This window comes from Avrilella dinanensis (assembly GCF_002807015.1).
Lineage (GTDB): Bacteria > Bacteroidota > Bacteroidia > Flavobacteriales > Flavobacteriaceae > Flavobacterium > Flavobacterium dinanensis.
In genome coordinates this window covers 1,151,364-1,208,436 of sequence record NZ_NIPO01000001.1, presented here as the reverse complement: position 1 = coordinate 1,208,436, position 57,073 = coordinate 1,151,364, and the positions used below count along the sequence as shown (strand labels likewise).

Genomic DNA, 57,073 nt, shown 5'->3' with positions numbered 1-57,073 from the left:
CGAAAGGGAACAGCTTGAATATGCCAGAAACAAGGGAACTATCGAACTACAGCAAAAAAATAAGGAAGCAAGCCAACATTTTCAGGAATGGGATGCGTATGTCACAGAATTAGAAGCCAGTGATACAATTTCCTTTGCTGGAATGTCTTTGTACGAGCTTAATTGGAAAGAGAAATTCGGAATCAATATTGTGTATATACGCAGAAATGACAGAACCGTTCATCTACCCAATGGAAAGCAAAGAATATTACCCAATGATAAAGTAGGTGTTTTGGGAACGGAAGAACAAATTTCTCAGTTAAAACTTGTTTTTGATCAAAAAGAGATTACACGAGAGAACGAAGAAGATATTGACATCAACGATATTCAACTTACTAAGATTCAACTTTCCGAAGCCAATCCGTATTGTAATAAAACAATAAAAAAATCGGGTATCCAAAAAGATTTGCATAGCCATGTGGTAGGTATTGAAAGAAACGGAAGTCGTATACTAAACCCAGGCTCGTCAGAAATGATATTAGCAAATGATATTATATGGCTTGTAGGTGATACACATAAAATAAAAGCGTGTTTAAAAAATCATCAGGAGAATTTTATGGAAGTGTAAAAAACAACTTTTTAAAAGCCGAAAAGCTTATGTATTCAAATATTCTAAAGAATGTATCTAAATATATTACTCTAACGGAAGAAGAACAATCGTTGTTTACAAGTATGCTGGATTTCAGGATTGTACCCAAAAAAACAATGATGCTTCGCGAGGGTGAAATCTGTCAGTTTGAAGGTTATATCCAAAAAGGTTGTGCCCGTATTTATTACATCAACGAAAATGGACGCGAAGCTACCTTGTCTTTTGCCGTAGAAGATTGGTGGGTGAGTGATGTAGGTTCATTTTACGAAAAAAGACCGTCTAATTTTTTTATTGAGACATTAGAGGATACGGAAATGTATCTGTTTTCTTTGGACAATAAAGAGAGGTTGTTAGCAGAAATTCCAAAGTTTGAAAGAATATTTCGTTTACTGGTACAAAGAAACTTATCTGCCATACAAAACAGATTGGTTAAAACAATTTCAAAACCTGCCACTGAACGGTATCTTGAATTTATTAAAACATATCCTTCGCTTCCAATACGCGTACCACAATATTACATAGCGTCCTATCTTGGTGTATCGCCAGAATTCGTAAGTACAATAAGAAAGAGACTCTCATCTAAATAAATTTAAATCCAAATAATTATGAAAAGATTAGAAGATAAAATAGCAATTATCACCGGAGGCGCTGGCGGTTTAGGTGCTGCAGAAGCTTTACTTTTTGCAAAAGAAGGAGCAAAATTATTGATTACAGACATCCAGGAAGAAGGTCTGAAAAATGTTAAGAATGAAATCACCGCTAACGGTGGAATCGTAGATTACATTGTACACGATGTAACTTCGGAACAGGATTGGGATAAAGTCGTTAATAAAGCAATTGAATTATATGGAGCCATTCATATTTTGGTAAATAATGCCGGAATTACTGGAAACCTTATGAGTAGTATAGAAGAAACATCTGTTGAAGAATTTAAAAAGGTTTTAGATATTAATATCCTAAGTCAATTTATAGGAATCAAAGCTGTGGTTCCACATATGAAAAAAAACGAAGACGGGGCATCTATTATTAATATTTCTTCTATTGCAGGGATAGTTGGATCGGCAAAAGCTACAGCTTATACAGCTTCTAAAGGTGCTGTAAGAAGTTTTACAAAAGGAGCTGCAGCCGAGTTAGTAAATCACAAAATTCGTGTTAATTCTGTACATCCGGGATATGTTGCTACTCCAATGACAAAAAACTTACCGAATGCAGAAGAATTCAAAAAAATGGCTATTGGTATAACCCCCATGAGACGTGAAGCCGTGCCTGAAGAAATTGCCTTTGGAGTACTTTATCTAGCCTCAGATGAATCAAGTTATACCACAGGTTCTGAAATGGTAATAGACGGAGGGAATACCGCAGTTTAATGAGTATTTTTGAGCAAAATTATTAATTATAAAAAGATATTATTATGCTAGATATTGTTATAGAAGCCAGACAAGCTGAACTTTCTGCAGGTTTCACAGTTAAACGTATTCTTCCTTACAGACTTAGAAGAATGATTGGTCCTTTTATTTTTATGGATCACGGAGGTCCTGTAAATGTACCGGTAACTTCTACCAGTAGCCTTGATGTATTACCACATCCGCATATAGGCCTGTCTACAGTCAGTTATTTGTTTAGCGGGAATGTGACACACAGAGACAGTCTTGGTGTAGAACAGATTATAAAACCAGGAGAAGTCAACTGGATGACCGCTGGTAAAGGTATTACGCATAGCGAACGTTTCGAAGATCCCGCTATGCTGGCCGGAGGTGAATTGGAAATGATACAGACATGGGTAGCACTTCCTGAAAAGGATGAAGAAAACGATCCGTCTTTTGAAAACTACAAACCGGAACAACTACCAATTTTTACGGATACAGGAGTTTGGATGCGTTTAATTGCGGGAGAAGCTTATGGCTTAAAAAGCAATGTTAAAACACATTCTCCTTTATTTTATGTACATGTTGTGTTACAGCCAGGAATTCGTTTTGGTTTACCGAAAGGACATAGTGAACGGGGTGCATACATTGTTCGAGGTATTGTAGAAGTCAATGGAATTACTTACAAACCAGGACAACTATTGGTGTTTACAAAAGGTGTAGACCCGTTGATTATAGCCAAAGAACCAACAACTTTGATGATGCTTGGTGGCGAACATCTGGGAGATAGGTACATCTGGTGGAATTTTGTTTCCAGCAGAAAAGACAGGATTGAACAGGCAAAGGAAGATTGGAAACAGGGACGTATTGATTTGCCCCCAATGGATAACGAAGAATATGTACCCTTGCCCGAAGATAAAAGCAAACCAGCAGGAGGACCTCCGCCTAATGCACTTTCTTGAGTAATATGAAAGTCTTAACAATAACGTGTTAAATTAAAATTCAGAAAAAATGGAAATAGGAATTGATAGTTTTGCATCTGCTATGTACGGCAGTAAAACACTGGGTAGTGTTGATGCAATGGAACAGTTGCTGGATAGGATTGTTCAGGCCGATAGGTCAGGTCTTGCAATTTATGGAATAGGGGAACATCATAAGAAAGAGTTTCTCGATTCTGCTCCTGCGGTAATACTTGCCGCAGCGGCAGCGAGGACGAAAAACATACGTTTGACCAGTGCAGTTACCGTTTTAAGTACCTCGGATCCGGTAAGGGTGTATCAAAACTTTGCTACCTTGGATCTGATATCCAAGGGGCGGGCAGAACTCGTGGTGGGCAGAGGATCTGCAATAGAATCTTACCCGCTGTTTGGTTTTGATCTGAACGATTATGACGCACTGTTTAAAGAAAAATTGGAACTTTTGCTGCAAATCCGTGAACAGGAATTTGTGACCTGGTCAGGGAAATTCAGACCGGCATTACAGAATCAACCCGTTTATCCTAGATCAACTCAGGAAAAGCTACCTGTTTGGCTTGGTGTTGGGGGAACTCCCGAATCATTTGTCAGAGCGGGAACTTTGGGGTTGCCACTAATGGTTGCGGTAATTGGTGGAGCAACCGCAAATTTCCGTCCATTAGTTGATTTGTATAGAGAAGCAGGAAAAAGAGCCGGTTTTGCACCAGAGCAATTGAAAGTAGGTTTGCACTCACCAGGTTATGTAGCAACAACTGATGATGAAGCGATTGCTGATTATTATCCAGGTTATGCCGAGCTTTGGACCAAGGCAGGCAAAGAGAGGGGATGGCCTCCGGTAACGAGAACCGGATTTGATGCATTGATTGCTCCTAAAGGTGTACTGGTCGTGGGAGGTCCGGAAGCTGTGGCTGCAAAACTATTAAGACATAGCGAGGCATTAGGTGGTATTGACCGATTTACTTTTCAGATGGATAATGCAGGACTTACCCATGAACAGCTGTTACGTTCCATAGAATTAATTGGTAAAGAAGTTATTCCAAGGATTAATAAAGAGCGGGATTCCTTTTTTTAGTTTTCATTACTCGTTTTATAGCCATTCTTCTTATTTGGAATGGCTTTTTTTCATTTTCGTTCATTTCTTAAACTAGTTAAATGAAAAGGAGATTTTATTGATGCAATTTTACAGTATAGAAATTAAAAACAAAAGCAATGGACAGAAAAGAATTTTTAAAAAAGGGATTGCTTGGAACGGGAATGTTTGTAGCAACAGCAGGATTGGGAAACATCCTGAAAAATAATATAGATGAAATTAAGGAGTTGGATTTACTAGGTTTTAATCATATACCCAACACAAACTCAAAAATTATGGAAAATAGTATTTTACACAAAGCAGAGTCAAGAGGCATCGCAAATCACGGGTGGCTAGAAAGTTACCACACATTTAGTTTTGCCAATTATCATAATCCTGAACGAATGCATTTTGGTGTCTTACGTGTTTTAAATGATGATAAAGTGGAAGCAGGAAGAGGTTTTGGAACACATCCGCATGATAATATGGAAATAATCAGTATCCCGTTGGAAGGTGATCTGGAACATAAAGACAGTATGGGAAACGTAACGGTGATAAAAAATGGAGATATTCAGGTAATGAGTGCCGGAACCGGTATCAAGCACAGTGAGTTTAATAAAAATAAGGATCAACTTGTGAAATTTTTACAGATATGGATATATCCCAATAAACGGAATGTTACACCAAGATACGACCAGATAAGTTTGGATGCTAAACAACGACATAACAGGTTTCAACAGATTTTATCTCCAGACCCTGATGATGAAGGTGTTTGGATTCATCAAAATGCTTGGTTTCATCTAGGAAATTTCGATAATGATTTTGAAACCGACTATACTGTAAAAAGCAACAAAAACGGTGTTTATGCTTTTATACTGAAAGGTAGTGCTGAAATAGAAGGACAAACACTTGAAACTCGCGACGGTTTTGGTATCTGGGATGTAGAGAAATTAACAATCAAATCAAAAACTAACGATACGGAAATCCTTTTAATGGATGTCCCTATGACTTTATAAAGGATATACAATTAAAAAATAATTAAAATTAAAAAAATGGCAAAATCAAATTGGACAATAGATCCTGCACATTCTGAAATAGGATTTAAAGTAAAACACATGATGTTTACTAATGTATCAGGAAAGTTTAACGACTTTCAGGCAACAATTGAAAATGAAGACGACAGGTTTGAAACCTCACAAATCTCATTTTCAGCACAGGTAAATTCCATTGATACAAACAATATAGATCGTGATAACCATCTTAGAAGTGCTGACTTTTTTGATGCGGAGAGCTTTCCTTTGATTTCTTTTCAATCAACCGGTATTAATAAGATTAATGAAAATGTATTTGAAATATCAGGAGATCTTACTATTAAAAATGTAACCAAGAACATAACCTTAGAAGTAGAATATAGCGGGTTGATGAAAGATCCTTGGGGAAACATAAAAGCTGGAATTTCCTTATCGGGAAAAATCAACCGAAAAGCGTTCGGATTAACGTGGAACGCTTCTCTTGAATCGGGAGGCGTATTAGTAGGAGAAGATACTAAATTAACAGCAGAAGTACAATTCATCAAAGAATAATTAGTAACAATTTAAATATAAATAAAAATGAAAAAAGTTATCTTATCATTCGTATTAGGTTTGGCATCAATCGCTACATTCGCTCAAGAACCAAGCCCTGAATTATTAAACCCTACCAATCATTCATTACTATTGATTGATCACGAAGGACAAATGGCATTTGCAACGCACAGCATTTCTACAACTGAGTTAAGAAATAATACTGCTCTTGTGGCAGGAGCTTCTAAAATATTCAAAGTCCCTACCGTTGTTACTACTGTTGCAGAGAAATCGTTTAGTGGCCCGGTATTTCCTGAAATTCAGGAATTTTATCCTGAAGCTACATCTGGTTATGTTGACAGAACTACAATGAATACATGGGAAGATGTTAATGCACATAAGGCCATCACAGGCAAAGGCAAAAAGAAAATCGTAATGGCTGGTTTATGGACAAGTGTTTGTATTGTAGGTCCTGTGCTTTCCGCTATCAGTGAAGGATATGATGTTTATGTAATTACCGATGCTTCGGGAGATGTAACAAAAGAGGCGCACGATCAGGCAGTAACACGTATGGTTCAGGCAGGAGCAAAACCAATCACTTCTTTACAATATTTGTTGGAATTGCAAAGAGACTGGGCTCGTCAGGAAACTTATAAAGCTGTTAATGACTTGGTGGTTAAATACGGTGGGGCATACGGAATTGGTGTTCAATATGCCAGAGAGATGCTAAAACACTAAAATATTGTAGTAACCTAAAGACAGGATCTTTTAATCCTGTCTTGCTAATTTATTGTAAAGTATGAAAATTATTAACAATATAATATTAAGTGCTGTTCTGTTGGGGGGATCGTTGGTACATGCACAAAAAGCAGATATTATCATTACAAATGGAAAGATTTCTACTTTGGATGCTAAAAATAACGAAGTTCAGGCTGTGGCCATTTCCGGCAATAAAATTCTGCAAACAGGCACAAACGCACAAATTCTGAAGCTAAAGGGAAGAGAAACAAAGATTGTAGATGCCAAAGGAAACCGTGTGATACCCGGATTATTCGATAGCCATATGCACGTAATCCGTGGAGGACGTTTTTATAATTTAGAATTGAGGTGGGACGGTGTAACTTCTGTAAAACGAGCACTGCAAATGCTAAAAGAACAGGCAGCAAGAACTCCCCAAGGACAATGGATACGCGTCGTGGGTGGATGGAACGAGTACCAGTTTGAAGAGAAAAGGCTTCCTACCCTTGAAGAAATCAATGAAGCTACCGGAGATGTGCCAACATTCATCCTTTATTTGTATGGAAAAGCATGGCTGAACAAAGCAGGACTCGAAAAATTACAAATCACAGGCGATACACCTAACCCTGCTGAAGGTCTTATACAAAAAGATGAAAATGGAGACCCTACAGGATTGTTGGTTGCCGAACCCAATGCCTTTATTTTATATTCCACATTGGCAAAGCTTCCCAACATGAACCGTGAAGAAGAAATCAATTCCACCTTGCAGTACATGACGGAATTAAATCGTTTGGGAGTTACAGCCGTTATGGATGCAGGAGGAGGTTTTCAGAATTTTCCCGATGATTATTCCATTACAGATGAACTGAATAAACAAGGCAAAATCACCGTTCGTTTACCTTACTTTTTATTTGCACAGAAAAAAGGTTCGGAGCTGGCTGATTATACTAAATGGATAGGCATGGTAAACCTGGATGAATACGCACATAACGGGCATAATGAGGTAGATTATCACGTAGAAGGTGGTGGTGAAAATATCGTAGGTGATGCAGCAGATTTTGAAAATTTCCTCTTTCCGCGCCCCGTACTTCCTGCTACTATGGAGGATAACCTTAAATCGGTTATTTCACTTCTGGTGAAACACAGATGGCCTTTTCGCCTACATGCAACCTATAATGAAAGTATAGAACGTTTTCTGAATGTCATTGAAGAGGTAAACCGTGAGACTCCGTTGAATGGTCTGGTGTGGTTTTTTGACCATGCTGAAACAGTAAGCGAAGAAAATATGCAACGGATCAAAGCATTAGGGGGAGGTATTGCTTTCCAGCACCGTATGGCTTATCAGGGTGAAAGTTTCATAAAACGTTACGGTAAAAAACCGGCATTGGCTTCTCCACCAGTTAAAAGAATGTTGGAATTAGGAATTCCTGTAGGATTAGGAACAGACGGAACACGTGTATCTTCTTACAACCTATGGGTAGCTCTTTATTGGATTACTACAGGTAAAACCATAGGAGGTAATCAGGTAATGGCACAGGAAAATACATTAGACAGAACTACTGCATTACGATTAGCCACCCACAAGGGATATGAGCTAATCAAAGAAGAGAAGAAAGGTAAGATAGAAAAAGGATATTATGCCGATTTGGTGATTTTAGACAAGGATTATTTTACAGTTTCGGAAGAAGATATTAAAAATATTACAAGTAAACTAACCATTGTAGATGGCAAGGTAGTATATGGTGACAAAGACTTTCAAACTGTTTCACCAGCTCCGCTTGAAGTAATTCCCTCATGGTCGCCTGTGAAATATTTTGGAGGTTATCAGAAAAAATAGATGTTATATTAAATCTGTAAAGTAATGAAAAAAATTATTCAAATTATTACCAATCCTCGTCCATCAAATTCCCTTTATCATATAGTTTTACTAGGGTTTCGGGTATTACTGTCAGTAGAAATGATTTATGCACATGGTCTTAAAAAATTAGGTATTGGTGTAGCAGAAGCTGAGCAAGTCCCCAATCCATTACATTTCCCAGAGGCAATAAACAATGCCCTTGCAGTTTCTGCCAATATTTTGTTTCCAATTTTGGTTATTCTTGGTATTTTTACAAGATTGGCAGTATTGCCCATACTTGCCTTGACGCTTACAGGATATTTTGTGTTGCATTTTCACGATGCACCATTAGTGAAAGATACACCCTTTATGTATAGTTTATCATATCTGGTAATTTTATTTTTAGGTGCAGGAAGATATTCATTAGATCATTATTTATTTAAAAAGTTCAGCAGATGAAGTTAAATCTCATCGTACTGTTGGGGATGTTGTTGATAACGCAATTTGCTAAAGGGCAAAAAAATAAGTTGATGCGTTATGACGAGGATTACTCGGGATTGAAAGATAGTACGAGAATTTTTTATAATAAGATAAAATACACCCAACTTTCAGGAAACAAACAAATTTATCTTTCGCTTGGAGGGGAAGCTCGGGGAGAATTGAATTATGCGATGAATGAAGATTGGGGAGAAATAAATATAAGACGAGATATTTTTTTTCTTCAGCGTTATAATTTGCATGCTGATTTGCATATAGGTGACCACATTCGTATTTTCGGGCAGTTACGCAGTGGTTTGGAAGACGGTCGTAAGACAGGTCCTCGTCGTATTGATGAGGATAAACTCAATGTACAGAACCTTTTTGTAGATTTTGTGCCTTATAAAGAAACAGATAAATCACTGACACTTCGGTTGGGTAGACAAGAACTCCGTTACGGCAGTGGTCGTTTGATAGATGCAAGAGAAGGACCCAACCTTCGTTTATACTTTGACGGTGCAAAAGCTGCTTATAGCTCGCCTAACCTAAAGATTGATGCGTTTGTTATGGCAGATGCTGTTGTGAATACAGGTGTTTTTGATAACACCTCTACCCGAAAACCCAATTTATGGGGAATTTACAATACTTATATTACTCCGAAAGGCTTAAATTTTGATTTATATTACCTAGGAATAAATCGTAAAAATGCCCGATTTGATGCAGGTGTTGCAGATGAATTACGGCATACTCTTGGTGTACGATTCTGGAGGAATGGCATTGGATTTGTTTATAATTTTGAAGCAGGATATCAGTTTGGGTCATTTGGTTCAGACAATATCAATGGTTTGGCTCTTTCTTCTGAAATTGGTTATGTGTTCAAACACATTACAGGATTGCCAGCCCTAAAGCTAAAGAGTGATTATATTTCTGGAGATAAGAATTCAAATGATGGTAAACTAGGTACCTTAAATGCTTTGTATCCAAATGGAGGGTATTTCGGAATGAATCCTCAGGCAGGTCCAGCAAATTTAATGTCTATTCACCCTAATCTAAACTGGAATCCTGCTAAAAACGTAACACTCACATTGGATGTGGTGTTTAACTGGCGTAATTCTCTGAATGATGGCGTATATGGTCCCAGTGGTTCGTTAAGATTATCATCATCCAGTTCAAAAGAAAGATACATAGGTACAGCATATATGACCACCTTTTCATGGGATATAAATGATTTTCTGAGTTATAATATAGGTGTACAATATTTTAAAACAGGTAGTTTTATCAATGATGTAATACCAACGCATAAAGATGGTTTTTTCGTGGGATCGGTTATAGGGTTTAAGTTTTAATTTTTTTTTGAGTGCGTTGGTATGTACAAAGAAAGTTAAACGATTAGTTTGCGAGTAAGTAGAATAACAATTCAAAATATCTGTTGATATATGGGTAATTTAAATTCTTTTAACAAGAAATATGTAGACAATATAATACAACAATTAGATAATGGAATTGATGAAGTAGTATTAGATTCGGAAAATATAATACCTCCTTTAGAATATATTATTAAATTAATTCTAAGAACTTTATTTAACTTACAACAATACATATTAAAAGTTGGTTTTGATAACATTCAACAGGAGATATACTTTTTTAAACATCAGAAACCTTTAATAGTTTCTAAACTTATATACTATAACTCAATTTATAAAATAGAAATCGAAAGACCTTATGGAGGTGATAAAGTGATAAAAAAATATTTAAATTCGGAACTGTACAAAGTCAAAAAATATTTTGATCATAATTTAGATTTCTACAAGTACTACAAAACTCAAAGTACATATCTTGATTATAAATATTTTGTACGTGGTAATTATGATATTAGATTAATTCTGAACTCATCTTATTTTGGAACTGATCATACTTTTTCGACTTCCCATGATTATGAGATAGCAAAAATTATTGCTAATAATTTGATTTATAAATATATTGAATATCAGATATGTGATGTTGATCAAGAGCATAAACTTTCTACCTTACCAAAACTTAATTGGACAAGTAGTAAAACGTCATTAGCGGAATTGATCTATGCACTTCATTCACAAGGCGTTTTTGATAATGGAAATGCTGATATTAAACAAATTGCCCAATCGTTAGAAATCTTTTTTAATATTGAATTGGGAGATTTCTATCATACCTACTCGGAACTTAAGAACCGGAAAATAAACCGAACGAAATTTCTTGACAACTTGCGTGACACATTGATTAGAAAAATGGATGAAGAGGAAGAGAGATGAAGTTTATCTGTATATATGTAAAAGTTGCATTCTGAACATTATAATCTTACTCTGCTTTACATAAAAAAATATGTATATTTGCTTTGAGCTAACGGAAACACGTTGAAAAGCAAAGCAATAAGCACCGTTACCAAATCGTTACCTGACTTCTTTGATAATCTCTATAAAAGCTTAGTATTCAACCGATACAGCTTTTTCCTGAAAACTTTAAAATAAATTTAGTACACAACAATACAAACAAATCATAATCAGAGGTTTGTGTTTTATTATGAACCTGAGTTCGATTAATAAAGTACTGATTGTCAATTGCTACAAGGTTTTTAAAACCTTGTAGTTGTGTAATTTCTTAGATAATAATCGAATTCAGGTTAAAAAGGTAAATCATCATCATCACTACCAAAAACATCTTTACCCGAGGGTAGATTTTGCGTAAAGTTCTGCTCATCTACATTCATTCGTGAAGGAAGTTCGTCGTATGAAAAATTGCTTTCTTCCAGATTATCAAACTTACCGTATTTACCAATAAATTTCAGCCTGATGTTATCCAAACCACCGTTTCGGTGCTTGGCAATGATAAATTCTGCTTGCCCTGCCGTTGGACTCTGTTCTTCGTCGTCCCATTCTTCAATTTTGTAGTATTCCGGTCGATAGATGAACGACACGATATCGGCGTCCTGCTCAATCGCACCCGATTCCCTCAAATCCGACAGCAAAGGTCTTTTGGAAGGACCACGCGTTTCAACCGCCCGCGACAACTGCGATAAAGCAATTACCGGGATATCCAACTCTTTAGCCAAAGCCTTTAAGTTTCTGGAAATAGTTGAAATTTCCTGCTCTCGGTTTCCGCCGCCTTTGCTGTTAGAATTACCGGCAGTCATCAACTGCAAATAATCCACGATAATTAGTTTAATGTCGTGCTGAGATTTCAGTCTTCTCGCTTTTGCCCGCAAATCGAAAATAGACAGCGAGGCGGTGTCGTCTATATATAAAGGTGCTTTTTCTAAGTCTTTTACTTTTACGTTGAGTTGTTCCCACTCGTGTTGTTCCAATCTTCCGGTTCTCAGTTTTTCAGAACCTAAGCCGGTTTCTGCAGAAATTAATCTTGTAATGAGTTGTACAGCAGACATTTCCAGTGAGAACACCGCGACACCCTGACCGCCGTCAATAGCAATATTACGTGCCATGGACAATACAAAAGCGGTTTTACCCATACCCGGACGTGCCGCAATAATGATAAGGTCGGAAGGCTGCCAGCCCGATGTGAGTACGTCCAGCTTGTGAAAGCCGGTTGCCAGTCCGGACAAACCTTCTCTTTTTCCGATTTCTTCGATTCGTTTTTTAGCCTGAGCTACTAAATCCTGAGCCGTTTCGGAATTTCTTTTTAAGTTTCCTTGTGTAACATCATATAATCTGGATTCTGCTTTGTCCAGCAATTCAAACACATCGGTGGTTTCGTCATAGGAATCTTCGATAATTTCGGCTGAAATTCGAATCAAACTGCGTTGAATGTGTTTCTGAAGAATAATCCGTGCGTGGAATTCTACGTGGGCAGAGGAAGAAACTTTTTGTGTGAGCTCAACAAGATAATAATCTCCGCCAACCAAATCAAGCTTTCCGTCCTTTCTCAATTGGGTGGAAACAGCAAGCAAATCCACGGGTGCATTAGCATCAAACAATTTTTTGATGGCTTCAAATATGTGTTGGTGTGCCTCTTTGTAAAAAGCTTCAGGCGTGAGAATATCAATCGTATCATCGACACCTTTTTTGTCAATCATCATAGCACCCAGCACAGCCTCCTCCAAATCAATAGCTTGGGGGGGGAGTTTGCCTCTTTGCAAGGCAATGGTGTCGGGGTTTTGATTGTTTCTCGAAACAAAAAGCGGCTTACTTTCCATACCCACAAATGTAGGGTATTTAAAAGACAGAACGAAAGTTTTTTTTTACAAGTTATTAGTTAGCTGTTGATAAAAAATGATAAGTTTTTAAATCTAAAATAGGGCAATCTAAGTATTAGTAAGTTAGCATTTTTGCAATTTATGAAACCGAAAGTTTCGATTTTAACCCCGCTATTTTGAAAAACTGCTTGTTAGTAGCCGTTTTTGTTCTGTCGTTAAAACTGTTTTGGTTTCCTGTTTTGTCCTGCAAAGGTAGCTATTTCGTTAATGCGTTTTTGTCGTGTTTCGGGTCGCTTGGCAAGAACGAGCGATGTCAACATCATTTTTCTAACTGTCTTGCTCAAACTTAGAAAATAGTCCTTTGAGCCTTTGTGTTTTCTGAACGCTTTTTCTAAGTCACTCGGGATGATCAACTCTTCCACTTCGTCTAAAATTGTCCACGAACCATTCTTTTTGGCAATTTCAGTACTATCCAAACCTGCTTGTGTCATCAGACCGTTGTCAATGAGTTGTCGCACTTTTTCTTTGTTGATTTTTGACCAAGTGCTGTTTGGTTTTCGTTTACTGAAAAACTGATGACTTGTTTCTTCGTCAATTTTTATTTTTTTGCTGTCTATCCAACCGAAGCAAAGGGCAATATCAACAGCTTCGCTCCAAGTGATAGATGGTTTATCTGATGATTTAACATAAAAAACAAGCCAAACAGATTGCTTTGACAAATGGTTTTTTTCTAACCATTGTCGCCACGCTGTTTGGTTTGTCGGATAAAATATTTCTGTTTCGTTCATTGTTACTTTACTACCGTTGCTTCTAATTCTACAGTCAAAGTTGCAAAAAGTCCTTTGACTTCAAGCAACGTTGTAGCTTGTTTAAGTCCGTGTTTTTGAATAAACGGCACATAAACGTCCATACAAGTTGTAAAAAACTCTTGCACTGATGTTGTGTAAACATTCAGTCTTACAATGTTTTTTGTTTCATAACCTGCTTCGTTGATAAGCGTTTCAAGGTTCTGAATTGTTTGCTGTAATTGCGACCGCATATCCGCATTGCTTGGCACACCATTAGCGTCAAGAGCTACTTGTCCCGAACAGTAAAGTGTTCCTGTTACGTTTGTTACTTCTACTGCTTGTGCAGAGTTTGTGTTTTCGCCCCAAACCCAGGGGTCAATTGTTCTTTTTTCCATTTTATTTACTTTTGAATTTGTTAAATGAAACAGCACTTTGCTATTTCTGGCAACAAAAGTAATATGGGGTTATGACAGCCTTATGTCAGGGGTCTAAAAAAATTAGTAATATTTGTCAAAATACTCTTGCAAAGTCATTCGGTGTGGTTCAAATTTATCGGGAAGCACTTCCAATTTTTTAATTCTGTCCAAACGGAAAAAACGAAATTCTTTTCTTAAACGACAATATGCAACCAACAACCAATTTTCCGTGCTTAATAATGCAAATGGTTCAATATGTCGGGTTGTCGTTTTGTTTTGTTCGTTGGTATATTCAATTTTTGTAAGGCGAAAATTGGTCAAAGCAAACTGCAAATCCGACAAATTATTACTGTTTCTTTCTCGGTTGAGATTTTGGTTGAATCTTGTCCTTTCAGATAGTAAATTGACCTTTTCTTTTTGACTGTATCTCAAAACCGCTTTGACTTTTTCAATAGCTTCTGAATAATCTTTTATAAATGAAGCATCTTTGTTTTTAAGAACTAATTGTTCGGCTGTAATTAAAGCGTTGGCTTGTGCTTCGGTAAACATTACGGGTGGCACTCTATAACCTTCCATAAGTGTGTAACCTTTGCCGTCTTCCGTGATAATTGGAACGCCTGCCTGTTCCAATGCTCTGATGTCCCTGTAAATTGTCCTGATACTAACCGAAAATTTGTCAGCAAGTTGCCTAGCGGTCAAAAGCCGTTTCGTTTGCAACTGTATCAAGATTGCGGTCAGCCGTGAAAGTCGTTTTACATCGTTGTCGTTCATTTGTTTTGAGGTTTTGTGAAAGAGCAGATTAAAAAGACTAATCTTTCAATTTAGAACTAACTTGAACAAAACCATTTTTTCTATTTGCTAAATTACAAAAAAGAGCAAATAAAAAAAATGGTTTTTGCGGATTAAATGCACAAATGTTCAACTTAGCAGTTTGCCCGCTCTTTTGCAAAACCCCTGTTATGTGCAAGTGCTTTTTGACTTTTAATTTATTACCTGTTAACTTCTTGCAAACTAATTTGTGAAGAATAAGTGATTTTTTGTTCGTCTGGCAAATCGTTCAAATGTGGAAATTTATTCTGCCGAAAATCTTTGTACATCTGTGCAACGTCTTCCATTGTGTCTGCTACAAAAGGTCCGTGATGCACCACAGGAACATTATGCGGTTGTCCTGCATACAACACAAAATGCGTATCATTCTCCAATGCTTCAAATTGAATTTCGTTGTTGCCGTTTTCAACTGTCTTGTCAAGCCGACCTGCTTGTTCAGCTTTGATAATTTTATCGCCTGCTTTCACACTGCCTTTCAGTACATACACCAAACCGTTGTAGTGTGATGGAATTTCTTGTGTTACCACAGCACGGTTGTCTAACCTAAAGTCCACCAAGGTAAATGGCGTATGGTTTTTTAATGGCGAAGTCAATCCGTTACTGCTTCCGCTATACACACGAATTTCGTGTTCATCGGTTTTGATTTTTGGCACTTCTTCCAATAGTATTCTTTGTAAGAAAGGCTGTGCATAACGCTTTTCGGGCGGTAGTACCAACCACACTTGCAGGATACGAAGTTTCTGTTCTGATGTGATTTCTTCGGTATGAATAATACCTTTTCCTGCGGTCATCAGTTCAAAACTTCCCGTTTTCCAATCTTTTTCATTGCCTTCCAAAACTAAGGTCAACGTTTCAAATCCTGCGTGTGGATGCGGCCCGCCTACGGGTTCGCCACCCGGAAGATTCAGACTATCGTCCATAAATAAAATGAATGGGTCGCTGTCTTGGTAAGGCACACCGTCCAATACTGCCATTGCCCGGTGCCCTGTTCCCAAAAAGCCATTATGCCAATGGTTTTGGGTTATGTGTGAAATATTTCTGCGTTCCATATCGATTATGATTTTGTGGTTTGAAAAAGTCTTTGTTTCAATTCCGGGAAACGGATAAATGCCGTAACCCAAAGCAGGATTTGAATGGCAACCGCCATTGCTATCGGTTCTTGGTGTTGCAGATGTGTTACGATAGCTCCGCCTAAATAGGCTACTAACAACAATGTTCCTAATATTCCTGTTCTTGGAATAATGAAGAGTATCAGTGAGATGATTTCAATAATCCCAATGAATTGATAAGTAGTGGCATCAATCCCGAACGAAGAAGCCTGTGCTATAGCCATTTCGTTTTGTGTGAGTTTCGTAAAAGCACTCATTGTAAACACAAGTGCTAAAACGATGGTCATAGTCCATCCTGTAATTTTGATTGCTTTTTGTGACATAATTATTGTTTTATTTAATGATTAACTGGCTTTCTATTGATTGGACAGCTCTACTCATGGCTGTCTCCTTTATACCGGGGATGGCCACCCCTTCTACCCTGAAAGTATGTATATCTGTAAGCCCTATAAAGCCCAGAATATTTTTGAGGTACTTCTCTGTAAAGTCAAAATCCTTCATAGGTCCATCAGAATAAACGCCTCCGCTGGATATGGCCAGATATACAGTTTTGTTTTTAACTAATCCCTCAACGCCATTTTCAGTGTAGCGGAAAGTAATGCCTGTACGTACCACATGGTCAATCCATGCTTTTAAAGAGGAAGGGATGGTAAAATTGTACATAGGAACATCGATCACTATGATATCTGAACTGATAAGCTCCTCGAGAGCCTGGTCAGAATAGGATACGGCATCTTTCAGCTCGTCAGAAAGCTTATCTGTAGGCGTCATGAAAGATGTGAAATGCATCTCATTCAGATGAGGCATCTCATTTTTGGCAAGATTCCGGGTAACAATATTTGTAATCGGAAGCTGATTTTTAAGTTTTTCAACAATTTTATTACCCAGTTGGTAACTCTGCGATTCATTTCCTTTGAAACTTGTAACTAATCTTAAAATGTTCATTTTTTAATTATTTAAATATTCTGATGCAAATTTCAGAATAAATACAATATCTTTGTTATCTGTTACAAAAAGGATAGTACTTACAAAAAGGATATTATATGAAAAAGCATACGGTTGAAAGTTGTGCAAAAGCTAAATTGGCGATACGTGACACACTTGATATAGTAGGAGGTAAATGGAAGTTGGTTTTGATTTCGGTTTTGCGAAGCGGAAAAAAGGGTTTTAATGAGTTGTCAAGGGAAGCGGGGATTTCGCCACGCATTTTGTCCAAAGAATTGCAGGAATTGGAAATGAACGGATTGGTTAGTCGTGAAGTTTGTAATACAAAACCTGTTACGGTTCAGTATGAATTAACTGATTACAGCCAAACGCTGAACGAGGTTTTATTGGCAATGGAAAAATGGGGTTATCTGCACAGGAAAAAAATTGTTCAAGGGGTTGAGTAATTGTCAAATCGTTCTGTGGTCGCTTGTCTGCGGTGGTTTGGTAGCAACGGTCTCGGCTATGAGTAGTTGCGTGTTTTAGTACTTATCTTTGCAAGTACGCACCAAACTGAAAATCCGTAAGGATTTTCAGAAGTAGGCGAGGACAAGCAATTACTTATAGCCATTGTTGGCAATAGTTTTTTACCAGTCATTATCTTTTTTAGTTGTTTTTCCGCTTACGTAATTATAAAATGATTGAGAAAGTTCATTCATTGTTAGTTCTAAACTCGGAACAGCGTCAATATATGATTTTCTAATTTCCCCGTTTTTCTTAAAAAAAGTTCGATAGTCGTAAAGTACTTTTTGACCACCATCAATAAAAAACTGTCCAATGATGTATTCAAATCTATAACGTCCATCTTTGAATGATATTTCTATTGTGTATTCCATATTGTAGGAATTCGTAATACCTAAAGATTTATACCACCAAGCATTTGTCGCAAATCCATCGATTCTAATTTTTTCATTAGTAATATTTGCTTTTAAAACCTTGTCAGGGTTTTTATAAGTTTCCTGAACCCAATTTTGAGCTTTTTGATAAATTTCGGATGCACTCAAACTATCAACTTCCACAACGATTGGTTCAACTCCGTTTGGTGTTAATTTCAGTTGAGGAATTTCTTGTCCGATTGATAAATTTGATATTAAAATCGTTAATGTTAAGAATAAAATTTTTTTCATTTTTGTTTTGTTTTAAATTATTGCCAACGGCTCGGGGCTTCACGCAGGTTTCTCGCTTGCGTGAAACCCAAGTTCGAGGACAGTCCCGAAGGGCTGTGCTTGACGTGTGACGTTTCGCGGCTATGCGCCGGGCGGGGCTTTTACCAGAAAATGTCCTTTTGGAAACGAAACCGTTCAACTCTCCGTAATCTGTCAATCGAAGACGGTTCCCCGCCTGGCACATAGCCATTGTTACCTGCTGGGCTTTTTCTATAATTGGTGTCTTATCTTGCTATAACTATCGTATATTTTTTCTAATCCTGCTCAATGAAGTAGCTGTAATTCCTAAATATGAGGCGATATAAACAAGTGGAACTCTATTTGCTAAATTCGGAAAGTTTTGCAAAAAATCTAAATATCTGGTTTTGGCATCAGTATTCAACTTTGGTTGTATTAAATTCACTTTATCCAACAAGGTTTTTATAGTAATTTTATTGATAATTTTATCCCAATCAATAATTGTTGCGGAGAGCTCTTTAAAACTTTCGTGCGAAAATGAAATCAATTGACAATCTGTAACGGCGCGTATGTAAATCATAGACAAAATTTTATGGTTGAAACTTTCTAAATCCACCACAAAATGATTTTCATCTACGAAATGATGAACAATCTCTTCGCCTTTGTTGTTGTAATAGCAAATCATCAAAACACCTTCCTGCACAAAAGCAATGTGTTTTGCAACTTTTCCCGCTTCGGAAAAATACTCACCTTTTAGCAGGCATTTTTCTTCCGCTTTGGCTTTTACCAAATCAATTTGCTGTTGATTGAGTTGTCCGAATTGCAATAAATAGCTTACAAGTTCTTCCATATATTATTGTTCAAAGAATAGTTTTTGCGTATCATTTATGATGGTTTCCAAACCTTCTTTTTTTAGACGTTCGTATTTCTGTGTAGCGTCATTTCCTGCAAAATAATGCAATTGTTTTTTGCCGTCTGTTGTTGCTTTGTAAACGATCTTTGCAATGTCGTCAGGAGTATCAGAAACAGAACTTGTATCGGACATTAACTTGCCTATATAATTATTAAAATCTGCCTGATAGTCTGGCTTAAAAGCCATTTCAGCATTACCTAAAAAAGATGTTCGCATAGAGCTCGGCACAATTGTTTTAATCGAAACACCTACTTTTTCTAATTCAAAACTCATGCCTGCCGTCCACATTTCCAAAGCTGCTTTTGTCGCTCCGTAAACCGCAATAAATGGTTCGGGAACGTAAGCAGCGATAGAGCTTGTTGAGATAATCACACCATTTTTTCTTTCCTTGAAATAAGGAAGTAATGCTTTGGTAACAAGAATTGTTCCTAATAAATTGGTATTTATTTGTCGTTCAATTTGTGAGATAGAGGTGGCTTCTAAATCGCCTCCAAGTCCGTACCCTGCATTATTAAACAACACATCAATCGGACTTATTTGTTCAGCTTTTGAGATAACATCCGTGATTTGTTCTGTATTGCAGATGTCTAATTGCAAAAAATGCACATTGGCTAATTCTGATAGCTTTTTTTCGTTTTCGAAATTACGCATTGTTCCAATAACTGTCCAACCTTTTGAGGCAAATAATTTAGCAGTTGCTTTTCCTAATCCTGACGAAGCACCTGTAATAAAAATTGTCTTGTTCATTTTTTTCGTTTTTAATTTCTGTTGCAAAGGACAAGAATTAAAAAGCAACAAGTCTTGCCATTTGGCAAGAAATGATTTTTTGTTGGTTGGTTTGGTTTTTCGTCTGTTTGTTAGTCTCGTCAGTCTGTTGGTTTGTCAGATCATTTAGCCTTGCAGGTAACGGCTCGGGGCTTCACGCAGGTTTCTCGCTTGCGTGAAACCCAAGTTCGAGGACAGTCCCGAAGGGCTGTGCTTGACGTGTGAAGCCCCGAGCCGTAGCGAGGGAAGCCCGAAGGGATTTCCTCGCTACGTTTAGTATATGGCAAGTAGGCGATTGCGGGCTTCAAACCTATCAAACCGAGATGAAGTTGAAGCGGGCTGTAACCGTTGAATTTACTACTATCCCGCCTATTTGCTATATACATTGTTAGTGGCAGTTATTATTTCCTTGGATTCTGTGTCGAATATAATTAATCCTTCTTCTTTATCCCCAAGTTGTCCTATCAATTCTCCTTTTTCATTCCAAATCGATGATTTTCCTGCACAATCATACCCGCCAGATTTTCCGACATAATTTGACATAAATGTTATCAAACTATTATTTTTAGCTATATCAGACAGTAATTTTAATTCGGAATCAATTCCGTTAATAGAACTTAGTACGCTTGCAATATAAATCGTTGCATTATTTCGTTTTGCAAACTCGCAATGTGCTTTATTAGTCGTCTCATAACAAATCGCAGGGGAGACAACTTCTGTTTCAAAATTTAAAACAAGTGGATTTTTGCCAGCTTTAAAAATTGGCTCTTCTGGCGGATATAAATATTGTTTTGAATATGTGATTCGCTCCTTTTTAGGCTGAAAAATAATCATGCTTACAAATGTATCATGCTCGGTTTTTGTCGGCAATCCAACTCCAATCGTGATTCCATTATTATCACTTAAATTCTGTATTACATCTAATCTTGCATCATTTTGATTGGTTGCAAGACTCTCAGCTATCTCAGGTTCGTATCCAGTTACAGACAACTCAGGAAAAATCACCAAATCAGCTTTGTTCTGAATTGCTTTATTTATCCAAATCAAATGAGTTTTTAAATTCTCCTCAATATTTCCTTTTATCGATTCTATTTGGGCTACTGCGATTCTCATCTTACTAGATATTTGAATTTTCGGTTCTTTTTAATATTCATGATTATCAACTATTCTCGGTTTCCAGCTAATTGCCACTAACGTTTTGCAGCTTGGCGAAGTGGCGGATAAATTGGACGGAAAGTTCAATTTAGCAGTAACGTAGCCGATGTGTTTCCACAGAAGCTAAATTATTAAAAAAAGCTGAATGTGGAACACATTCGGCGGATAAATATGCAGAAACTTTCAACTTAGCCGTTACCCCGCCATTTTGCCAATGCGATGTTGTGTGCAGTTTTATTTTTTAGAATTATTCCATTGCATAACATATTCCTTCTCTAAAGTTGGTTGGTCTATTGATTCCGATAAGATTATGAAGTCTTTGGATTTATAAAAGCTTACACTTTTCTCATTTTTTTGGTAAACGTTTAATTTTAATTCCGTTCGCAAATTCTTAGCATAATTCAAAAGTAAAGTTCCAATTCCTTTTCCTTGTTGTTCTATATCTACAAAAATTGATGCAATATAATTTTCACTTAATGCAATAAATCCTAAAATATTATTAGTTTCCTCTGCTACATAAACTTCTGAATTTGGAAGATATTTTTTAATCATTAAAGACTTGTTATTTATCCAATAATCTTTTGGTATAAAATCGTGAGCTATTATAGATGTGTTTAGCCAAATGTCAGCTAAAAATAGAACATCTTTATCTTCCATTTTTCTAATTATTGTCATTATTTTTCTATTGTTTAGTTCTTAGTTTTTTTGTTAGTATGTTAAAAAAGAAGTATCGCTCAATCTTTTTATAATTCTTTTTCCGTGTGTTGTTTGACTTAAAAAAGAAACACCTCCACTAATTCCATATAAGTCAATTTTGTTGAGATTTTTCACGTCTAATTCAAGCCACATAATATTAAATACACTTAATGTGTCTCCGTGAGAAACAATAATAATATTTTCTTCATCATTATTTATTATTTCTTTGTAGAAAGGCAGAAGTCTTTGCCAAACATCAAATCTAGATTCAGCATCACTGAAACATTTGTCATAAATTGTCAGCTCTTCATTTTCAATGTTCTCTTTCAGCCATTTAACCGATTTTCCTATTGCTTTTCCTAAACTTCTTTCTTTTAGTGACTCTGTAAAAATTGGATTTAGATTAAGTTGTTCTGCAATAATTTCAGCAGTTTGTTTTGTCCTTTTGAGTGTTGATGAATAGATAGAAAACTTCTTATTTTCTATTTCTTTATTGAGATTAAAGGCAATATTTTTAGCTTGTTGAATTCCTTTTTTACTCAATTCCCAATCAGTCCAAGAACCAATCATTCCGTTTGTATGATGAATAGATTCAGGATGTTGAATTGTAATTATTGTTTTATTTTGGAACATTCTATTTTATCGGTTTTTCGCAAAATTGCACACAACGGCTCGGGGCTTTGCGTTCGGGCGGGATTTCGAAGCCGAAACGTTCAACTAATATACAAATTTCAATAGAAGTACAAAACTTGAATTTTGCACTTCAGCCCGCCTGACGCAAAACCCTTGTTAGCTGTAGTGCTTATTATATTTTCAGAACGCCACTATCGGCTCTCAAGCTTGCTCCGTTAGTCGCCAAAGATAATGGGCTTGCTACATAGGTTACTAAATTAGCAATTTCTTCTGATTTTATAAACCTTTGCAAAAGAATATGCGGATTGGTTTGTTGAATGATACCATTTTTCACATCTTCAACATTTAGATTCTGTGTTTGTGCAATAGCATCTACTACATTGGCAACACCATCTGAATAGGTTGGCCCACCTAAAATTGTATTTACAGTTACTTCTGTTCCTTTTGTCAGCTTTGATAAACCATTGCTTATGGCGGACATAGCTGCTTTTGTCATTCCGTAATGTATCATATTTTCAGGAATGTTTACACCAGATTCACTGCTGATAAAAATAATTCTGCCCCATTTTTTGTCCAGCATATTGGGTAGTAGTTTTCTCGCTAACCTAACACCACTCATTACATTGATTTCAAAAATATTGTACCAATCGTTATCCGTAATTTGTTGAAAATCTTTTATCTCAAATATACCAAGGTTATTTACTAAAATATCAAAATCTTCTATTTCCGATAATAGCTTTTGAACTTCTTCCGTTTTAGAAAAATCTGTTACCATTGCAGATACTTTTCCGTTTGGAAATTTTTGTTGCAGTTCTATTCTTACTAGTTCTGTTTTTTCTGCATTTCTTCCATTAATGGTTACATCAACACCTTCAGATAATAGTTGTTGAGCAATAGCATAACCAATGCCTTGAGTAGAACCACTAATAAATGCTTTTTTGTTTTCTAATTTTAAATCCATCTTTTTTAATTTATAATTGTTAATTGTAATTCTATCTGTTCTTTTAATATTTGTTGATTAGGATATATTCTACGCAAAGAGTTTATGCCGCACCAAAAAGTGATAAGGTATCTTGCTAATATTTGAGCTTTTACTTTTGTTTTTAGGTTGCCTTTTCTTTGTTCTTTTTCAATAGTTTGGGCAAAAAGTAGTTCTGTTTCTTTCAATATTTTTATTGCCTCATTTTCCAAATCTTCATCTATAAATGTCATTTCCACAAGTGTATTTGCTACAATACAACCCCTTAAATGTGTTTGTTTATCTGACTTTGATATTCCCAAAAAGAACCGTTTTATTAAATCTATGGGTTCCGTACTGGCTTCTATTTTTTGTTTGAACAGATTGAAGTCTTCTCTTCTTTGCTCAAGTGCTTTTAGGAATAATTCCTTTTTCCCACCTTTAAATTTATTGTAAAGGCTTCCTGCACCTGCACCAGTTGCATTACTCAAGTCGCTCAATGAAGTACCTGAAAATCCCTTTTCCCAAAATATTTTTTGAATATTGAGTATTAACTCTTTGTCGTAATAAATGCTTGGTCTTCCTTTCATGTTATTTTTGTAATAATCATTACAAAAATAGTCAAAAAAAATAATTATACAGTCATCTTAGAAGAAATATTTTTGGAGCGTCGTTTTCGAGCATTACAGCTAACGGCTCGGGGCTTCACGCAGGTTTCTCGCTTGCGTGAAACCCAAGTTCGAGGACAGTCCCGAAGGGCTGTGCTTGACGTGGGAAGCCCCGAGCCGTAGCGAGAGAAGCCCGAAGGGATTTCCTCGCTACGGTCTCGTGTATGAGCAGTAGCGGATTTGTACTCACTAAATTTTCAGAAAGCAAGATACCTAATTAAGCACAAAAACGGTTCAAGTTTGCACTTAAACCGCTATTGCTTATACACAATGTTGTGCATAGTGCTCTATTGTTCAATCAGTTCCTATTTTATTTCATTTCGTAGTTCTCGCCAATCCAAATCCAATAAAGCTCCTTGCAGAGAATAGAGATAATAACATTTTGGAATAGTCTTCTCAGGATATTTATCACATATTTTTTGATAAGCAATTTTTGGTGTCATTTCTGCCAAGTCAGCTAATGTGAAAACCCCAGTTTCATTGAGCTTTTTAGCAATGGTTATACCAATGTTTTTCGCTTTCATTATTCTACGGGTTTTGTGTAGGTTACAATGTCAATTCCAATTCCGTTTGGGTCTTTGATTGCAAAATGTCTGTCTCCCCAAGATTCGTCTCGAATTTCTATTTCTATTTGAACTCCTTTGTCTTTAAGCTCTTTGTAAACTTCATCCACATTTTCGACTTCAATTGTTAAGTAAACACCTTTTCCACTAAACGCTGATTGAAAAATAGGTTTTTGGCTTGGGTGGTTCGGTTGCAAAAAGCTGATTTCAGCAGAATTGTTTGGTGTGTGAAGTAAGAGATAAAACTCGTTTTCAAAACTTACTCCGAAGTCCAATACTTCTGTGTAGAATTTCTTTGTTTCCTGTAGTTTTTCGGTAATTATTCCTGCGTTAAGTTTCATTTTATTCGTTGTTTGTGCATTTGAAATTCCAAAGAGTAAAACAAATGCGGTTAATAATAATGCTTTCATTGTCAATGATTTTGTTGCTACAAATTTAGGTTGACAAGAAATCGAAGCATTGTAAAAAACGGACAAACTTAACGGAAGGCTTCAGAAGGTGTTACTCCATAATATGTTTTAAAGTTTTTAATAAAATGGGCTTGGTCAAAAAATCCAACATCAAAGTAGAGTTTATTTTCTTTAAGACTTTGTTTTGAGGGTTTTGCATTCAAAATGTGCTGAAACCGTACAACATTACTAAATGATTTGGCGGTAGTGCCAATATGGAAGTTAAAAATTCTACGAAGTTGCCGAGGACTTAAACCTGTATTCAAGTCTTTTTCAATATCTAAATATCCGTTTTTCTGAAAAATCAGGTTTAGTGAATCTAAAAAACGGTGGTCATAGTTAATAGCTGATTTTCTTGAAAATCCGATTATCTTTTCGTTTAGGATTTTTGTAATGGTTTCAAAAGAATCCGAAGGCTTAATTACTGATTTAATCCAATTGGAAAAGTTGGGTAGGATTTTGTTTAATTCTTGGGATTGATTACTCAAAGTTTTGGCATTGACATTGAACAAAAGAGGAAAGGCAGAAGGCAAAAACCGAACACCGATATAATCAAATTCTTTTCCAATCTGGAACTGAGTATACTTTCGGCAAAATCCCATCACAAAATTTTCAGTTGGCTGTTTATGATTAAAAAATATGTCGATACAACCATCAGATACCACTCGATAATCGTAATCTTGGTTTAGAGTTTTTTGTGTTTTAAGTTGCCAAAAGCAGTACACAAAATTCTCAATTTCTTTATTTGGCTGGATTTCTTGATAGATTATCCCATAATCGTTTCCCGAAACTGCTGGTTGAATCGGTTTGTAATATTCTCTTATAGTTTTCAGTTCATTCACTGCGTTTTTTTCGCATTATGCACAACGTTTCGGGGCTTGGCGTCAGTGGCGGAAATTGAAGCGAAAAGTTTCAATTTAGCGACACGGTAAGCAAAAGCCAATTTATTGAATAAATTTAAGAAAAAAGTCAATATAATTGGCTTTTTGCGGAATAGAAAGCCAAAACTTCAAATTTTGCCTTAACCCGCCATTGCACCAAACCCTTGTTATATGCCGTTTTTTTTATTTTTTGCCGCTTCTTTTTGTCATATCTGGAACTGCTTCTCCTGGTATTATTTGAGTAATGACTTTTACGTCTTTAATAAGTCTTTGAATTATTTTTGAAACGGGTTCTTTGGTTCTTGAACTTTCTTCAATTGCTTTTTGTATAATTTCTCCATCTATTGTTTGTCCTTCAGGAGCAATAATCATAGATTGTCTATTAAAAGGTGCTGTGTTTACATCGTCAGCTCTAACCATTAATTTTTCTATTTCTTCAAACAATTCTTCATTTTCAAGTATCCCAACACCAGCATTCATAGAACCTTGGTTTATTAATATTTGACCTTCCATTTGTTTTTGAAGTTCTATCATAAATAAATCTTCATCACTAAAAGGAATATGAAAATCATTGAATTTTAAAAATATTCTGTCATCTACTATCATTTGAATATGATAATGCGGTTCTGCACCAATTTTCGCATTTTGATGACCTTCCAAATCTGTATTACCAACAGAAAAAGCCCATTCAATATTTTTATATTTAAATGTGGATTCTAAGAAAGAAGTTGAAGAAGTTTCGTTTTTTAAATCGTTGATGTTCGTTAAAAAAACTTCACTATTTGCTAACCAACGAAAATAACTATCAAGTTTAAAAAAACCGATAGGTTTCTTTAAATATGATTCAAAATGTTTTTTTCTAATTCCTTTTGGATAAGTAAACCAATGAAAACAAGTTTTAGATTCTTCAAAAGAATCCATATCCCCACCACAGAGAAAACATTTACCAATTTTCAGATTTGAAATAAACTCTTGATGAATTCGTTTGTTTTCTTCATCTTGTTGTCTATTTTTTTCTTCGATTAAATCAGCCCCTAGATTGTTGAAAAAAGATTTTAAATCTTGGTCTTTATATTTATTCATACGGCTTGCTTTAAAATGGCATATAACGGCTCGGGGCTTCACGCAGGTTTCTCGCTTGCGTGAAACCCAAGTTCGAGGACAGTCCCGAAGGGCTGTGCTTGACGTGTGAAGCCCCGAGCCGTAGCGAGGGAAGCCCGAAGGGATTTCCTCGCTACGTCCGGCGGCTTTGCGTTCGGGCGGGAATAGAAGCACGAATGTTGAGCCTTGAACTGATGCCAAATTTATAACAAAAAGATGAGTTTTGCACTTCAGCCCGCCTGACGCGAAACCGCTTGTTAGCGGTTCGTTGTTTTTCTATATTGTTTTTGTCAGTTTAGCCATTGCTCTTACTGGAAATGTCCCAACGCCTTTAAATTTTGGCGGAATTGCACTAAAAGTAAAACCGTCTTTGGGTAATAAATAAAGGTTACAAAGATGTTCAACTATCAAGATTTCCGCTCCTAAAAGTATCGTATGAACAGGTCTTGTTTTGCCGAATGTACTGTCAATATTATGAGAGTCAATACCAACCAATTTAACACTACAACCTCTTAAATATTTGGCTGCTCCTTCCGTCAAATAAGGATGATTTTCATAATACTTTTCTGTGTTCCAATTGCTGTCCCAACCTGTATGAATTAATACAGCTCTGTTTCTAATTTCGTGATTTTTTAAATGTTTTTCTGTTATTTCCAATGTTTCCGAAAACGGAACGTTAATCACAATTGCATCGAGGTCTGTAAAACATTCCAATCCAACTTCTGAAAGGTCTTTCCCGTTTTCAAATCTATGAAACGGACAGTCAATGTAAGTTCCAGTATTTGTAACCATGTCAATTTTCCCGATTTGAAATTCAGTACCTTCTTCATAAAATTGTTTTGAGTTTTCCCGGCTCAAATAGTCGCAAATAATAGGTGCAGGCAATCCTTTATAAGTTACAAGTCCGTTTTCTATTGTATGGCTTAAATCAATCAATAAGTCATTTTCTATTTTCTCGTTGATTGGTTTTCTTTTATGAGGTTCAGTCAAAATTTCTTTGTTAAGAATTTTGGTTTGTCCTACCATAAGAAGCCTTAAGTCTTCTACAATATAGTCAGCAAGTTCTTTATCAGAAATATTGTCGCCCAAAATATCAAGTCGAAAATCTTCGCCTTTAATACTTCCTCCGTTTGTAAAATAAATTTCAAAATCAAATTTTACTCTTTTGTCCATTTGCCTTATTTTTTGTCTATAAATTTCGATTTTTGTAAATGGTCGGTTCGGGCAGTTGTTTTGTTCAGATTTTAAATTCATAAACGTTTAAAAGCCTACCTTTTATTTTACTCTCCTTACTTTGGATTATTTTTCCACCCATTTTGGAATAAAATCCGTCAGCATTGGGTTCTGAATAAACTCGCAACGTGTTGTAATTGTTGTTTTTAGCCATTCTTTTGATAAACTCAAAAGACTTTCTGCCATATTCTTTACCTGTGTTTCCTGATAGAAACCAAAAATGGTCTAGTTCAATAAACTCACCCTTAAGCACAAGAGAGAAAAAGCCTACGTAATTTTGATTGTCGAATATTTTAAAAACTTTGTTTTCTTCGATATAAGAGGCTGTTATTGTCAGTTCGTTTGTCCACAAACTCATTTGTTCATCTGTGTAATTCCAAATCTTCTTGGACTTAAAAGCTGTTTCGGTTAACAATTTTGAGTCATTTTGTATAGCTTGTTCAAATTGTAAAGATGAAGTGTTATATTTCATTTTTTGATGCTGTTATTATTCTTGTGTAGGGATTTGGTTTGTTGTTCTTGTAGAAATTCCGATTATGCTAAATCCGCCTGCCATATTTTTTATTTATTTTTCTTCTTGTAGCAAGGAGTGTGCTAAACTTACTTCCAACATTTCGTTTGTATCGTTTTGCCTGCTAACTATTTACATACAAATGCCACTGAATGCCATAGGTGTCATTTATAATACGCATTTTATCTCCTGTGTCTATTTCATTCGGGTCAAAAACTTCTTCCCCTCCAATTTTTAGCTTTTCAGCAATTTCGAGGTGCTCTTCAGGATTGTCAAAGCTAACGCTTAACCCTACAATATTGCCGTTAGTGTAAGTTTCGGAATCAAAACCGTCTGATGCAAAAAAATGTATGTTTTCAGCTTTAAATTCTGCGTGGGCAATCTTGTTTTTAAAGTCTTCGGAAACCTTGAAAGGGGTTTCAGAAAATCGTTGCAGAAACAGCACCTCTCCTTTGAAGCAGTCTTTGTAGAATGCCAAGGCTTCTTCTGTTCTTCCTTGTATGGTAAAATAGGGCAATAATGTTTTCATTTCTTCTTTTTCCTGCAAATTTCCAAAATTGGGTTATAGCAAAATTGAACGGAGTTGCTATTTTATGGATTTGCCCGGCGGCACACCAAAAGCGTTAAGATAAGTTCTGTTGAAATGAGGCTGGTCAGAAAATCCGCCCATATAGGCTGATGTTGTCAGGGTTTCCTTATCGGTTACTATTGCCTGTAATGATTTAATCAGCTTTTTGTGTAATACGTATTCTTTGAAACTTATTCCTGTTTCCTGTTTGAACAGATGAGAAAAACGATAAATGGATATATTGTTGATTGAAGCCAGTTCACTCAAATCTATTTGTTCTGAATTCCAAATTAAATCAATGGATTTTTTTATTCGCTCATCTATGAATCGTTGAGGTGTCTCTGTTGCAATTTGTTTGATAATGTTTTCTATTACTGTTTCTGTAAGTTTTTCGGAATTATCATTTGTATTGCACCATTGCATTAATATTTCCGCTATTTCTTTGGTTTGTTCGGTTACTAACTCCTCAAACTCCTTGTCTTTATTTAAAAGGGTTGACCCTAAAGAAAAAAAAGGTTCTATATGTACAAAAGCTATTAGTGTGTTTGGGTTATAGTTGTATTTTCTGTTCGTATTGGGTTGGGAAATCAGTCCTGATGTTGTGATTTTTTGGTTTTCACCTTCAAACTCAAATTTATCATTAAAAGACAAAGCAATAGTTATGGCCCTATGTTTGTGCAGTTTTGAGTTTTCAAGTTCACCTACATAGATACCGCCAATTTTTGAAAATCCTATTTTTATTTGCTTGTTCAAAATTGTATTCTCTCAATGTTTTCCTGTGGTTTTGTTCGTCAGTTGCCTGACCGCTAACGGCTCGGGGCTTCACGCAGGTTTCTCGCTTGCGTGAAACCCAAGTTCGAGGACAGTCCCGAAGGGCTGTGCTTGACGTGTGAAGCCCCGAGCCGTAGCGAGGGAAGCCCGAAGGGATTTCCTCGCTACGGAAAAAGTATTGGCGAAGTGCGGGCTTAATTTGAACGAAAGTTCAAGTTCAGACCAATCGTAGCCAATATTTTTTCAATGGAACTAAGTTAATTAAAAATGTGGAATTGGAAAATATTGGCGGCTAAAAAAGTAGAGTAGTTCAACTTAGAATTTAAACCCGCATTTTGCCAATACTATGTTAGCAGAAGTTGTATTATACGGTTTCTTCATCATCTTCTTCTAAATTGTCTTTATTGCTTGATAATAAAACTCTATCTATGCTTTTTTCAACTAATTCTGTAGCTTGCTCTAACTTCTTTTCAGATTTTTTTTCTAATAAAGTTGCAACTTTCTGCATTCCTGGAACTTTCTCTAATTTGCTAATTGTCTTTTCAAGCTTATTTGAATTTTCCAAAAGTTCCATTATTGGATGGTCAGATGAATTATAGTCAGAGATTAATTTACCAGGATTTTCGGAATACATCTGTAAGAAGTCTTGAAGTAATTTGTTCTTTAAGTCATTCGATATTTCATCGTCACCTAAATCTTGAATTTGTCTTGAAAGACCTTCAAAAGTCTTACTTAAAACCTCTTTATGAGTATATTCTTCAATCAACCTCTTAGATAGATTCATTTTTTTGCTTGAAGAAATTGATAACCATAATACAGGAACATATAGTGGTAAAATTGCGACTACAAGTTTTGGCATTCGATTTATCACAGTATCAATGTCAGTATTTGCTAATAATGTAACTAAACTTATAATGAAAGGAATTAGTGAAACTACAACCATTCCAATTATTCCATAAGAAAATTGTTTCTTATGTTTTTCATAGGAAATGTCTTCATCTTTTTTCTTACTCGAAAATGCATGAGATAATCCCGCAGTTAAAGCATTTGGAAGTAAACTTTCTATTTTCTTATTTAATGCGTTAAATTTTTCTTCCCATTCTTGTATTTGATTAAATATTTTATCACTATTAACTTGTAACAAATTGTTTACATTATCATTTGTTGTCGTTTCTAATTTTTGAAAATCATTAGCAAATTTTTGTGTTCTTTCTGTGAGATTATCTAATGATTCTTCTAGTTCCTGCTTAAGTCCTTCAACAAAAATTTCTTCATCAGTTTCTTCATCCTTAGTTCCATATCCTAAAATTTCATTGTAAAGAGTTTCAAGTTCAACTTTTCTATTTGTAATAGATTTAACGAGTTGTGCAGATTTACTTTCATTGTCTTTAATAGTAGAAATATTAGTTTCTAGCTCACTTATTTCATCTTCTAAATCAGGATGATTATTTACAGTTTCCTCATATAATTTTATGGATGATTGTATTAATTCAATTTTTTCTTGAAGTTCATTTAATAAATTATCAACTTCTTCTTTTTGTTCCCTAAATTCTGTGAATTCATTTTTCGACTCGTCATTTAAAGACATTATTGCAGTTTTTAGTTCAGTAATTTCGTTTTGCGAAACTTTAATCTGATCTAAGATACTTTTTGCTTCATCTAAAGTGTCATTGGCTTTATTTCTATACTCTGAAGTTTTTCTTGAAGCTTGTTGAGCTTCTTTTTCATATTCTGGAGTAGTTTTCGAAACTAAATCTACACTTTGTTTTAGATTTGTTATTGATGAATTTAATTGAGTTGAAAAATTTGAAAGCTTTGAATGGTTGTTTTCAAGATTTACAAGCCTTTCCCAAAGTTTTTTAATTTCGGAATTTGACATATTAAAGAACATTTCAATTTGGTTACTGAGTTTTTATACAATTTCTGCTAACGTTTTGCGTGTATGTGCAGTAGCGGATTAGAAGCACTTACCTGTCCGTTTAGCACAAAGTTTCTTAGAAGCACAGAACTTCGATTTACCACTTTACCCGCTATTGCCACATACACGCTGTTAGCGTTTCGTGCTTTATATTTTATTGATGTCATTCTTTTCAAAGTCAGACATTAAACTTCTGTGTATCTCAACAAAACCGTCAATATAATTTTGCGAAATATTCCAATAGTCATCTAATATTTTCTTGTATTTATCATGTATTGTTTTTTGTACATCTTCATTAGGCACAGGAATGTAAACGTATTCTATCATATCCTTTTCAGGAACTCTTGCTCTCGAAGAAGAAGAACCAGTACTTAATCGAACTAATTGACTTTTTACCGCTTTAGATTGAAGAATTGCACAAAGCACATACTTACTTGAAATATGTTCATTTGGCTTAAATTCAAGTACGTAAACTTCCTTTGAAACGACACCATTTGTAATGTTTTCAGGTACGATTGTTACCCTATTTTTTCTTGGATTTATCCTTGAATAAATTAAATCTCCGCCTTTAATTTTATGCATTGATGATTTAATTTGAGAGCCTTTCAAGTATCTTATATTTGAAATTGTGCCTGTATCTGGTGAAATATCAGGAATTTCAAGGTAGTAATACATTTTATCATCTTTAGGCGTGTGGGACACATTTTTAATGTCACATATTTCACTTAGAGGCACAAGATTATCAAATCTTTCATGGAGAGTTTCTCTGTCTATTGAGTTTAAAAGATATGAAGCATCTATTCGTTTTTCAGCAATAATATCTTGGTCAACCCATCCACATTCTCCACCACTTTCAGTTTCAAAAATACCTTCAAAATAGGATTGTGATTTTAATATAAATACGCTTAAATCGTTTGCCACTTTTGGTTTGTAACTTGTTTTACCAGTTTCGTATCCAACTTCTTTTGCGTTACCCAAAAATATTTTTGATGGCTTGTTTTTTTCGGGGTCGGACTTATCTTTTTTTCTCAGTCCAATAATTGTTGTTTTTGAAACAGATTTACCAAAAGGTATAAATGCTCCTTCAGGCAAACTAACAACAGTAACAATGAAACAATTTTCAAGAATATACTTCCTAAATTCCAAATAGGTTTGCACATTTAACAAACCTTCTGGTAAAACAATATATAGTTCGCCACCTTTTGAAGAATTTAATGCTTTAATACACTTTTCAGTAAACAGAATATCAAGCTCTTCGCTATCTTTTCCTAACCCCATTTCATAACGGGATAATACATCACTAAAGCCGTATTTAATTGTGAATGGAGGATTTGTTAGGATAACATCAAAACTATCATCAGGCAACTTGTCAGAGCGTAAAGTGTCTCCTTGATAGATATTATTGTAACCATCACCGTGCATAATTAAGTTAATCTTCGCTAAAACGTGTAAATCTTCATCCGCTTCATGACCCCATAATCCTTTTTCGATAAGTTCATTGAATTTCTTCTTTGTCTCAACTTCTGAAAAGGGGCTGTCTATTATTTTTTGATTGACATGATTAAAAGCTTGTATCAAGAAACCACCTGAGCCACAAGCAGGGTCTAAAATTTTATCTCCAATCTGTGGGTCTGAGAATTTGACAATATAATCCACGATTTCTCTTGGTGTAAAATATTGGTCAAAGTCTCCACGTAAGGTTGATTTTAGGAATATTTCATAAACAGCACCTTTTATATCGTCTCCTGTACCTAAAAATGACCAAGGTTCAAGATATTTTATTATCTCTACTATACTGTCGTTATCTGTGATTTTTAATTGTTCTTCAGCTTCACTATAAATTGAAGGGTAACTATTCTTTGCATCCTGAAAAAGTTTTTTAAAAATTTCTAATTCGGTAACACTTTCTGATTTAGACCATTTCGATATGTACTCACTTAAAAACCTATTCGGTTCTTCGTTTTTTGAACGTCTCTCTTCATTCATCTTCACAAGCAAAATCTTAGTCATTTCCTTGAAAGATTGGTCTGAACGAATTAAAGCTCTCTTCTCAATTACACCTTTACACTTATCTATAATCTTATATAATTCATCTTGACTATAAAGAGTTAATAAAACACTTTTAATTTCCCTTATTTCAATCTCCGAAAGTTCTCTTTTTCTTGTTTTGTTTACATCTCTAATTAGTTGCTTTTTACTTGGAATTTCACCACTTCTTTGACCAGTATATATGTTGGTTAAAACACAGTCAAGACCGTTTGTAGTTACCGCATAAACGGCTGGTGGAGTAGAGATTAATTTGGCGTAACTTGAGGATTGTAAAATCTCTTTTTCGGCTATTGATATCTTAGGACTCTTTACATCAATTATTAGTTGTATGTTACCATCAATGTAAATTTCAATGTCAGAACGAACCTTCGCTTTTTTAGTTCCTATTTGTACATCAATACTGTTCTCAAAACGCATTGTGTCAGATTCATAACCAAGACTTTTTAAGTATGGCAAAATGACATTGATTTTAACATCTTCTTCTGTCTTTATTTTTGTATTGAAGTCAGTAACATTCTCTAAAACCCAGCTTTTTAAATTCATTCTATTTCCTTTTATATATCGCAAAATTACGGTTTTATTTTTATTCTCGGTGTTGTCTTTTAGCATGAACGCTAACGTTTCGGCGCTTGGCGAAGGTGGCGATTCTTATCACTAAACTTCAAACGAAGCGCGAAATTCAAACTTACGAAAAAGTTTTATACGAAATACGAAACCGCCACTTTTGCCAAACGCTTGTTATGTGTTCGCCCTTATTTTTTGTTTGGTTTATGTTATTTATTTTTTCATCTCGTATTCAAATCTTGCAACTTTAAGATGCCATAATTTGAGCGTTTGTCTTGCTTTTAGTTTTTCATTTTCATCACTTACTATAAGTTTGTCCGTAAAGGATTTGATGTATTTGCTCCAACAATTCCCTTTGGAATCGTTCAGTAAAAAATAAAAACCGGCATCCCCAAATTTATTTCCCGATGAATCTAAAATCAGTTCGTTTTTTTCTCCGACAGAAGGTTTCAAAATAACCGTTGCATTTCCTTTTGGCAACGGAAAAATGGCTTTTACGCAAGTAATTCCTGAGGGTAGCAAACAAGTTGTATAAATTCCCGAATAAATAACTTTTCCTGTTGATTGAAATTTTCGCAACCAAATCGTGTATTTTACTTCGTTGGTGTTTTTTGCAACTAATTCAATGATTTCGCTGGTCAGATTTTCAGAGGATTGAATGTTGTTTGTCGGAATATTGAGTTGATTAATTCGCTGACTGAACAATCTATTCACAACATAACCAAATATCTTAAATATCGGATTCCATTTTACATTTAATTGCAGTTTATATTCAGACGTTTTTTCGTAAAAATCAATAACATTTTTCGGTAGTTTTTTAATTTCATTTTCTGATAAATTCAAACTCAAAATGGAATCTAACAATCCTTTGGAATTGGATTTTCTTATTATGGTTAAATCTTCCTTTTCGGCTAATTGATGAATGAATTTTTCTCCAATTCCGCTTACTTCTCCAAAAGTACCAAACAACCACGTGTTTTCAGACGGATTGATTTTTCTTCCACAAATAATAACCCATTGTTGCGTAAACCAATCCTGAAATTTTTGCATTGTATCTGCTAAATTCATATTGGTTCAGTTTGAGTTGGGATATATTTTTTTTGGTCATTCCATTCTCCATATTCTGCAAGTGGTCTGAAACGCAATGTGGTAAACTCAAAATGGAAATCTTTTCTATCACGTTCTTTCATCGCATTGATGTGTCGTTTGGGTTGCGGAGTTTTGCTGTGTCCACGAACCATATCGGTCATTGCTTTTTGTGTTTTCCAAATCGAAAAAGTTGAAATGATATTTGGGTATCGAATAGAAGCCAAAGACAAAGTTGTTCCGTTATCGTCCCGAACTTGTTTTTCAACAGGTCTTCCCCAACGAAGAAATCTCGGAATTTGCGTGTATTTCATTCGAGCGATTGTAACGGCAACTACTGGATTATTTTCATTTTCCAATTCCGTTTCGTGATTGGGGATTTGAAACCCCGAAATTTTCCCCCATTGTCGTAAATATTCCAATCGAATATGCCAACCTTTTGCTATTTGTTTTCCTTTTGGGTTGGATTGTAAAAATTCATCGAGATACTTTTCATTTTCCCATTGAGCGAAAACCACAATTTCTCTGTTAAAAAATCTGGATTTGGAATAGATTGACGAACCTAATACCATTGCGGACATCGTTTCTGCATAAATCAATCCATTTACTTGTTTTGATTTAATTGGTAAATACATCATTCTGAGTGTAGAAATAAAAGATAGTTTTACAAGATGATAAGAAAATACACTCATTTTTTCTGTTGTTCTGTTTATGTACGGTCATTCGTAGGGTGACACATAACGTTTTGGGGCTTGGCGTCAGTGGCGGAAATTGAAGCGAAAAGTTTCAATTTAGCGACACAGTAAGCAAAAGCCAATTTATTGAATAAATTTAAGAAAAAAGTCAATATAATTGGCTTTTTGCGGAATAGAAAGCCGAAACTTTAAATTTTGCCTTAACCCGCCATTGCGCCAAACCCTTGTTACCTGCAGTTTTGTTTTCTTTCAATATAAGATTTCATTGTATTCAACATCGACTTCCAAGCAATTTCAGAATGTTGAAATTCAGCTTCATCTTTTAGGTTTCTAGCTGTCATTTTTAATCGCGTTAAATCTTTGTTTTCCAAAATTAAATCAAAACTGATATTTTGAAAATCATTTGAATTCATTTTATAATAATCATAAGATAAACTTGTAAATTCTACATATTGTTTAATTATAGCATAATCGACTATATTTGAGTTTAAAATTTTAAAGAATATTTTTTCATCTACATTCAATTGATTAAACTCAATATTCATAAAGTCAAAACATTCATTAAACAATTCTTTAGTCGTTAAAACTTTCCAAACTTTTTCGATATTTTGGTTTATCAGAATTTCTAAACTTAATATTTCACTTTTTCTCATTTGTAGTTTCTTTATGAGAGTTATGTTGGTAAAATTGCAGGTAACGGCTCGGGGCTTCACGCAGGTTTCTCGCTTGCGTGAAACCCAAGTTCGAGGACAGTCCCGAAGGGCTGTGCTTGACGTGTGAAGCCCCGAGCCGTAGCGAGGGAAGCCCGAAGGGATTTCCTCGCTACGGGCCGCGTATTGGCGATAGTGGCGGATGAGAAAGCCAAAACTTTCAATTTTGCACTAAGCTAAGTAACAGCCTTTTATTATTTTCTAAATTTATGAAAAAAGGAAATATAAAAGGCTGTTGCGACAAAAAAAGGAAAAACTTTCAATTTCTCCTTTAACCCGCCATTTCGCCAATACGATGTTATGCATAGTGTTTATTTTTCAACAATTTTTTTTGTAAGTTTTCCAAATTCTTGGTCTATAGTTAAAGTTAGTTCATAAATTTCATTGAAGCATTGAATTAGTTTTGTTTCATCATTTCTGGAATTTGTTATTTCGACCACTTTTTGTCTATAGTTATCAATTAATAAATTGAGTTTAGAAGATTCTTCAACTTCTTTTTCATTTTTTAGCTTGAATATTTTTTCAAAGTAAAGATTTAATGAATTAATTATTTCATCAATATTCGTACCTCTTGCAATCTTTTGTCTGTGAGCAATTTTTTTTATTTGCTCTATTGTCGTTGTCGTGTTTTCATTTATGCTTGAAAATTTTATAGCTTTAAATAAGCCAAAAATTTCATCCTTTGTTTTCTTTATGATAGTAGAATATCTATATGTATAAATTGCTGCCCCAATTGACACAATTGAACCTATCAAGCCAATCACCTCGTACCATTTCATACTAAACTAAGCTTAATTCATTTATGTCAAAATCTCTTACTATACTAAAAGCTTCAATTGGACAGTTACCATTTTCAACTAATTTGTCCCAAAATTTTTGGTCAAAGGAACCTCTTAAAAACATATATCTAAAAATTGCAATTAAATGGTATCTTTGAGTTTTTAATGTAGATTTTTCGCCTCTAACAAAAAAATCCTCATATTCGTAAAAGGAATAATATTTTTTATTCAACCATTCTTTATCAGCAAAATCTGTAATTATATCAACTTCTTCTTTTTTAATTGAAAATAGATCTTCATATTGTAAATGAAGTTCTGAAAATTCTAATAAAGGAAACAATGATACATTCCAAGCATATGCATAATCATTAGAAATTAAATTTGAAGTTTCAGGGTTTATTTTGCTTTGTAGAATCTGTATTCTTTGTAAATTAAATAGAGCTTTTTCGATATTCATTTTATTAGTATAGTTTTTTTAACATTATGCATAACGGCTCGGGGCTTCACGCAGGTTTCTCGCTTGCGTGAAACCCAAGTTCGAGGACAGTCCCGAAGGGCTGTGCTTGACGTGTGAAGCCCCGAGCCGTAGCGAGGGAAGCCCGAAGGGATTTCCTCGCTACACACAAATATACGAAACTGTTCCAAATATCCAAATAAAATTCGCATAACCAACCAAATTAAACTTTTTTGCGAATGTTTTATTGTTATTGCGTATAACTTCTGTAAATTAGTTTTTTTATTTGATAAATGGACAAAAAGATAGAGATTTTTAGGCAGCTTCTTGAGATTAAAAGATACAGTGTCAATTCGATAGAAACATATGTTAATGCGTTTCGTCAATTTTTATTACATTTTAAGGGTCAAGATGTAGATGTATTGACCGAACGACAAATCGAACAATATATCAACCAACAAGTGACCGAACGAAAAATTTCGGTTTCCTACCAAAAACAACTCGTAGCTGCTATTAAATTTTGGTATCTTGGGGTTTTGGATAGAAAAATTACTTTGAATTATCTATATCCTGACCGTCCTGAATTTAAAATTCCGGTGGTTTTTTCGCAGCAAGAAATCAAAAAAATGTTAGGCATATGTGAAAACATTAAGCACAAAGCTATTTTGGCAACCATTTATTCCTGTGGTTTACGACTTTCAGAACTCACGAGTCTGATGATTAAAGATGTCGATTCCAAGGCAATGACGGTAACGATTCGGCAGGGCAAAGGGAATCGTGATAGAGTAGTGGTTTTGTCTGAAAAGTTGTTGTTTTTATTGCGTGATTATTTCAAGGAATACAAACCAAAAGAATACCTTTTTGAAGGTCAATCGGGTGGAAAATATTCCGAAAGGAGCGTGCAACAGGTTCTTAAACAAATACTTGCTAAAGCCAATATAAAAACAAAAGGTTCTGTGCATACGTTACGACACAGTTATGCAACGCATTTGATAGAACAGGGCACAGATGTACGCTTTGTACAAGAATTATTAGGTCATAAAAACATAAAAACAACCATGATTTATACCCATTTGACCGATGCTACGAAGAGAAAAATTAAAAGTCCGTTGGATAATTTGTGATGATTTTGAAATAATCATTAGTAAAGCGTGCAATTACTCTAAAACCTACTCAAATCCAGCCTGTAATTCACTTTTTTCCAATCAATCATTTTAAAAAAATCGTCGATGTAGCCTTGCTTGTTGTTTTTGTGCTGCAGGTAATAGGCATGTTCCCACATATCAAGGTTAAACAGCGGAAAACCTTGTTCGGGGTTGCCTACCATTAGTGGATTATCTTCGTTGGGAGTAGTTGTAATGGAAATCGAACCGTTTTTCTTTAAGATAACCCAAACCCAGCCCGAACCGAAAATGCCTTTGGCTTTATTGGAAAATTGGGTTTTGAATTGCTCAAAACTCCCGAAATCACGGCGGATAAGTCCGGCAATGTTTCCGGTTGGTTCGCCGCCTCCTTGAGGTGAAACAATGTCCCAAAACAGGTTATGGTTGTAGTAACCGCCGGCATTGTTTCTCAGAAAATTATTTTCCATATCCGGTGAAGACAATATTTCTTCGATAGATTGAGCTTCCATCGGAGTTCCTTTCACGGCGATATTCAGGTTGTCTGCAAATCTGAGATGAATTTTGGCATAATGTTCTTCTATGGTTTGCGGATTCATACTCGGCATCAAATCGGTGTATTGGTAATTCAGTCCCGGCATTCTGAAAACCCCGTCTTTGGCTTTCACATCAGAGGGTTTGATGCGGCTATATCTGTCCTGATTGCTGTTTATGGCGACAGTCGGCACATCTACTTCGTAGAGATTGTCTTTTTTACCACAACCGACAGCGGTCAGTAATAGAGTAGTGGAAAGTAAAAATATTCTCATAGGTCTAACTGATTAACCAAATCTATATATGCCTTTTTTGCTTCGTCTTTTGTCAGATGTCTGACTTGTTGCCAGGCATTGAATTTGAATGCTCTGACCAAACCGTGTTCTTCTTCGCTTTTGAAATGGTGATGCCCTCCATATGTAGCCTGTTTGTAATAGCCATAAATACGGAGCTTAACGTCCGGAGCCATATCCATATCGGTGTTGGAGGCTCTTTGATAAGCTTGTTTAAATGCTATGTCTAATTGCTCGCTCATTTATTTTTGGGCAATAAGTGTTCGGTTGCCTGTGGCTTTTTGTTTCAGCATGACTTCTACGGGTGTTCCAAGCGGAAGATATAAATCTACTCTCGAACCGAATTTGATAAATCCGGCATCGTCGCCTTGCATCACTCTTTGTCCTTCTTTGGCATAGTTCACGATTCGTTTGGCTAAAGCTCCAGCAATTTGTCTGTACATTACTTCGCCAAACTCCGGATTGTCAATAACAACAGTAGTTCTTTCATTTTCTTCACTCGCTTTTGGGTGCCATGCCACGAGATATTTTCCCGGGTGATATTTGCTGTATTTGACCACGCCATTTAGTGCATAGCGAGTTACGTGCACATTAATCGGCGACATAAAGATAGAAACCATCAGTCGCTTGTCTTTAAAATATTCCGGTTCATACACTTCTTCGATAACGACCACTTTTCCGTCAACGGGTGCCAGAATCGTTTTGTCAGACGGTCGTGTAACTTCCCGGTTCGGATTTCGGAAAAATTGTAAGATTAGTAACAAAAATATCAAGACAGCTACTTGCCCTATTTTTTTTAACCAATAATATTGCTCCGGAACTAAAAAGTCCAGGGCAAAAATAATCGCAACGGCTATGGTTGCACTCACTAAGATAATCTTAGCTCCTTCTTTATGAAACTGAAACATAATTCAAAATTACTTTAAACAAAAATAAGAAAGGTAATGTAAAAATAAAACTATCTAAACGGTCTAAAATTCCGCCATGTCCCGGAATCAGGTTTCCGCTGTCTTTAACGCCGGCTTCCCGTTTGAATTTTGATTCTACCAAATCGCCGATTGTACCGAAAATACTCACTATCAACGCAACGATTATCCATTGATACCACGCAAAAGTATCGATATATTGGGCGATAATAACACCGGCAATCACACAAAACAACAAGCCTCCAAGAAAACCTTCAATGGTTTTTTTTGGCGAAACTTTTTCATAGAGTTTATGTTTGCCGAAACTTTTTCCGAATATATAAGCAAAAGTGTCATTTGTCCATATCAGTATAAAAACAGCCAAAACCATATAAGGATTATAGTCATTGCTGACAAAAGGATATTGTGTTATGGCGATGAACGGTAATAAAATATAACCGGTCAAGGTCAGCCAACCATTGATGTTGAATGCTTTGTTCCGGAATAATAAATATGCCAGATAAATAAGAAACGGAACGGAAAGTAAAATGATATAATGAAGTAAATTGCTGTGATTGAGTAAATAAGCTGATGTTACTAACAAACCTGTATATAAAAAAGCTGGTACTTTAGATATGTCAACTAAGCCTGAGAATTCATTAACGGTGACAAACAGAAGAAGTACGAAAAACAGCTGATAACTTTCGCGTCCGAGCAACGCAGCAAAAACAATCAGGGCTATATATACAATGCCGGATAACGACCGTACTACACTTTCATTCATTACATGTCTTCTAACAATAGTAAATACAGGCTTTTCGGAACACTTCCGTACTGTAAGAAATCATCAGATTTACAGTCTCTGAAATTTTGTAAAGTCGTAATATTCGACGGAATGTCACTACCATAACGGTATTTGATTTTTCGTAAACCGTCACTTTTTGAACGAGTAATCTGGCTGGTTTTTGCTAAAACAACAAAATGATATGGCAAATCAGCCGGTTTGTTTTGTGAAAACTGGATAGAAGAAAACAGTATCGAGCCGTCTTTGGCAATCAGTGATTCACAGCTGCAAAGCATGAATTGCGGGTTGGCAGGATTGTTAAACGGAATTTTGTTGTCTGTTAAATAGTGATGTAAACCCTTTTCAAAGCAGATTGCTTCTTTCTCGAACCAGTCGTTTTCTTCCAATATGCTGATGAAAGTTTCTTCCAAATCATTCACGTCTGAACAATACAGAAATCTACCGCCGTTATGTTTGAATTTTACAGTAAATTCCTCATCTACGGGCAGTTCTTTTTCAGGAAAATACTTGCTCTCCTCCGGGCTGTTACTTTCGCTTTGCCCGGAAGACATTAATTTCCCTAAAACTTTTTTAAAAAAACTCATTCACATTTTTTTAATCCCGGATTGATGAAATCCTAAGGGTCAAATATATAAAAAATCCTTGTTTAAAACGAAATTAAACAAGGATTTTTATATTTGTTAAATTATTATTCTACTGTTGTTTCTGTAGTAGAAATCTCTTCTTCAGTTTGACCGAAAGGTCTTTTCCCGAAGATATTTTCCAAATCTTCTCTGAAGATAACTTCTTTTTCTACCAGCAAGTCTGCCAGCTGTGTCAGCTTGTCTTTGTTGTTGGTAAGTAGTTCTATAGCTCTTTGGTATTGACTTTCAATAAGTTTTGATATTTCTTTGTCAATTTTTTGAGCGGTATCTTCTGAGTATGGTTTAGAAAAATTATACTCACTTTGTCCGCTTGAATCGTAATAGGTAATATTGCCCAATTCGTCATTCAAACCGTAAACGGTAACCATAGCCCGAGCTTGTTTGTTTACTTTTTCCAAATCACTTAAAGCACCGGTCGATATTTTATTGAAAATCACTTTTTCTGCTGCACGTCCGCCCATGGTTGCACACATTTCGTCCAGCATTTGCTCCGTTCTGACAATTTGTCTTTCTTCCGGTAAATACCAGGCGGCACCAAGGCTGATTCCTCTCGGAACGATGGTCACTTTAACCAGCGGTGCGGCGTGTTCCACCAACCAGCTGACAGTTGCGTGTCCGGCTTCGTGGATAGCAATAGCATACTTTTCTTCCGGAGTAATGATTTTGTTTTTCTTTTCCAAACCGCCGACAATTCTATCCACAGCGTCAAGGAAATCTTGCTTGTCCACTTCTTTTTTGCCTTTTCGGGCAGCAGTCAAAGCAGCTTCGTTACAAACGTTGGCAATATCCGCACCAGAGAATCCGGGGGTTTGCTTAGACAGAAAATCAATATTCAGGTCAGTACTGGTTTTGATTTTTTTCAAATGTACTTCAAATATCTGTTTACGCTCTCTTACGTCTGGTAAATCCACATGAATCTGACGATCAAAACGTCCGGCTCTCATCAAGGCTTTGTCTAATATTTCAGCCCGGTTGGTCGCTGCCAACACAATAACATTGGTGTTGGAGCCAAAACCGTCCATTTCTGTGAGTAGTTGATTCAATGTGTTTTCTCGTTCGTCATTTGAGCCTGAAAAATTTGATTTTCCTCTTGCTCGTCCAATCGCATCAATTTCGTCAATGAAAATGATGGCAGGTGATTTTTCTTTTGCTTGTTTGAACAAATCTCTTACTCTCGACGCACCAACTCCGACAAACATTTCCACGAAGTCTGAACCGGATAGCGAAAAGAAAGGTACTTTGGCTTCGCCGGCAACAGCTTTTGCTAAAAGTGTTTTACCGGTTCCAGGAGGACCGACAAGCAACGCTCCTTTAGGGATTTTACCACCAATGGAAGTATATTTTTCCGGATTTTTCAGAAACTCTACGATTTCTTGTATTTCTTCTTTGGCACCCTCCAATCCGGCTACGTCATCGAAGGTTATTTTAACGTTGTTTTTTTCGTCAAAAAGCTTGGCTCGTGATTTTCCGATACTGAATATCTGACCGCCACCGCCGCCACCGCTTCCGCCGGCTCCGCCCATCATTCTTCTCATCATATATATCCAGAAAAAGATGATAAGAATCATTGGTAGGAAGTTGATGAGAAGTGCTCCCCAGTTGCTTTCCGGTTCTGATTTGAATTCCTTAATCACACCTTTTTGCTGAGCTTCTTCGAGTTTTTTCTGAAACAATTCCCCATTTCCGACATTGACTATATAGTTCTCTTTTTTCGTAGAATTAAAACGGTCTGCGAAGCTGGTCGGTGTAGTGTTAGATTTGTGTTCTTCTGATTTTGAAGCTTCTTCGGTAAGATAGATTTTGGCTGTCTCCCGATTAAAAGTTACTTTCTCTATTTGTCCTTGGTCGAGATATTCATAGAATTTAGATAAAGAAATATCTTTTGCTTCGCCAAATCCACCACCACCTGACATGTAGCTGAATCCGAAAATCAACAGGATAATGCCAAGGTACATTATCCAGGGGTTATATCTGGGTTTATTATTTTTTATTGCTGACATATTTTTCTTAATATATTAACTGTTAGACACATGAAGCGTTTTTGCATCTCCCCACAAATCCTCAATATTGTAAAATTCACGTGTTTCTTTCTGGAAAATGTGTACTACCACGCTGATGTAATCCATCAAAATCCAGGTAGCTTGTTCCGCACCTTCGATGTGCCATGGTTTTTCATGCATTTCTTTGGATACGGTTTTCTGAATCGAGCCTGAAATGGCATTAACCTGTGTATTGGAATTTCCGTCGCAAATCACGAAGTAATCACAGGGTGTATTGTCTATTTCTCTCAAATCGAGTAGGGTAATATTTTCTCCCTTTACATTTTCTATTCCTTCGATGATAAGGGATAACAGTTTGTCGTTGTCTAATTTTTGTGTCATTGAAATATTTTATGCGAATCAAATGCAAATGTATTAAATCTATAGTAAATTAAGGCTTAAATTTGCAACTGATACTTAAATTTTATAGATGAATATAATCAAACTCAATGCCATTCCGTCCACCAACGATTATTTAAAACAATTATCGAAAGAATATCCTCTGCTTGATTTTACGGTAGTGGTTGCCGAAAATCAAACACAAGGCAAAGGACAAATGGGCGAGGTGTGGCAGTCTGAAAATGGTAAGAGCTTGTTGTTTAGTGTTTTAGTTAAATGTGAGAATGTGGATACGTCTTCACTTTTTCTGTTGAATGCACTAACTGCGTTGTCGGTTATCAATGCTTTTGAATCGTATAAAATGAACGGATTATCAATAAAATGGCCAAACGACATTTTGTCATACAATAAAAAAATCGGTGGCATATTAATCGAAAACATGTTTAAATCGTCAGGCGAAATACATGCTGTTGTCGGAATTGGGTTGAATTTCTACCAAACCGATTTTGGACATTTGCCACAGGCTTCGTCGGTGTATCACGCTTATGGAAAAATGATTGACCGGGAAGAAGTGATGATTAAAATTGTAGAATATATCCAAAAAAACATACCGAAACTAATTGATAAAGCTGATTTTTGGTGGGAAAAATATCACGATAAATTGTACAAAAAAGACATTCCTAATCTTTTTCAAAAAGACGGAAAAACGTTTACGGGAATTATCCGCAACGTTACCCGCGACGGTTTTTTACAGCTCGAAGATGAATCCGGCAACACACAAACTTACGGACTGAAAGAAATAAAAATGGTGTATTGATTTTGCCGAACTATTTTATGTTGAAAACTCAAACATTATCTGATTTTTTCAATAAACGTCAAAGCCACAGAGTTCATACAATACCGTTGCCCTGTGGTATCCTTCGGACCATCGTCAAAGACATGCCCGAGATGCCCGCCGCACCCGGCACAGGTAACTTCGGTGCGAATCATTCCGTAGGATAAATCCCGATGATAAACCACCGAACCTTCGATAGCCTGATCAAAAGAAGGCCAGCCGCAGCCTGAATTAAATTTAGTGTCTGAGCGAAAAAGCGGATTTCCGCAAGCTGCACAAGCATAATATCCTTCCTCAAAAAAGTCGTTATATTTACCAGAAAAAGGTCTTTCCGTTCCTTTTTCCCGAAGAATGTGATATTGCTCAGGTGTGAGTTTTTCTTTCCAGTTTTGATTGTTCATGTGAAAATAAATTTGATTTTTGATTTTGATTGCTGAAAACTATTGGCTTTTGCCTTTTGGCTAATTTACTATTTCAAATTTACTATTCATAAAGCAAATATTTCTTTCTGATTTCTTTGAATTTTTCCAAATCTTTTTCCCACGTTTTACGGATTTCGGTTTCGGATAATCCTTGTTCTATCTGCTTTTGCAGTTTTTTTGTTCCTGCTAATTTCATAAAGAAATTATTGAAAAACTTTGATTTATCAGCGGTGTTTTGGTAGGCTTTCAATAACCATTTCAATGATAAGCCACCGATAAATTCATGCTGCGATAAATCTTCTCCATAACACAGTTTTCCGTTGTGCATCGGGTCTTTAGCTCCTTCGTTGGGTTGTGGCGTAAAAGTAAAGTTCGTATTCTTTATAGAAGGAGAACCATAAATCTGAAATTGTTTGTCGGTTCCACGACCTACACTTACGTTTGTTCCTTCAAAAAAGCAAAGACTCGTGTAAAGATTAATAGCTAAATCATTTGGTAAATTCGGCGATGGTTTAACAGGTAGAGAATAGGATTTGTTTTTGTCGTAATTCTCGCATTTAATTACTGTTAAGTCACACTGTGTACCATTTTTTAACCATTTTTCGCCGTTTATCATTTGAGCATACTCTCCGATTGTCATTCCGTGCAAAACAGGGATTGGGTGCATTCCGACAAAACTTTTGTTTTCCATTTCTAAAGTTGGTCCGTCAACCACTGAGCCTTTTGGATTCGGGCGATCCAAAACAATCAACGGAATATTATTCTCTGCACAAGCCTCCATCAGATAATGCAACGAAGAAATATACGTATAAAACCTCGCACCGACGTCCTGCAAATCGAAAACCATTACATCAATTCCCTGCAATTGTTCTTTGGTAGGTTTTTTGTTGTTTCCGTAAAGCGAAATAATTGGTAAACCGGTTTTGGTATCTTTTCCGTCTTTAATCAGTTCTCCTGCGTCGGCGGTTCCTCTAAATCCGTGTTCAGGAGCAAAGATTTTTTGGACGTTGATGTTTTTTTCGATTAAGAAATCTATGATGCTATATGTTACTTTTTCCATTGCCGTTTCTGTTTCATCTCCACAACCATTTTGAGAACGACTTATTGCTTTTCCAGATTCCCACAGCTCAATTACCCCCGTTTGATTGGTTAAAACACCCACTTTTTTGTCCTTTAATAAAGGAAGATATTGGGCAGTTTGTTCTGCACCGGTTTGTATTTCGGTTTCATAGCCATTTGACTTTTGACTTTCGACTTTCGACTTATTTTGAGCATTACAAACAAAGTTTAAAGCAGTAAATAGTGTTACAGCAAAAAATAATACCGTATTTTTGAAAATAATTTTAGTTGTCATTGTGAATGTATCCTATTTTATTGCTAAACGATTAGCTGTTTCTAAAAAGTATAAAAGTAGTGTTTCTGCACCAATTATCAAAATTGCGGTGGTTGCGGTGGCAATCAGTGTTATCATGATGCTGGTTGCGGTGGCTACCGGGGTAGGTATGCAGCACGTTATCCGTGATAAAATATCTGCGTTTGGCGGGCATATTGTCGTTTCGCCATTTGACAATAACGATTCCGGAATTACTATTGAGCCGTTTTCGTTAGATGACGATTTGGTGCAAACCATTACATCTGACAGGGAAGTAAAATCGATACAACCGATTGCGACCAAAGCTGGAATTATCCGTACCGAAGAAACTTTTGAGGGCGTCTTGTACAAAGGTGTTTCTGCCGATTATGATTTCAGTTCGATTGCGTCTTATCTTGTTTCGGGCAAAGTGCCTGAATTTGGCGAAGAAATATCTAATCAAATTGTGATTTCTCAATATCTGGCAAATCGTTTGCAGGTAAAAACCGGCGATAAATTATCTACTTATTTTCTGAAAAACGACCATCAGTCAGCACCCAATGCACGAGGTTTTGAAGTAGTTGGTATTTATCAGTCTGATTTTAAAGAGTTTGATGAAACCTATGTGATTGGCGATTTGCGTCAGGTGCAAAGACTGAATAAATGGAGGAACGATGAAGCGGGAGCTTATGAAATCAGCCTGCATAATATTGACCACCTGAGTCCGGTAACCATGCAGATATATCAGATGTTGCCACCCGATGTGAATGCCACATCAATCAGTGAACAGTTTTATAATATTTTTAGCTGGCTGGAATTGTTTGATTTCAATATGCAGATTATCATCGGAATCATGATTATCGTGTCGGTTATTAATATGATAGTCGCTTTGCTGGTACTGATTTTGGAACGTTCGCAGATGATTGGAATCCTGAAAGCTTTGGGGGCAGACAACTGGGCAGTCCGAAAAATATTTCTATACAATGCTACCCGAATTGTGCTGAGAGGACTTTTCTGGGGCAACCTGATAGGCGTAGGCTTATTGCTTATTCAAAAATATTTTAATATTATTAAGCTTGATGCAAGCCAGTATTATGTGGAATCAGCTCCGGTTTATCTCAATTTGTGGCACATTCTAGCTATCAATATAGCTGTGATTGCTATTTGTTATTTGGTGCTGATTATTCCGTCATATCTGGTAGCGAAAATTTCGCCGGTAAAAGTGATTAAATTTCAGTAGGGAAGAAGAAAGAGTAAAGAAACAAGAAGAAAGACAACAATCAAATGAATCTATATTAATGATGAAGAATCAAGTTTTGTAGCCTAAAGCTGAAATAAAGCCTATGTCTAAAGTTTACCTCTTCACGTCTAAAGCATCACGCAAAGCATTGCCAATCATCATAAAAGAAACGACCAGCAGTACCATAGCAGTTCCTGGAATCAATGCGAGGTAAGCCTTTCCGAGAATGATGTAATTGTAATGCTCTTTAATCATTCCACCCCAGCTCGGGATAGGTACCTGAGCACCCAGACCTAAGAAACTCAGTCCGCTTTCAATCAATATGGCAGAGGCGAAATTGGCCGCGGAAATCACAATAACAGGTGCCCAGCTGTTGGGTAAAATGTGCCTGAATATGATTCTTGCGTCAGAAAATCCCAATGCCCGAGCAGCAGTGATATACTGAGCTTGTTTGAGGCTCATCACTTGTCCGCGGACAATACGGGCGACTTCTACCCACATCGTCAGTCCGACGGCGATGAAAACCTGCCAGAAGCCTTTGCCTAATGCCAGTGTGATGGCAATAACCAGCAGCAGAGTAGGGATAGACCATACCACATTAATCAGCCAAAGGATAAAAGTATCAATTTTTCCGCCAAAATACCCGGCAATTGCACCAAGCGTCACACCAACAATGATAGAAATAAAAACAGCTACAAACCCGATAGTTAGTGAAACCCGTGTTCCGATAAGCAAACGGCTCAGATAATCTCTACCTTGATTGTCGGTACCCAGCCAAAATTTTTTCTCTTTGATATGTTTTTCTTCAACGGTTTTACTGTCTGTGTGAAAAGCAACTATCGGCATTGATTTTTCCTGTGCCAGTTGTGGATCTTCATTGTATTGATGATAAAATAAAGTGTCGTTTTGAATATGATAATCCAGAATAGGAATATGCTGCGTGTTGATTGCCGAACCGGTCAACCAATCAGTAAAACTGTGGTTGTTGTTGATTGGTACTTCGATTATTTTTACTGTAAATCCTGGTGCCTTTGTTCGGATAGATACATCGCCGTTATTAGCATTTTTTGTAGCATCTGGTGCGATTACATAAGCAAACACACTGATTAGCATTAAAAAAATAATAAACCAAAAACTGAAAACACCCCAAAAATTCTTTTTGAATTTTTGGAGTGCTATCCCGAATTGAGATTCAGCTTGGTTTGTCATCGCTTAAGAGGCTTTTTTTAAGTCATTTAGCACGTTTACAGCTTCTTCGATATACAAATCTTCCTGCATATTTTCGTGCCATACCTCTCTTTTCGATTTCAAGACAGTATCCTGTTCAAACAAAGAAACTTCTGAAGGTAAGGATTTAAAAACCAATTGGTTTTTGTATTTTTTCAGACTTTCGTATTCCTTGGATTTTTCCTCTATTTTTTCAGCTTTTTGCTTAAATTCTTCCATATTCAATGAAAAAACTTTGTCGTTCTGACGTTCATTAATCCATTGGGCATTGCTGTCAATCAATCTGAAATTCTCATTGTTCCGGATTCTTTCTTGACTTTCACGAATTACCTGTTCAAAGTGATGTGGCAGCTTTTTGTATGAAGCCGGCTTGATTTTGTCCCAAGGCATTGCGTTATCATAATCTCTTTCGCCTGTGTCGATATACGAAAATCTGTCCGGTAAAATGATATCGCTTTCCACACCTTTCAGCTGTGTTGAACCACCGTTAATACGGTAAAATTTCTGTGAAGTAAATTTCAATGCTCCCAAATCAATATCATTTTTCTGAATCAAATCGTTCAGCACGAAATAATTTTGTACGGTTCCTTTGCCGAAAGTATGTTTTGACCCCAAAACAAGTCCGCGGTTGTAATCCTGTATGGCAGCGGCAAATATTTCAGATGCCGATGCGGAATAATTATTGACCAAAACCACCAAAGGTCCTGTCCAGATAGTTTTGATGCCATAATTTTCCAACGCCTGAGACTGTCCTTTGGAATTTTTTACTTGTACAACCGGACCGTTTTTCACAAAAAGACCGACCATGTCCACGACTGTTTTCAACGAGCCGCCACCGTTGTTTCTCAAATCCATAATGATACCTTCAACGTCTTGTTCTTTGAGGAGTTCAACCTCTTTCTGCACATCGGTAAAAGCGTTTCTGTACTCATTGCTTTCGTCGCTGACATAAAATTTAGGCAGGTTAATCAAGCCATACTTCCCGTTTTCTGTTTCAATAATTGTTGATTTGGCAAAAGTTTCCTGAATTTCAAAACGGTCTCTGATAATAGAAATAATTTTGATGCTTCCGTCCACTTTTTTTACAGTGAGTTTTACTTCGGTTCCTTTTTTACCTTTAATCATTTTAACTACTTTCGTTAACCGCATTCCGGTAATATCCACGGCTTCTTCACTGCCTTGGGCAACTTTTAGTACCAGGTCGCCGTTTTCGAGTTCTTTTCCTCTCCAGGCAGGACCTCCGGGCAGCACTTCAGTGATTTCTACATAATCATCTTTTTTTCTTAATGTCGCTCCGATACCTTCCATAGAACCTGACATACTTTCATCAAATTTTTCCTTGTTGTCGGGCGAAAGATAATTGGTGTGCGGGTCAAATTGTTCAACGATGCAGTTCAGGTAAATTCCTAACCATTCTTCACGACTGATATCAAGCATTGCGTCAAAAAATTCGTCTAAAGATTTTTTGGCACTTTCGCGACTTTCCTTTTCGATTTCCTCGAAAGTTTTGTTTTTTTCCTTATCATCGTCGTCAAGCTCTTTCTGTATGCTGAGTTTGTTGTTGATTGACGACAAAACAGTGTATTTCAGCTGAATTTTCCAACGTTCTTTCAGCTCTTCTGTAGTGGTCACATAAGGTTGTTTTTCATAGTCAGTGTCTATACTTTCGTTGGTAGAAAAGTCAAAAGGCTTGTCTAGAATTTCTTCATAAAAACCTTGTACCTCTTTCATTCTCTGCTGATGCAGGTTATAGCTCATATCAAAAAAACTGAATGATTTTTCTTTAATTAAATCATCAATTTGGTGCTCAAACTGATTCATCAAATCGACATCTTCCTGCAAAAAGAAACGCTTGCTGCCATCAAGTGCATCGAGATAATTCTTATAAACTTTGCCGGAAAATTCATCGTTTACATCAGCCGGGTCGTAATGCCCGTTTTGGATAATAAACGAAATCAACTCCATCAGCATGGATTCTTTTTCGGGATCCGGTGTGTTCTTTTTAGCCATGAAACTGCATGATGCCGCAGCTAGAAAAACAACGAACAAAAGTATTTTATAGTTCCTCTTCATAAGTATAAATTCAAGTTGAATTGAAATAAAGAACTAAAGTAGTTAAAAAAATATTCTCAGGCGGTGCAATGCCGGATAAAATTTTGTTAAACGCTGAAAACAGTGAGAAAGAAAGAAAATCCCTCGCAAAATAGCGAGGGATTGGTCAATGATTATTTCTTAACCCGTTGGGTGTAATTATTTTTAGGAAAATATATTGATTAGATATTGGTCAAGATACTGAAAAACAGTATCTTGAAGTCGCCAAACAAACCAATATCCATGTCAAATATAGTAAAAAAATATTTTAGAGTTTTAGAAGTTATAAGTTCTTTGAATTGTAAATTAGACTATAAATCAAAGGTTGGTAGAAAACAAAAAATGTCTGATTTAGAAGTAGTTGCATTGAGTTTAACAGCAGAATTTATGTCTATTGATAGTGAGAATTCTTTGTTTAAAGAGATTGACAACNTAATAGCCATATTAACGAGTTTTTTCAACCGTTCCAAATGCTTCATCACACCATTATTATTCATTGGTCTTTGATGATCTGTAGGTTTATGGTTGTGCAAAAAGTTTTCAAAATCCAGCATAAACTTATAATTCAGTTTCTCAAGATAAATATCTTCTTTTTTGTAATGTTTTCTGATAAACTTTTTCAGATACGACACAGTAGTAGTATAATTTTTCAATGTACCCGGAGCAAGTCTTCCAGTTTCAACCTGCTTATGATATTCCGAAAGTTTTATTAAAGTCATTCCTTCCTTTTTATCTTCGCCGAGATACAATGATTTAACAGCTTCCACGGTTATCTCTTGTCGCTGTTGAATTAATTGATGATAACAATCGGTAATCAGCGAACGAACTCGTTCAATATGATTGTTGAGCTTGATAACATCTTCCCGTTTACCTTTTGCTTTGCCTTTTACTTCATCCCAATTTTTGGGTAAGACTTTAGCTTTCAGGGAAATTTCTGACCTGCGACCATTTACCGTAATACGAGCGTAAACGGAATACTTTTCATTTTTCTGTTGTTTGGGTACTCTGATGATAAATTGAATCCCAAAAGTGTTCATTCTCTTCATATCCATTCATTTTGTGTTTAACTGTTTCTCTTTGGTACAGTTCTCTCGTTGCAACTATTAATTGCTCACAAAAAAGAAGTTAAATAGTGATAAAAAGCATTAAAATAAATGATGTAATATTTTGATATACATTTACTTATATGCTTTTCTGTGAGTAAATTTATAACATAAAAAAGACTCACCGAATAGCTCACGTTTAGATTGATATAAATTGGGATATTTTGATATGAAATAAAACAAAAAACCCGCAAATCCATAGAATTTGCGGGTTTCTGACGCCACTTAGTGTAAGTGTTGTCGGGGTGGCAGGATTCGAACCTGCGACCTCCTGGTCCCAAACCAGGCGCGATGACCGGGCTACGCTACACCCCGTGAACTTTTGAGAGTGCAAATGTAGATGAAAAAAATAACTTTGCAAATATTTTTCTGTTTTTTGTATCAATAATTTTTAAGTTGATGAATTAACCGTAAATTTGCTATCCTAAAAATTACACTTTTTTATAAATAAAATATGAGTATAGAACACGTAAAATGCCTGATTATAGGCTCAGGACCTGCGGGATACACCGCCGCCATATATGCTGCCAGAGCAAACATGAACCCGGTATTATATCAGGGAATCCAGCCTGGTGGACAGTTAACCACAACCAATGAAGTAGAAAATTTTCCAGGATATCCTGACGGTGTAACCGGACCGGAAATGATGGTACAACTACAAGCTCAGGCAAAAAGATTCAACACAGACGTTCGCGATGGCTGGGCAACCAAAGTTGATTTTTCCGCACCCGTGAAAAAAGTTTGGATTAACGATACTATCGAAATTCATGCCGACACCGTCATCATCAGTACCGGAGCAACGGCAAAGTATTTAGGTTTGGAATCGGAACAACATTATCTGGCACAAGGCGGGGGAGTTTCTGCCTGTGCGGTATGTGACGGTTTCTTTTACCGCAACCAAGATGTAGTGATTGTCGGAGCCGGAGACAGTGCCTGTGAAGAGGCTCATTATCTTTCTCATCTGTGTAATAAAGTAACCATGCTTGTGCGTTCAGAGCAATTCAGAGCGTCGAAAATCATGGAGGAACGTGTGAGAAAAACACCGAATATCGAAATCTTGATGAATACCGAAACTTTAGAAATCTTAGGCGATGGTCAGGTGGTAAACGGTGTAAAAGTAATTGACAAGACAAACAATGAAGAAAAAACGATTCCGGCTACCGGATTTTTCGTTGCTATCGGACATACACCAAACACGGAAATATTCAAAGATTTCGTGGAAACAGACGAAGCCGGATACATCATCACTAAAGGCAAGTCTTCCAAAACAAATGTTGCCGGGGTTTTTGCCTGTGGCGACGTACAAGACAGCGAATACCGACAAGCGGTCACGGCAGCTGGCTCGGGTTGTATTGCAGCACTGGACGCTGAAAGATACTTGGCAAGTATTTCCTAAATCATCAGACAGCTTCGGCTGTCTTTCTTTTTATTATGCTACAAGTCAATAATTTATCTTTTCGATATGAACAGAAAACCGTTCTCCGACAGCTTGATTTTTCGGTCAAATCCGGGAAATCTATGGCTGTTATGGGCAAAAGCGGGAGCGGAAAATCCACATTAATCAAACTATTGTATGGCTTGTTAGACGCCGACAATGGCTCAATTTTCTGGAAAGATATAAAAATTCTCGGTCCTGCTTATCATTTGGTTCCGGGAATGGATTTTATGAAATATGTAGCTCAGGATTTTGACCTCATGCCCTACACTACTCTACAGGAAAATATCGGGCATTTTTTGTCTAATTTTGATTTACGATATAAAAAAGAAAAAGTTGACGAACTTATTGAACTGGTTGGATTAACCGGCTTTGCGACCCGGAAAGTTTCGACACTAAGCGGCGGGCAGATGCAACGGGTTGCTCTAGCGAAAGCATTGGCCAGCCAGCCGGAGGTTTTGCTTTTGGACGAACCTTTCAGTCATTTGGATTACCCGCATAAAATTGAGCTGAGCAGAGCCATTTTTAAGTTTGCCAAAAAAAATAAGATTACGGTTATTTTTGCTACACATATACCGGAAGAAGCCTTGCAATTTGCCGATGATATATTGGTTTTGCATGAAGGAAAAATGATTTTTAACGGAACTTCCACTGAGGCTTACTACACCAAAAAGGACATTCGAGTTGCTCAATTATTCGGCGAAATCAATCAGCTTTCTTCAGCAATAACTCAAAAATTAAACGTGACAGAAAATCTGTTCAGACCTCATGAGCTAATTATTTCCGACAACAACGGAGTGTTGGCAACCGTTTCCGAATCTTATTTTATGGGCGATAGCTATTGGATTGAATTGCTTTGCGGAAGTCAAACTATATACGTAAAAAGTTCTTCAAAGATTGCTTCAGGCGAAAAGGTTTTCTTTACTGTCAAGTGATTATTCTATCTTAAAGATAATCAACAGCGAATTAATGATATACTGAATTCCGATTGCCATAACCAAAAATCCGACAATACGAGAAACAGCCACAATCCCTGACGCACCGAGTAATTGAGAAATGTAATTACTGCTTCTGAGCACAATAAAAATAGACAAGCAAGAAACCAATATAGCCGAAATAATGATAACTTTATCCAAATAGCCCGGATAATCCTGATACATCGCTATCAGCAAAGACATCGCTCCCGGTCCTGCCATCATCGGGATTGCCAAAGGCGTTAGTGAAACATCAGAACGGTGTTGGGCATCTGAAGTTACTTTTTTACTTACTCCGCGTTGTTTTCCGGTTGCCCCCATCAATAATCCGTATGCCGACATACAGATAATCAATCCTCCGGCAATTCTAAGTACATCTATCGAAATACCGAAAAAATTCAGGATATACCTGCCTGCAAAAAAAGAAACAATCAGGATAATCAACACATTAATTGAAGTCCAGAGAGCTGTTCTTTTTTTACTCCGTTTGCTGTCGTTTTGCGTCAGACTGAGGAAAATAGGCACTGAACCGATTGGATTCATTACCGAAAATAACGCACCGAAAGTAAAAATGAACAAGTCCATAACTGCTGATTTATTTTGCCTCAAAATTAGGAAATGTAATCTGGTTGACAAAGTTTTATTACCTTTGATGATGATGATTTAAAGATAAAAAAATGATTCCTTATTCCTTTCTCGATTTAGCCCACGTTACGCAAGGTAGTTCTTATACTGAAACTTTTGAAAAATCTGTCCGGTCTGCTCAATGTGCTGAGCGATTTGGTTATAAACGATACTGGTTTGCCGAACATCACAATATGGAAAGCGTAGCAAGCACTGCCACTCCGATTTTAATCGGGCACATTGCCGGAAAAACGAACCGCATTCGGGTTGGTTCCGGCGGAATTATGTTGCCCAATCACTCGCCGTTAATTGTAGCAGAAACCTTTGGTACACTGGCATCTTTATATCCAAATAGAATAGATTTAGGTCTTGGAAGAGCTCCCGGAACTGATACCAAAACTGCCCAATACATTCGTGCTGATTTTTTTCAGAACGCCCAAAATTTTGATGTTCGATTACAGGAATTACAACGTTTTTTTACTATGGAAAATCAGCATTCGGATTTGAGAGCCATTCCGGCAGAAGGAACGAATGTGCCTATCTGGATTCTGGGTTCAAGTACCGATAGTGCTTACGTCGCTTCGAGGTTTGGGTTGCCTTATGCTTTTGCCAGTCATTTTGCTCCGCAACAACTCGTTCATGCAATGGCTTTATACCGGCAAAAATGTGAAGAATTGAATAACAAACCGTATTCCATGGCTTGTTTTAATGTGATTATTGCCAATACTGAAAAAGAAGCTCAACGATTGTCAACTTCTTTTTATCGTATGTTTTTGGGAATTATCCGCAATGAAAGGAAACCTATGCAGCCGCCAGTCGATAGTATGGAAGGTTTGTGGAATCCGGAAGAGGAAGCCTATGTCAGACAAATGACAGCCTATTCGTTCATC

General features: G+C 36.3%; 61 protein-coding genes, 1 tRNA gene and 2 pseudogenes (2 of these 64 only partly in view). 20 read left to right on the top strand and 44 right to left on the bottom strand.

Annotated elements, in window-relative coordinates:
* The 12 genes from CDL10_RS05665 to CDL10_RS05610 all read left to right on the top strand — a co-directional run.
* Nucleotides 1–607 carry the final stretch of a cation:proton antiporter domain-containing protein gene (locus CDL10_RS05665; protein WP_100677634.1) on the top strand. The gene continues 1,697 nt to the left of window position 1, outside the view, so the window shows 607 of its 2,304 coding nt (coding positions 1,698–2,304); its start codon lies off the left edge, out of view; the stop codon is at nt 605–607.
* A gap of 29 nt (nt 608–636) precedes the next feature.
* Entirely contained in the window at nt 637–1,215 is a 579-nt protein-coding gene (locus CDL10_RS05660; RefSeq protein WP_100678659.1) for a Crp/Fnr family transcriptional regulator, read from the top strand.
* An 18-nt stretch (nt 1,216–1,233) separates the two neighbouring features.
* The gene (locus CDL10_RS05655; RefSeq protein WP_100677633.1) at nt 1,234–1,995 is read left to right on the top strand and encodes an SDR family NAD(P)-dependent oxidoreductase; all 762 of its coding nucleotides are present in this window, start codon (nt 1,234–1,236) and stop codon (nt 1,993–1,995) included.
* 44 nt (nt 1,996–2,039) lie between these two features.
* On the top strand, nt 2,040–2,954 hold the full coding sequence (locus CDL10_RS05650) for a pirin family protein (RefSeq protein ID WP_100677632.1): 915 nt from the start codon (nt 2,040–2,042) through the stop codon (nt 2,952–2,954).
* 49 nt (nt 2,955–3,003) lie between these two features.
* The gene (locus CDL10_RS05645) at nt 3,004–4,038 is read left to right on the top strand and encodes an Atu2307/SP_0267 family LLM class monooxygenase (RefSeq protein ID WP_100677631.1); all 1,035 of its coding nucleotides are present in this window, start codon (nt 3,004–3,006) and stop codon (nt 4,036–4,038) included.
* A gap of 293 nt (nt 4,039–4,331) precedes the next feature.
* Nucleotides 4,332–5,051: a pirin family protein gene (locus CDL10_RS05640; protein WP_243389345.1), complete on the top strand. Its 720-nt coding sequence runs from the start codon at nt 4,332–4,334 to the stop codon at nt 5,049–5,051.
* A gap of 36 nt (nt 5,052–5,087) precedes the next feature.
* Complete coding sequence (locus CDL10_RS05635) at nt 5,088–5,618, top strand: YceI family protein (protein WP_100677629.1); 531 nt, start codon at nt 5,088–5,090, stop codon at nt 5,616–5,618.
* Nucleotides 5,619–5,645: 27 nt separating this feature from the next.
* Nucleotides 5,646–6,335 (top strand): hydrolase, encoded by a 690-nt coding sequence (locus CDL10_RS05630; RefSeq protein WP_100677628.1) that lies wholly within the window; start codon nt 5,646–5,648, stop codon nt 6,333–6,335.
* A 61-nt stretch (nt 6,336–6,396) separates the two neighbouring features.
* On the top strand, nt 6,397–8,172 hold the full coding sequence (locus tag CDL10_RS05625) for an amidohydrolase (RefSeq protein ID WP_100677627.1): 1,776 nt from the start codon (nt 6,397–6,399) through the stop codon (nt 8,170–8,172).
* Between the two features lie 24 nt (nt 8,173–8,196).
* Nucleotides 8,197–8,631, top strand: coding sequence for a DoxX family protein (locus CDL10_RS05620; protein WP_100677626.1), 435 nt, complete (start codon nt 8,197–8,199; stop codon nt 8,629–8,631).
* Nucleotides 8,628–9,995 (top strand): alginate export family protein, encoded by a 1,368-nt coding sequence (locus tag CDL10_RS05615; RefSeq protein WP_100677625.1) that lies wholly within the window; start codon nt 8,628–8,630, stop codon nt 9,993–9,995. The genes CDL10_RS05620 and CDL10_RS05615 overlap by 4 nt, the downstream gene beginning before the upstream one ends.
* Before the next feature lie 90 nt (nt 9,996–10,085).
* A complete protein-coding gene (locus CDL10_RS05610) occupies nt 10,086–10,937 on the top strand; it encodes an RteC domain-containing protein (protein ID WP_100677624.1) in 852 nt (283 codons plus the stop codon).
* 368 nt (nt 10,938–11,305) lie between these two features.
* On the opposite strand, the gene dnaB is transcribed toward CDL10_RS05610, so the two are convergent.
* The 7 genes from dnaB to CDL10_RS05575 form a co-directional block, all read right to left on the bottom strand.
* The gene (gene dnaB / locus CDL10_RS05605; RefSeq protein WP_100677623.1) at nt 11,306–12,832 is read right to left on the bottom strand and encodes a replicative DNA helicase; all 1,527 of its coding nucleotides are present in this window, start codon (nt 12,830–12,832) and stop codon (nt 11,306–11,308) included.
* A gap of 215 nt (nt 12,833–13,047) precedes the next feature.
* On the bottom strand, nt 13,048–13,620 hold the full coding sequence (locus CDL10_RS05600) for a YdeI/OmpD-associated family protein (RefSeq protein WP_100677622.1): 573 nt from the start codon (nt 13,618–13,620) through the stop codon (nt 13,048–13,050).
* Nucleotides 13,621–13,622: 2 nt separating this feature from the next.
* Nucleotides 13,623–14,015: a RidA family protein gene (locus tag CDL10_RS05595; RefSeq protein ID WP_100678658.1), complete on the bottom strand. Its 393-nt coding sequence runs from the start codon at nt 14,013–14,015 to the stop codon at nt 13,623–13,625.
* Nucleotides 14,016–14,117: 102 nt separating this feature from the next.
* Nucleotides 14,118–14,807, bottom strand: a complete 690-nt coding sequence (locus CDL10_RS05590; protein ID WP_100677621.1) for a helix-turn-helix transcriptional regulator — start codon at nt 14,805–14,807, stop codon at nt 14,118–14,120.
* A 218-nt stretch (nt 14,808–15,025) separates the two neighbouring features.
* Nucleotides 15,026–15,913 (bottom strand): pirin family protein, encoded by an 888-nt coding sequence (locus CDL10_RS05585; protein ID WP_100677620.1) that lies wholly within the window; start codon nt 15,911–15,913, stop codon nt 15,026–15,028.
* Nucleotides 15,914–15,918: 5 nt separating this feature from the next.
* Nucleotides 15,919–16,296, bottom strand: coding sequence for a DoxX family protein (locus tag CDL10_RS05580; protein WP_100677619.1), 378 nt, complete (start codon nt 16,294–16,296; stop codon nt 15,919–15,921).
* Nucleotides 16,297–16,306: 10 nt separating this feature from the next.
* A complete protein-coding gene (locus CDL10_RS05575; RefSeq protein WP_100677618.1) occupies nt 16,307–16,918 on the bottom strand; it encodes an FMN-dependent NADH-azoreductase in 612 nt (203 codons plus the stop codon).
* Nucleotides 16,919–17,016: 98 nt separating this feature from the next.
* On the opposite strand from CDL10_RS05575, the gene CDL10_RS05570 reads away from it, so the two are divergent.
* Nucleotides 17,017–17,364, top strand: a complete 348-nt coding sequence (locus CDL10_RS05570; RefSeq protein ID WP_100677617.1) for a winged helix-turn-helix transcriptional regulator — start codon at nt 17,017–17,019, stop codon at nt 17,362–17,364.
* A gap of 180 nt (nt 17,365–17,544) precedes the next feature.
* Here the strand turns inward: CDL10_RS05570 and CDL10_RS05565 are convergent, their stop codons facing one another.
* The 23 genes from CDL10_RS05565 to CDL10_RS05455 all read right to left on the bottom strand — a co-directional run bounded on the left by CDL10_RS05565 (nt 17,545) and on the right by CDL10_RS05455 (nt 38,204).
* A complete protein-coding gene (locus tag CDL10_RS05565) occupies nt 17,545–18,084 on the bottom strand; it encodes a DUF4468 domain-containing protein (protein ID WP_100677616.1) in 540 nt (179 codons plus the stop codon).
* Between the two features lie 277 nt (nt 18,085–18,361).
* Nucleotides 18,362–18,931 (bottom strand): Crp/Fnr family transcriptional regulator, encoded by a 570-nt coding sequence (locus CDL10_RS05560; RefSeq protein WP_100677615.1) that lies wholly within the window; start codon nt 18,929–18,931, stop codon nt 18,362–18,364.
* Nucleotides 18,932–18,934: 3 nt separating this feature from the next.
* Nucleotides 18,935–19,741, bottom strand: a complete 807-nt coding sequence (locus CDL10_RS05555) for an SDR family oxidoreductase (RefSeq protein ID WP_100677614.1) — start codon at nt 19,739–19,741, stop codon at nt 18,935–18,937.
* 387 nt (nt 19,742–20,128) lie between these two features.
* Nucleotides 20,129–20,872, bottom strand: coding sequence for a carbon-nitrogen hydrolase family protein (locus CDL10_RS05550; protein ID WP_100677613.1), 744 nt, complete (start codon nt 20,870–20,872; stop codon nt 20,129–20,131).
* A 276-nt stretch (nt 20,873–21,148) separates the two neighbouring features.
* Entirely contained in the window at nt 21,149–21,571 is a 423-nt protein-coding gene (locus CDL10_RS05545) for a GNAT family N-acetyltransferase (protein ID WP_207760142.1), read from the bottom strand.
* A gap of 51 nt (nt 21,572–21,622) precedes the next feature.
* Complete coding sequence (locus CDL10_RS05540) at nt 21,623–22,243, bottom strand: histidine phosphatase family protein (RefSeq protein WP_100677612.1); 621 nt, start codon at nt 22,241–22,243, stop codon at nt 21,623–21,625.
* 172 nt (nt 22,244–22,415) lie between these two features.
* Nucleotides 22,416–23,204 carry an SDR family NAD(P)-dependent oxidoreductase gene (locus tag CDL10_RS05535; protein WP_100677611.1) on the bottom strand — a complete coding sequence of 263 codons (789 nt, stop codon included), beginning with the start codon at nt 23,202–23,204 and terminating at the stop codon, nt 22,416–22,418.
* Nucleotides 23,205–23,209: 5 nt separating this feature from the next.
* Complete coding sequence (locus CDL10_RS05530) at nt 23,210–23,791, bottom strand: TetR/AcrR family transcriptional regulator (protein ID WP_100677610.1); 582 nt, start codon at nt 23,789–23,791, stop codon at nt 23,210–23,212.
* A gap of 383 nt (nt 23,792–24,174) precedes the next feature.
* A complete protein-coding gene (locus CDL10_RS05525; RefSeq protein ID WP_100677609.1) occupies nt 24,175–24,393 on the bottom strand; it encodes a TfoX/Sxy family DNA transformation protein in 219 nt (72 codons plus the stop codon).
* Entirely contained in the window at nt 24,393–24,773 is a 381-nt protein-coding gene (locus tag CDL10_RS05520) for a VOC family protein (RefSeq protein ID WP_100678657.1), read from the bottom strand. The genes CDL10_RS05525 and CDL10_RS05520 overlap by 1 nt, the downstream gene beginning before the upstream one ends.
* Nucleotides 24,774–24,910: 137 nt before the next feature.
* The gene (locus CDL10_RS05515) at nt 24,911–25,723 is read right to left on the bottom strand and encodes an AraC family transcriptional regulator (RefSeq protein WP_207760141.1); all 813 of its coding nucleotides are present in this window, start codon (nt 25,721–25,723) and stop codon (nt 24,911–24,913) included.
* 222 nt (nt 25,724–25,945) lie between these two features.
* Entirely contained in the window at nt 25,946–26,845 is a 900-nt protein-coding gene (locus tag CDL10_RS05510) for a hypothetical protein (RefSeq protein WP_100677608.1), read from the bottom strand.
* 294 nt (nt 26,846–27,139) lie between these two features.
* Nucleotides 27,140–28,036 (bottom strand): cyclase family protein, encoded by an 897-nt coding sequence (locus CDL10_RS05505; protein ID WP_100678655.1) that lies wholly within the window; start codon nt 28,034–28,036, stop codon nt 27,140–27,142.
* A gap of 64 nt (nt 28,037–28,100) precedes the next feature.
* The gene (locus CDL10_RS05500; RefSeq protein ID WP_100677607.1) at nt 28,101–28,568 is read right to left on the bottom strand and encodes a GNAT family N-acetyltransferase; all 468 of its coding nucleotides are present in this window, start codon (nt 28,566–28,568) and stop codon (nt 28,101–28,103) included.
* A gap of 163 nt (nt 28,569–28,731) precedes the next feature.
* Nucleotides 28,732–29,136, bottom strand: a complete 405-nt coding sequence (locus CDL10_RS05495; protein WP_133119458.1) for a VOC family protein — start codon at nt 29,134–29,136, stop codon at nt 28,732–28,734.
* 57 nt (nt 29,137–29,193) lie between these two features.
* Entirely contained in the window at nt 29,194–29,928 is a 735-nt protein-coding gene (locus CDL10_RS05490) for a helix-turn-helix domain-containing protein (protein ID WP_100677605.1), read from the bottom strand.
* A 382-nt stretch (nt 29,929–30,310) separates the two neighbouring features.
* The gene (locus CDL10_RS05485; RefSeq protein ID WP_100677604.1) at nt 30,311–31,825 is read right to left on the bottom strand and encodes a coiled-coil domain-containing protein; all 1,515 of its coding nucleotides are present in this window, start codon (nt 31,823–31,825) and stop codon (nt 30,311–30,313) included.
* A gap of 186 nt (nt 31,826–32,011) precedes the next feature.
* A complete protein-coding gene (locus CDL10_RS05480; RefSeq protein ID WP_207760140.1) occupies nt 32,012–34,522 on the bottom strand; it encodes an N-6 DNA methylase in 2,511 nt (836 codons plus the stop codon).
* A 168-nt stretch (nt 34,523–34,690) separates the two neighbouring features.
* A complete protein-coding gene (locus CDL10_RS05475; RefSeq protein ID WP_100677603.1) occupies nt 34,691–35,545 on the bottom strand; it encodes a hypothetical protein in 855 nt (284 codons plus the stop codon).
* On the bottom strand, nt 35,542–36,255 hold the full coding sequence (locus CDL10_RS05470; protein WP_073221724.1) for a hypothetical protein: 714 nt from the start codon (nt 36,253–36,255) through the stop codon (nt 35,542–35,544). The genes CDL10_RS05475 and CDL10_RS05470 overlap by 4 nt, the downstream gene beginning before the upstream one ends.
* A gap of 230 nt (nt 36,256–36,485) precedes the next feature.
* Entirely contained in the window at nt 36,486–36,911 is a 426-nt protein-coding gene (locus CDL10_RS05465) for an SRPBCC domain-containing protein (RefSeq protein ID WP_100677602.1), read from the bottom strand.
* A gap of 368 nt (nt 36,912–37,279) precedes the next feature.
* On the bottom strand, nt 37,280–37,747 hold the full coding sequence (locus CDL10_RS05460; RefSeq protein ID WP_100677601.1) for a hypothetical protein: 468 nt from the start codon (nt 37,745–37,747) through the stop codon (nt 37,280–37,282).
* 1 nt (nt 37,748) lies between these two features.
* A complete protein-coding gene (locus CDL10_RS05455) occupies nt 37,749–38,204 on the bottom strand; it encodes a hypothetical protein (RefSeq protein WP_100677600.1) in 456 nt (151 codons plus the stop codon).
* A gap of 290 nt (nt 38,205–38,494) precedes the next feature.
* On the opposite strand from CDL10_RS05455, the gene CDL10_RS05450 reads away from it, so the two are divergent.
* On the top strand, nt 38,495–39,325 hold the full coding sequence (locus CDL10_RS05450; RefSeq protein WP_100677599.1) for a tyrosine-type recombinase/integrase: 831 nt from the start codon (nt 38,495–38,497) through the stop codon (nt 39,323–39,325).
* Between the two features lie 38 nt (nt 39,326–39,363).
* Here the strand turns inward: CDL10_RS05450 and CDL10_RS05445 are convergent, their stop codons facing one another.
* The 7 genes from CDL10_RS05445 to rsfS all read right to left on the bottom strand — a co-directional run bounded on the left by CDL10_RS05445 (nt 39,364) and on the right by rsfS (nt 44,884).
* Nucleotides 39,364–40,131, bottom strand: coding sequence for a superoxide dismutase (locus tag CDL10_RS05445; RefSeq protein WP_243389295.1), 768 nt, complete (start codon nt 40,129–40,131; stop codon nt 39,364–39,366).
* Complete coding sequence (locus tag CDL10_RS05440) at nt 40,128–40,391, bottom strand: acyl-CoA-binding protein (protein ID WP_100677598.1); 264 nt, start codon at nt 40,389–40,391, stop codon at nt 40,128–40,130. Before CDL10_RS05440 ends, CDL10_RS05445 begins: the two co-directional genes overlap by 4 nt.
* Nucleotides 40,392–41,057 (bottom strand): phosphatidylserine decarboxylase family protein, encoded by a 666-nt coding sequence (locus CDL10_RS05435; RefSeq protein WP_100677597.1) that lies wholly within the window; start codon nt 41,055–41,057, stop codon nt 40,392–40,394. It abuts the gene before it with no gap.
* Nucleotides 41,041–41,838 carry a phosphatidate cytidylyltransferase gene (locus CDL10_RS05430; RefSeq protein WP_100677596.1) on the bottom strand — a complete coding sequence of 266 codons (798 nt, stop codon included), beginning with the start codon at nt 41,836–41,838 and terminating at the stop codon, nt 41,041–41,043. Before CDL10_RS05430 ends, CDL10_RS05435 begins: the two co-directional genes overlap by 17 nt.
* Complete coding sequence (locus tag CDL10_RS05425; RefSeq protein ID WP_100677595.1) at nt 41,838–42,443, bottom strand: lactate utilization protein B/C; 606 nt, start codon at nt 42,441–42,443, stop codon at nt 41,838–41,840. Before CDL10_RS05425 ends, CDL10_RS05430 begins: the two co-directional genes overlap by 1 nt.
* Nucleotides 42,444–42,547: 104 nt before the next feature.
* Complete coding sequence (gene ftsH, locus CDL10_RS05420; RefSeq protein WP_100677594.1) at nt 42,548–44,503, bottom strand: ATP-dependent zinc metalloprotease FtsH; 1,956 nt, start codon at nt 44,501–44,503, stop codon at nt 42,548–42,550.
* A 15-nt stretch (nt 44,504–44,518) separates the two neighbouring features.
* Nucleotides 44,519–44,884, bottom strand: a complete 366-nt coding sequence (rsfS, locus tag CDL10_RS05415) for a ribosome silencing factor (RefSeq protein ID WP_100677593.1) — start codon at nt 44,882–44,884, stop codon at nt 44,519–44,521.
* A gap of 88 nt (nt 44,885–44,972) precedes the next feature.
* Here rsfS and CDL10_RS05410 point away from each other — a divergent pair, with 88 nt between their 5' ends.
* Nucleotides 44,973–45,698 (top strand): biotin--[acetyl-CoA-carboxylase] ligase, encoded by a 726-nt coding sequence (locus CDL10_RS05410; RefSeq protein ID WP_100677592.1) that lies wholly within the window; start codon nt 44,973–44,975, stop codon nt 45,696–45,698.
* Nucleotides 45,699–45,733: 35 nt separating this feature from the next.
* Here CDL10_RS05410 and msrB read toward each other — a convergent pair whose 3' ends face one another.
* Together msrB and CDL10_RS05400 are read right to left on the bottom strand one after the other, a co-directional pair.
* On the bottom strand, nt 45,734–46,117 hold the full coding sequence (gene msrB, locus CDL10_RS05405) for a peptide-methionine (R)-S-oxide reductase MsrB (RefSeq protein WP_100677591.1): 384 nt from the start codon (nt 46,115–46,117) through the stop codon (nt 45,734–45,736).
* 82 nt (nt 46,118–46,199) lie between these two features.
* A complete protein-coding gene (locus CDL10_RS05400) occupies nt 46,200–47,492 on the bottom strand; it encodes an exo-beta-N-acetylmuramidase NamZ family protein (protein WP_100677590.1) in 1,293 nt (430 codons plus the stop codon).
* Between the two features lies 1 nt (nt 47,493).
* Here CDL10_RS05400 and CDL10_RS05395 point away from each other — a divergent pair, with 1 nt between their 5' ends.
* Entirely contained in the window at nt 47,494–48,729 is a 1,236-nt protein-coding gene (locus tag CDL10_RS05395; protein WP_100677589.1) for an ABC transporter permease, read from the top strand.
* A 114-nt stretch (nt 48,730–48,843) separates the two neighbouring features.
* Here the strand turns inward: CDL10_RS05395 and CDL10_RS05390 are convergent, their stop codons facing one another.
* Together CDL10_RS05390 and CDL10_RS05385 are read right to left on the bottom strand one after the other, a co-directional pair.
* The gene (locus tag CDL10_RS05390; protein WP_100677588.1) at nt 48,844–49,938 is read right to left on the bottom strand and encodes an ABC transporter permease; all 1,095 of its coding nucleotides are present in this window, start codon (nt 49,936–49,938) and stop codon (nt 48,844–48,846) included.
* A gap of 3 nt (nt 49,939–49,941) precedes the next feature.
* The gene (locus CDL10_RS05385) at nt 49,942–52,029 is read right to left on the bottom strand and encodes a carboxy terminal-processing peptidase (RefSeq protein ID WP_100677587.1); all 2,088 of its coding nucleotides are present in this window, start codon (nt 52,027–52,029) and stop codon (nt 49,942–49,944) included.
* A 261-nt stretch (nt 52,030–52,290) separates the two neighbouring features.
* Between CDL10_RS05385 and CDL10_RS11510 the strand changes: the two are divergent.
* Nucleotides 52,291–52,473: pseudogene (locus CDL10_RS11510) on the top strand (IS982 family transposase); the annotation flags it as partial.
* 62 nt (nt 52,474–52,535) lie between these two features.
* Here CDL10_RS11510 and CDL10_RS05375 read toward each other — a convergent pair.
* Nucleotides 52,536–53,084, bottom strand: a pseudogene (locus CDL10_RS05375) (phage integrase SAM-like domain-containing protein); the annotation flags it as partial.
* 306 nt (nt 53,085–53,390) lie between these two features.
* Nucleotides 53,391–53,465: transfer RNA gene (locus CDL10_RS05370), tRNA-Pro, on the bottom strand.
* Between the two features lie 139 nt (nt 53,466–53,604).
* Here CDL10_RS05370 and trxB point away from each other — a divergent pair.
* Both trxB and CDL10_RS05360 read left to right on the top strand, forming a co-directional pair.
* Nucleotides 53,605–54,546 (top strand): thioredoxin-disulfide reductase, encoded by a 942-nt coding sequence (gene trxB, locus CDL10_RS05365; protein ID WP_100677586.1) that lies wholly within the window; start codon nt 53,605–53,607, stop codon nt 54,544–54,546.
* Between the two features lie 35 nt (nt 54,547–54,581).
* A complete protein-coding gene (locus CDL10_RS05360; protein WP_100677585.1) occupies nt 54,582–55,520 on the top strand; it encodes an ABC transporter ATP-binding protein in 939 nt (312 codons plus the stop codon).
* Here CDL10_RS05360 and CDL10_RS05355 read toward each other — a convergent pair whose 3' ends face one another.
* A complete protein-coding gene (locus CDL10_RS05355; protein ID WP_100677584.1) occupies nt 55,521–56,144 on the bottom strand; it encodes a MarC family protein in 624 nt (207 codons plus the stop codon).
* 92 nt (nt 56,145–56,236) lie between these two features.
* Between CDL10_RS05355 and CDL10_RS05350 the strand changes: the two genes are divergently transcribed.
* Nucleotides 56,237–57,073: the 5' portion of an LLM class flavin-dependent oxidoreductase gene (locus tag CDL10_RS05350; protein ID WP_100677583.1), read on the top strand. Its footprint extends 147 nt past the window's final position; only the first 837 of its 984 coding nucleotides appear in the window; the start codon lies at nt 56,237–56,239; the stop codon falls past the right edge of the window.

What these genes read in the sequence shown, in the direction of transcription:
- CDL10_RS05660 (WP_100678659.1), top strand. Translation starts at nt 637, where the DNA reads ATGTATTCAAATATTCTAAAGAATGTATCTAAATATATTACTCTAACG.
- CDL10_RS05655 (WP_100677633.1), top strand. Translation starts at nt 1,234, where the DNA reads ATGAAAAGATTAGAAGATAAAATAGCAATTATCACCGGAGGCGCTGGC.
- CDL10_RS05650 (WP_100677632.1), top strand. Translation starts at nt 2,040, where the DNA reads ATGCTAGATATTGTTATAGAAGCCAGACAAGCTGAACTTTCTGCAGGT.
- CDL10_RS05645 (WP_100677631.1), top strand. Translation starts at nt 3,004, where the DNA reads ATGGAAATAGGAATTGATAGTTTTGCATCTGCTATGTACGGCAGTAAA.
- CDL10_RS05640 (WP_243389345.1), top strand. Translation starts at nt 4,332, where the DNA reads ATGGAAAATAGTATTTTACACAAAGCAGAGTCAAGAGGCATCGCAAAT.
- CDL10_RS05635 (WP_100677629.1), top strand. Translation starts at nt 5,088, where the DNA reads ATGGCAAAATCAAATTGGACAATAGATCCTGCACATTCTGAAATAGGA.
- CDL10_RS05630 (WP_100677628.1), top strand. Translation starts at nt 5,646, where the DNA reads ATGAAAAAAGTTATCTTATCATTCGTATTAGGTTTGGCATCAATCGCT.
- CDL10_RS05625 (WP_100677627.1), top strand. Translation starts at nt 6,397, where the DNA reads ATGAAAATTATTAACAATATAATATTAAGTGCTGTTCTGTTGGGGGGA.
- CDL10_RS05620 (WP_100677626.1), top strand. Translation starts at nt 8,197, where the DNA reads ATGAAAAAAATTATTCAAATTATTACCAATCCTCGTCCATCAAATTCC.
- CDL10_RS05615 (WP_100677625.1), top strand. Translation starts at nt 8,628, where the DNA reads ATGAAGTTAAATCTCATCGTACTGTTGGGGATGTTGTTGATAACGCAA.
- CDL10_RS05610 (WP_100677624.1), top strand. Translation starts at nt 10,086, where the DNA reads ATGGGTAATTTAAATTCTTTTAACAAGAAATATGTAGACAATATAATA.
- dnaB (WP_100677623.1), bottom strand. Translation starts at nt 12,832, where the DNA reads ATGGAAAGTAAGCCGCTTTTTGTTTCGAGAAACAATCAAAACCCCGAC.
- CDL10_RS05600 (WP_100677622.1), bottom strand. Translation starts at nt 13,620, where the DNA reads ATGAACGAAACAGAAATATTTTATCCGACAAACCAAACAGCGTGGCGA.
- CDL10_RS05595 (WP_100678658.1), bottom strand. Translation starts at nt 14,015, where the DNA reads ATGGAAAAAAGAACAATTGACCCCTGGGTTTGGGGCGAAAACACAAAC.
- CDL10_RS05590 (WP_100677621.1), bottom strand. Translation starts at nt 14,807, where the DNA reads ATGAACGACAACGATGTAAAACGACTTTCACGGCTGACCGCAATCTTG.
- CDL10_RS05585 (WP_100677620.1), bottom strand. Translation starts at nt 15,913, where the DNA reads ATGGAACGCAGAAATATTTCACACATAACCCAAAACCATTGGCATAAT.
- CDL10_RS05580 (WP_100677619.1), bottom strand. Translation starts at nt 16,296, where the DNA reads ATGTCACAAAAAGCAATCAAAATTACAGGATGGACTATGACCATCGTT.
- CDL10_RS05575 (WP_100677618.1), bottom strand. Translation starts at nt 16,918, where the DNA reads ATGAACATTTTAAGATTAGTTACAAGTTTCAAAGGAAATGAATCGCAG.
- CDL10_RS05570 (WP_100677617.1), top strand. Translation starts at nt 17,017, where the DNA reads ATGAAAAAGCATACGGTTGAAAGTTGTGCAAAAGCTAAATTGGCGATA.
- CDL10_RS05565 (WP_100677616.1), bottom strand. Translation starts at nt 18,084, where the DNA reads ATGAAAAAAATTTTATTCTTAACATTAACGATTTTAATATCAAATTTA.
- CDL10_RS05560 (WP_100677615.1), bottom strand. Translation starts at nt 18,931, where the DNA reads ATGGAAGAACTTGTAAGCTATTTATTGCAATTCGGACAACTCAATCAA.
- CDL10_RS05555 (WP_100677614.1), bottom strand. Translation starts at nt 19,741, where the DNA reads ATGAACAAGACAATTTTTATTACAGGTGCTTCGTCAGGATTAGGAAAA.
- CDL10_RS05550 (WP_100677613.1), bottom strand. Translation starts at nt 20,872, where the DNA reads ATGAGAATCGCAGTAGCCCAAATAGAATCGATAAAAGGAAATATTGAG.
- CDL10_RS05545 (WP_207760142.1), bottom strand. Translation starts at nt 21,571, where the DNA reads ATGGAAGATAAAGATGTTCTATTTTTAGCTGACATTTGGCTAAACACA.
- CDL10_RS05540 (WP_100677612.1), bottom strand. Translation starts at nt 22,243, where the DNA reads ATGTTCCAAAATAAAACAATAATTACAATTCAACATCCTGAATCTATT.
- CDL10_RS05535 (WP_100677611.1), bottom strand. Translation starts at nt 23,204, where the DNA reads ATGGATTTAAAATTAGAAAACAAAAAAGCATTTATTAGTGGTTCTACT.
- CDL10_RS05530 (WP_100677610.1), bottom strand. Translation starts at nt 23,791, where the DNA reads ATGAAAGGAAGACCAAGCATTTATTACGACAAAGAGTTAATACTCAAT.
- CDL10_RS05525 (WP_100677609.1), bottom strand. Translation starts at nt 24,393, where the DNA reads ATGAAAGCGAAAAACATTGGTATAACCATTGCTAAAAAGCTCAATGAA.
- CDL10_RS05520 (WP_100678657.1), bottom strand. Translation starts at nt 24,773, where the DNA reads ATGAAACTTAACGCAGGAATAATTACCGAAAAACTACAGGAAACAAAG.
- CDL10_RS05510 (WP_100677608.1), bottom strand. Translation starts at nt 26,845, where the DNA reads ATGAATAAATATAAAGACCAAGATTTAAAATCTTTTTTCAACAATCTA.
- CDL10_RS05505 (WP_100678655.1), bottom strand. Translation starts at nt 28,036, where the DNA reads ATGGACAAAAGAGTAAAATTTGATTTTGAAATTTATTTTACAAACGGA.
- CDL10_RS05500 (WP_100677607.1), bottom strand. Translation starts at nt 28,568, where the DNA reads ATGAAATATAACACTTCATCTTTACAATTTGAACAAGCTATACAAAAT.
- CDL10_RS05495 (WP_133119458.1), bottom strand. Translation starts at nt 29,136, where the DNA reads ATGAAAACATTATTGCCCTATTTTACCATACAAGGAAGAACAGAAGAA.
- CDL10_RS05485 (WP_100677604.1), bottom strand. Translation starts at nt 31,825, where the DNA reads ATGTCAAATTCCGAAATTAAAAAACTTTGGGAAAGGCTTGTAAATCTT.
- CDL10_RS05480 (WP_207760140.1), bottom strand. Translation starts at nt 34,522, where the DNA reads ATGCTAAAAGACAACACCGAGAATAAAAATAAAACCGTAATTTTGCGA.
- CDL10_RS05475 (WP_100677603.1), bottom strand. Translation starts at nt 35,545, where the DNA reads ATGAATTTAGCAGATACAATGCAAAAATTTCAGGATTGGTTTACGCAA.
- CDL10_RS05470 (WP_073221724.1), bottom strand. Translation starts at nt 36,255, where the DNA reads ATGAGTGTATTTTCTTATCATCTTGTAAAACTATCTTTTATTTCTACA.
- CDL10_RS05465 (WP_100677602.1), bottom strand. Translation starts at nt 36,911, where the DNA reads ATGAGAAAAAGTGAAATATTAAGTTTAGAAATTCTGATAAACCAAAAT.
- CDL10_RS05460 (WP_100677601.1), bottom strand. Translation starts at nt 37,747, where the DNA reads ATGAAATGGTACGAGGTGATTGGCTTGATAGGTTCAATTGTGTCAATT.
- CDL10_RS05455 (WP_100677600.1), bottom strand. Translation starts at nt 38,204, where the DNA reads ATGAATATCGAAAAAGCTCTATTTAATTTACAAAGAATACAGATTCTA.
- CDL10_RS05450 (WP_100677599.1), top strand. Translation starts at nt 38,495, where the DNA reads ATGGACAAAAAGATAGAGATTTTTAGGCAGCTTCTTGAGATTAAAAGA.
- CDL10_RS05445 (WP_243389295.1), bottom strand. Translation starts at nt 40,131, where the DNA reads ATGAGAATATTTTTACTTTCCACTACTCTATTACTGACCGCTGTCGGT.
- CDL10_RS05440 (WP_100677598.1), bottom strand. Translation starts at nt 40,391, where the DNA reads ATGAGCGAGCAATTAGACATAGCATTTAAACAAGCTTATCAAAGAGCC.
- CDL10_RS05435 (WP_100677597.1), bottom strand. Translation starts at nt 41,057, where the DNA reads ATGTTTCAGTTTCATAAAGAAGGAGCTAAGATTATCTTAGTGAGTGCA.
- CDL10_RS05430 (WP_100677596.1), bottom strand. Translation starts at nt 41,838, where the DNA reads ATGAATGAAAGTGTAGTACGGTCGTTATCCGGCATTGTATATATAGCC.
- CDL10_RS05425 (WP_100677595.1), bottom strand. Translation starts at nt 42,443, where the DNA reads ATGAGTTTTTTTAAAAAAGTTTTAGGGAAATTAATGTCTTCCGGGCAA.
- ftsH (WP_100677594.1), bottom strand. Translation starts at nt 44,503, where the DNA reads ATGTCAGCAATAAAAAATAATAAACCCAGATATAACCCCTGGATAATG.
- rsfS (WP_100677593.1), bottom strand. Translation starts at nt 44,884, where the DNA reads ATGACACAAAAATTAGACAACGACAAACTGTTATCCCTTATCATCGAA.
- CDL10_RS05410 (WP_100677592.1), top strand. Translation starts at nt 44,973, where the DNA reads ATGAATATAATCAAACTCAATGCCATTCCGTCCACCAACGATTATTTA.
- msrB (WP_100677591.1), bottom strand. Translation starts at nt 46,117, where the DNA reads ATGAACAATCAAAACTGGAAAGAAAAACTCACACCTGAGCAATATCAC.
- CDL10_RS05400 (WP_100677590.1), bottom strand. Translation starts at nt 47,492, where the DNA reads ATGACAACTAAAATTATTTTCAAAAATACGGTATTATTTTTTGCTGTA.
- CDL10_RS05390 (WP_100677588.1), bottom strand. Translation starts at nt 49,938, where the DNA reads ATGACAAACCAAGCTGAATCTCAATTCGGGATAGCACTCCAAAAATTC.
- CDL10_RS05385 (WP_100677587.1), bottom strand. Translation starts at nt 52,029, where the DNA reads ATGAAGAGGAACTATAAAATACTTTTGTTCGTTGTTTTTCTAGCTGCG.
- trxB (WP_100677586.1), top strand. Translation starts at nt 53,605, where the DNA reads ATGAGTATAGAACACGTAAAATGCCTGATTATAGGCTCAGGACCTGCG.
- CDL10_RS05360 (WP_100677585.1), top strand. Translation starts at nt 54,582, where the DNA reads ATGCTACAAGTCAATAATTTATCTTTTCGATATGAACAGAAAACCGTT.
- CDL10_RS05355 (WP_100677584.1), bottom strand. Translation starts at nt 56,144, where the DNA reads ATGGACTTGTTCATTTTTACTTTCGGTGCGTTATTTTCGGTAATGAAT.